41 protein-coding genes and 3 tRNA genes (1 of these 44 only partly in view) are annotated in these 54698 nt (G+C 54.0%); 27 read left to right on the forward strand and 17 right to left on the reverse strand.

Annotation, left to right across the window (positions count from 1 at the left end; translation table 11 throughout):
• A protein-coding gene (kynU, locus tag H616_RS0111485) for a kynureninase (protein ID WP_027967496.1) crosses the window boundary here: on the reverse strand, window positions 1–931 show its 5' portion. It extends 299 nt beyond the left edge of the window; the window shows 931 of its 1230 coding nt (coding positions 1–931); its start codon is at window positions 929–931; the stop codon falls past the left edge of the window.
• 106 nt (window positions 932–1037) lie between these two features.
• Window positions 1038–2267, reverse strand: a complete 1230-nt coding sequence (gene alr, locus H616_RS0111490) for an alanine racemase (RefSeq protein ID WP_027967497.1) — start codon at window positions 2265–2267, stop codon at window positions 1038–1040.
• A gap of 200 nt (window positions 2268–2467) precedes the next feature.
• Here alr and H616_RS0111495 point away from each other — a divergent pair, with 200 nt between their 5' ends.
• A complete protein-coding gene (locus H616_RS0111495) occupies window positions 2468–2950 on the forward strand; it encodes an Lrp/AsnC family transcriptional regulator (RefSeq protein WP_027967498.1) in 483 nt (160 codons plus the stop codon).
• Window positions 2951–2999: 49 nt separating this feature from the next.
• Here H616_RS0111495 and H616_RS0111500 read toward each other — a convergent pair whose 3' ends face one another.
• The 5 genes from H616_RS0111500 to H616_RS0111520 all read right to left on the reverse strand — a co-directional run bounded on the left by H616_RS0111500 (window position 3000) and on the right by H616_RS0111520 (window position 7208).
• The gene (locus H616_RS0111500; protein WP_051234242.1) at window positions 3000–3512 is read right to left on the reverse strand and encodes a LabA-like NYN domain-containing protein; all 513 of its coding nucleotides are present in this window, start codon (window positions 3510–3512) and stop codon (window positions 3000–3002) included.
• Between the two features lie 117 nt (window positions 3513–3629).
• Window positions 3630–4694 carry a proline racemase family protein gene (locus H616_RS0111505; RefSeq protein ID WP_051234245.1) on the reverse strand — a complete coding sequence of 355 codons (1065 nt, stop codon included), beginning with the start codon at window positions 4692–4694 and terminating at the stop codon, window positions 3630–3632.
• Window positions 4691–5875 (reverse strand): alcohol dehydrogenase catalytic domain-containing protein, encoded by a 1185-nt coding sequence (locus H616_RS0111510; protein ID WP_027967501.1) that lies wholly within the window; start codon window positions 5873–5875, stop codon window positions 4691–4693. The genes H616_RS0111505 and H616_RS0111510 overlap by 4 nt, the downstream gene beginning before the upstream one ends.
• Window positions 5876–5904: 29 nt before the next feature.
• Window positions 5905–6591: a 2OG-Fe(II) oxygenase gene (locus H616_RS0111515; RefSeq protein ID WP_027967502.1), complete on the reverse strand. Its 687-nt coding sequence runs from the start codon at window positions 6589–6591 to the stop codon at window positions 5905–5907.
• Window positions 6588–7208, reverse strand: coding sequence for a CoA pyrophosphatase (locus H616_RS0111520; protein WP_027967503.1), 621 nt, complete (start codon window positions 7206–7208; stop codon window positions 6588–6590). The genes H616_RS0111515 and H616_RS0111520 overlap by 4 nt, the downstream gene beginning before the upstream one ends.
• A 93-nt stretch (window positions 7209–7301) precedes the next feature.
• Here H616_RS0111520 and H616_RS0111525 point away from each other — a divergent pair, with 93 nt between their 5' ends.
• On the forward strand, window positions 7302–7856 hold the full coding sequence (locus H616_RS0111525) for an NUDIX hydrolase (protein WP_027967504.1): 555 nt from the start codon (window positions 7302–7304) through the stop codon (window positions 7854–7856).
• A 29-nt stretch (window positions 7857–7885) separates the two neighbouring features.
• On the opposite strand, the gene H616_RS0111530 is transcribed toward H616_RS0111525, so the two are convergent.
• Window positions 7886–8197, reverse strand: a complete 312-nt coding sequence (locus tag H616_RS0111530; protein WP_027967505.1) for a YqfO family protein — start codon at window positions 8195–8197, stop codon at window positions 7886–7888.
• Between the two features lie 501 nt (window positions 8198–8698).
• Here H616_RS0111530 and H616_RS0111540 point away from each other — a divergent pair.
• The 4 genes from H616_RS0111540 (at window position 8699) to H616_RS0111555 (ending at window position 14374) form a co-directional block, all read left to right on the forward strand.
• The gene (locus H616_RS0111540) at window positions 8699–9313 is read left to right on the forward strand and encodes a DUF3141 domain-containing protein (protein ID WP_240470585.1); all 615 of its coding nucleotides are present in this window, start codon (window positions 8699–8701) and stop codon (window positions 9311–9313) included.
• Between the two features lie 111 nt (window positions 9314–9424).
• The gene (locus tag H616_RS0111545) at window positions 9425–10501 is read left to right on the forward strand and encodes an HlyD family secretion protein (protein WP_027967508.1); all 1077 of its coding nucleotides are present in this window, start codon (window positions 9425–9427) and stop codon (window positions 10499–10501) included.
• Window positions 10498–13257 (forward strand): ribosome-associated ATPase/putative transporter RbbA, encoded by a 2760-nt coding sequence (rbbA, locus tag H616_RS0111550; protein WP_027967509.1) that lies wholly within the window; start codon window positions 10498–10500, stop codon window positions 13255–13257. Before H616_RS0111545 ends, rbbA begins: the two co-directional genes overlap by 4 nt.
• 1 nt (window position 13258) lies before the next feature.
• Entirely contained in the window at window positions 13259–14374 is a 1116-nt protein-coding gene (locus tag H616_RS0111555) for an ABC transporter permease (protein WP_027967510.1), read from the forward strand.
• Window positions 14375–14439: 65 nt separating this feature from the next.
• Here H616_RS0111555 and H616_RS14885 read toward each other — a convergent pair whose 3' ends face one another.
• Window positions 14440–15273, reverse strand: a complete 834-nt coding sequence (locus H616_RS14885; protein ID WP_051234249.1) for an alpha/beta fold hydrolase — start codon at window positions 15271–15273, stop codon at window positions 14440–14442.
• 200 nt (window positions 15274–15473) lie between these two features.
• Here H616_RS14885 and H616_RS0111565 point away from each other — a divergent pair, with 200 nt between their 5' ends.
• The 4 genes from H616_RS0111565 (at window position 15474) to H616_RS0111580 (ending at window position 22414) form a co-directional block, all read left to right on the forward strand.
• The gene (locus tag H616_RS0111565) at window positions 15474–16931 is read left to right on the forward strand and encodes a TolC family outer membrane protein (RefSeq protein ID WP_051234251.1); all 1458 of its coding nucleotides are present in this window, start codon (window positions 15474–15476) and stop codon (window positions 16929–16931) included.
• Between the two features lie 107 nt (window positions 16932–17038).
• Window positions 17039–18295, forward strand: coding sequence for an efflux RND transporter periplasmic adaptor subunit (locus H616_RS0111570; RefSeq protein ID WP_035573049.1), 1257 nt, complete (start codon window positions 17039–17041; stop codon window positions 18293–18295).
• Window positions 18292–21462, forward strand: coding sequence for an efflux RND transporter permease subunit (locus H616_RS0111575; protein ID WP_027967513.1), 3171 nt, complete (start codon window positions 18292–18294; stop codon window positions 21460–21462). Before H616_RS0111570 ends, H616_RS0111575 begins: the two co-directional genes overlap by 4 nt.
• Window positions 21463–21727: 265 nt before the next feature.
• The gene (locus tag H616_RS0111580; RefSeq protein ID WP_338035753.1) at window positions 21728–22414 is read left to right on the forward strand and encodes a hypothetical protein; all 687 of its coding nucleotides are present in this window, start codon (window positions 21728–21730) and stop codon (window positions 22412–22414) included.
• A gap of 1 nt (window position 22415) precedes the next feature.
• Here H616_RS0111580 and H616_RS0111585 read toward each other — a convergent pair whose 3' ends face one another.
• Complete coding sequence (locus H616_RS0111585) at window positions 22416–23039, reverse strand: TetR family transcriptional regulator (RefSeq protein ID WP_027967515.1); 624 nt, start codon at window positions 23037–23039, stop codon at window positions 22416–22418.
• Between the two features lie 84 nt (window positions 23040–23123).
• Between H616_RS0111585 and H616_RS0111590 the strand changes: the two genes are divergently transcribed.
• Window positions 23124–24155 (forward strand): succinylglutamate desuccinylase/aspartoacylase family protein, encoded by a 1032-nt coding sequence (locus H616_RS0111590; protein ID WP_027967516.1) that lies wholly within the window; start codon window positions 23124–23126, stop codon window positions 24153–24155.
• Here the strand turns inward: H616_RS0111590 and dusA are convergent.
• A complete protein-coding gene (gene dusA / locus H616_RS0111595) occupies window positions 24144–25169 on the reverse strand; it encodes a tRNA dihydrouridine(20/20a) synthase DusA (RefSeq protein WP_027967517.1) in 1026 nt (341 codons plus the stop codon). The two genes, H616_RS0111590 and dusA, sit on opposite strands and share 12 nt — an antisense overlap.
• Window positions 25170–25434: 265 nt before the next feature.
• Complete coding sequence (locus H616_RS0111600; protein WP_156906454.1) at window positions 25435–27036, reverse strand: hypothetical protein; 1602 nt, start codon at window positions 27034–27036, stop codon at window positions 25435–25437.
• 798 nt (window positions 27037–27834) lie between these two features.
• On the opposite strand from H616_RS0111600, the gene gltX reads away from it, so the two are divergent.
• From gltX to H616_RS0111615, 3 genes are all read left to right on the forward strand, one after another.
• Window positions 27835–29319 (forward strand): glutamate--tRNA ligase, encoded by a 1485-nt coding sequence (gene gltX / locus H616_RS0111605; RefSeq protein ID WP_027967519.1) that lies wholly within the window; start codon window positions 27835–27837, stop codon window positions 29317–29319.
• Window positions 29320–29416: 97 nt separating this feature from the next.
• Window positions 29417–29492 (forward strand) — tRNA-Ala (locus tag H616_RS0111610).
• A gap of 26 nt (window positions 29493–29518) precedes the next feature.
• Window positions 29519–29594, forward strand: a tRNA-Glu gene (locus H616_RS0111615).
• A 505-nt stretch (window positions 29595–30099) separates the two neighbouring features.
• Here the strand turns inward: H616_RS0111615 and H616_RS0111620 are convergent.
• Window positions 30100–30978, reverse strand: a complete 879-nt coding sequence (locus H616_RS0111620) for an NAD(P)-dependent oxidoreductase (protein ID WP_027967520.1) — start codon at window positions 30976–30978, stop codon at window positions 30100–30102.
• 131 nt (window positions 30979–31109) lie between these two features.
• Window positions 31110–32396, reverse strand: coding sequence for a citrate synthase (gltA, locus tag H616_RS0111625; RefSeq protein WP_027967521.1), 1287 nt, complete (start codon window positions 32394–32396; stop codon window positions 31110–31112).
• Window positions 32397–32857: 461 nt separating this feature from the next.
• Between gltA and sdhC the strand changes: the two genes are divergently transcribed.
• From sdhC to sucD, 9 genes are all read left to right on the forward strand, one after another.
• A complete protein-coding gene (sdhC, locus tag H616_RS0111630; RefSeq protein WP_205619087.1) occupies window positions 32858–33235 on the forward strand; it encodes a succinate dehydrogenase, cytochrome b556 subunit in 378 nt (125 codons plus the stop codon).
• Entirely contained in the window at window positions 33229–33576 is a 348-nt protein-coding gene (gene sdhD, locus H616_RS0111635; protein WP_027967523.1) for a succinate dehydrogenase, hydrophobic membrane anchor protein, read from the forward strand. Before sdhC ends, sdhD begins: the two co-directional genes overlap by 7 nt.
• A gap of 3 nt (window positions 33577–33579) precedes the next feature.
• Window positions 33580–35352: a succinate dehydrogenase flavoprotein subunit gene (gene sdhA / locus H616_RS0111640; protein WP_027967524.1), complete on the forward strand. Its 1773-nt coding sequence runs from the start codon at window positions 33580–33582 to the stop codon at window positions 35350–35352.
• An 11-nt stretch (window positions 35353–35363) separates the two neighbouring features.
• Window positions 35364–36074, forward strand: a complete 711-nt coding sequence (locus H616_RS0111645; protein ID WP_027967525.1) for a succinate dehydrogenase iron-sulfur subunit — start codon at window positions 35364–35366, stop codon at window positions 36072–36074.
• A gap of 209 nt (window positions 36075–36283) precedes the next feature.
• Window positions 36284–39118 (forward strand): 2-oxoglutarate dehydrogenase E1 component, encoded by a 2835-nt coding sequence (locus tag H616_RS0111650; protein WP_027967526.1) that lies wholly within the window; start codon window positions 36284–36286, stop codon window positions 39116–39118.
• 38 nt (window positions 39119–39156) lie between these two features.
• Window positions 39157–40704: a 2-oxoglutarate dehydrogenase complex dihydrolipoyllysine-residue succinyltransferase gene (gene odhB, locus H616_RS0111655; protein ID WP_027967527.1), complete on the forward strand. Its 1548-nt coding sequence runs from the start codon at window positions 39157–39159 to the stop codon at window positions 40702–40704.
• 54 nt (window positions 40705–40758) lie between these two features.
• Window positions 40759–42198 carry a dihydrolipoyl dehydrogenase gene (gene lpdA, locus H616_RS0111660; RefSeq protein WP_027967528.1) on the forward strand — a complete coding sequence of 480 codons (1440 nt, stop codon included), beginning with the start codon at window positions 40759–40761 and terminating at the stop codon, window positions 42196–42198.
• A 138-nt stretch (window positions 42199–42336) separates the two neighbouring features.
• Window positions 42337–43503 carry an ADP-forming succinate--CoA ligase subunit beta gene (sucC, locus tag H616_RS0111665; protein WP_027967529.1) on the forward strand — a complete coding sequence of 389 codons (1167 nt, stop codon included), beginning with the start codon at window positions 42337–42339 and terminating at the stop codon, window positions 43501–43503.
• Window positions 43503–44375 (forward strand): succinate--CoA ligase subunit alpha, encoded by an 873-nt coding sequence (gene sucD, locus H616_RS0111670; RefSeq protein ID WP_027967530.1) that lies wholly within the window; start codon window positions 43503–43505, stop codon window positions 44373–44375. Before sucC ends, sucD begins: the two co-directional genes overlap by 1 nt.
• A gap of 121 nt (window positions 44376–44496) precedes the next feature.
• Here the strand turns inward: sucD and H616_RS0111675 are convergent, their stop codons facing one another.
• On the reverse strand, window positions 44497–46440 hold the full coding sequence (locus tag H616_RS0111675; protein ID WP_027967531.1) for an exoribonuclease II: 1944 nt from the start codon (window positions 46438–46440) through the stop codon (window positions 44497–44499).
• Window positions 46441–46517: 77 nt separating this feature from the next.
• A complete protein-coding gene (locus H616_RS0111680) occupies window positions 46518–47426 on the reverse strand; it encodes a MurR/RpiR family transcriptional regulator (RefSeq protein WP_027967532.1) in 909 nt (302 codons plus the stop codon).
• A 121-nt stretch (window positions 47427–47547) separates the two neighbouring features.
• On the opposite strand from H616_RS0111680, the gene H616_RS0111685 reads away from it, so the two are divergent.
• The 3 genes from H616_RS0111685 (at window position 47548) to H616_RS0111695 (ending at window position 51443) form a co-directional block, all read left to right on the forward strand.
• Window positions 47548–48885: an aspartate aminotransferase family protein gene (locus H616_RS0111685; protein WP_027967533.1), complete on the forward strand. Its 1338-nt coding sequence runs from the start codon at window positions 47548–47550 to the stop codon at window positions 48883–48885.
• Window positions 48886–48899: 14 nt separating this feature from the next.
• Entirely contained in the window at window positions 48900–49460 is a 561-nt protein-coding gene (locus H616_RS0111690) for a carboxymuconolactone decarboxylase family protein (protein ID WP_027967534.1), read from the forward strand.
• Window positions 49461–49529: 69 nt separating this feature from the next.
• Complete coding sequence (locus H616_RS0111695; protein ID WP_240470586.1) at window positions 49530–51443, forward strand: SLC13 family permease; 1914 nt, start codon at window positions 49530–49532, stop codon at window positions 51441–51443.
• 104 nt (window positions 51444–51547) lie between these two features.
• Here the strand turns inward: H616_RS0111695 and H616_RS0111700 are convergent, their stop codons facing one another.
• A complete protein-coding gene (locus H616_RS0111700) occupies window positions 51548–53995 on the reverse strand; it encodes an acyl-CoA dehydrogenase (protein WP_027967536.1) in 2448 nt (815 codons plus the stop codon).
• Between the two features lie 375 nt (window positions 53996–54370).
• Between H616_RS0111700 and H616_RS0111705 the strand changes: the two genes are divergently transcribed.
• Window positions 54371–54447, forward strand: a tRNA-Met gene (locus H616_RS0111705).
• Window positions 54448–54698 lie beyond the last annotated feature (251 nt).

A 54698-nucleotide genomic window follows, 5' to 3' on the forward strand; every position in this document is an offset into this window, starting at 1 on the left:
GAAATAGTTCGGTGAGGCGCAAGCTCTTGGTGCGCAAGGACGTCATATCGACCTCCGTCCACATCGTTAGAGAAGCTTCCAGAGCGCTGTAGATCAGTGCTGAGTGAGTGCCGGTACGAAAGCGGGTTATGTCGTCAGCCGGCACGTAGTTTTCGTCGAAAGCAAAGGGCGCGGCATGGCCGTGCCAGCCAGTGAGTGGCTGCCAACCGGCATCCTGATACTCGCGATGGGTGTAAAGGAAGGCCGGCGCGCCAGGGCCGCCGTTAAGGTACTTGTAGGTACAGCCCACGGCGTAGCGTACGCCACAGTCGTTCAGTGAAATGGGTAACGCGCCAGCGGAGTGGGCTAGATCCCAGATAACCTCAGCACCCTGACTATGTACCTGGCGGGTAATTTCTGCCATGTCACGTAGCTTGCCGGTACGGTAGTTGACGTGGCTCAGCACCACGACGGCGACGTCGCCCAGTTGCTCTGTAAGCTCAGTGCCCTCGGGCAAGAAACGGTGCTCATGGCCACTGAGGCGACAGAAGCCTTGGGCAATATAGCCATCCGTGGGGAAATTCCCCCCCTCGCTTAGCACCACACGGCGTCCATCGCGATGTTGGTCGGTGATGTAGCCGAGCAGCTTGTATAGATTGAGCGTGATGTTATCGGTGATGATAACCTCACCTTCGCTTGCGCCGAGTAGGGGGGCAAGCAGGTTACCGAGGCGCTCAGGGGCGTCAAACCAGCCCTGATTCCAGCTTTTTATCAACTCATCGCGCCACTGGTCCATGGTGTCTGCGACGGCCCCTCGGGCAGCAACAGGTTGTGCGCCTAGCGAGTTGCCATCGAGGTAGAGGATGCCTTCAGGCAGAGCAAATTGTGATTTGAAGCCTGATAGTGGGTCCTGGCGATCGAGCTCGCGAACTGCGTCGAGGGTTATGTGCATAATGTTTCCAGAAAGTAGGAATTAATGGACGTCGCCTTAAGCGGGCGAAGCAATGCCTGATCGCCAGTCGGGTTAACGCTCAGGCTTCACTGGTCTGTTTGTCGGTTCAGTGTGGAATTTTGGGGTTGGTTTGGCTCCACACCGAGTACATGTCCACCATGATCTCGTTCATGATGTTTTGCAGTTCTGTCGCGGTGATTTCCTCTTCACCCTGCTTGCCGAAGATCACCACTTCATCACCTGAGTTGACATTGGGAATGTCGGTGACATCGACCATAAAGGTATTCATGGTAATACCGCCGACCACGGGTGCGCGTTGACCGTTGATCAGCACGTTACCCTGGTTGGCGAAAATACGTCGATAACCGTCGGAGTAACCAACGGGAATGTTGGCCAGCTTTGAATCACGCTCCAGCGTGTAGGTATGGCCATACACTACCCCAGCGTTGGCTGGGTAGTCGTTAACACTAGCGACCCGGGTTTTGAAGGTCATTAGACGGTCGAATTGCGGGTAGCTACTGTCGCCATAGAGGATACGGCCTGGGCGAACCATATCGAAGTGGGCCTCGGGCAACTCCATGGTGAGAAATGAGTTGGCTGCGTGAAGAGTGATGTTGCTGCGGTCTAGGCCTGCCTGATTGATCAGCCAGTTGGCGTCTTCTTTAAACTCCTTTACTCCTTCGCGGATCTTGGCTTTATCCTCGAGGGCGAAGTGAGTCATGATTCCCACTGGCTCTAGGCCTTGGCCTTTGAGTTGTAGTATTTCCAGAGCCTGCTGCTTGTTGGAATCCACTTCCATGCCGTTTCGACTCATTTCGCCGGAATTCAGCGCCAAGTGGAAAGGCACGGTTGTTTCCTGGCTAGCTGCGGCCTCGGCAAGCGTTCGTGCGACGTCTAGGTTGCCAACCATTTCTTCAACGCCGTACTGCATGCCCGCTAGCATTTCACCTAGCGGAGCTGCTCGTAGTCTTACAATACGGGCCTCAAAACCGCTCTCGCGGACGACTCTGGCTTCTTCATTACTCGTGATTCCAACACAGGAAATTCCTTGCGCGATCACCGTTGGCATCAGTAGAGAAATGCCATGACCATAGGCGTCGGCCTTCATAGTCGGACATATCTGGGTGTCGCCCAGGTGCTCTTGCAGGGCCGTCAAGTTGCGCTCGAAGGCGGCGGTATCAATTTCTATCCAGGCATTGGACCATTGAGTTACATCACTGGCTTCGGACACGGCTCGCTCGTTTGGCAGCAAGGGGGCTGCCATGGCCTGGGTATGGGTTACTAGAGCGAGTGCAGAAGCCGTGGCGAGAGCGATTGCTTTGGTTTTTTTATTCATTATTTTACCTCGTATCTTGAATCGGTACGCATAGAGACTGGGATGACTCATGGCATCGAGCCGGTCGGCTTTGTGTCTTGCACCTAAGGCGTCGCCATATAAACATTCTAGAGGTAGTTGCTAACAATGAATTTGCTTTTTGTCCTGGGTTTTGACACTTTAATAAAAACTTTTTGTATAAATTTATGTTTGGATGAAAAATGATTGCGTTTGATCGCTTTGATGTGAAAATTTTGTATGAGCTGCAGCGTGATGCCAGTATGACGCTGGGCGTACTTTCTGAGGCGGTTAATCTATCGACCAGTCAATGTTCGCGGCGTATCACGCGTTTACAACAGGAAGGCGTTATTCTGGGGTATTCGCTGAGGCTGGATCCGTTGGCGCTGAACCTTAAAGTGACGGCGTTTATATTTTTGTCTATGGATAAGGGGTTGCTGATTTCACCCCATGACGCTGTCGCTGGTTTGCTGGCTTGGGATGAGGTTGTTGAGTGCCATACAGTGACGGGGAGTTACGACTATATACTCAAAGTGGTGGTAGAGAATTTGGCCGCGTTGTCAGCTTTTTTGTCAGATGTTGTGAGTCCAATGCATGGTGTCAGAGATATCACGACACAAGTGGCCATGAATATTTTGAAAAGCAACGGGCCCCTGAAGTTGGATATGTCTGCTGTGACGTCTTGAGTATGTTGTTATATGGTTGATTTAGATGAATATTTTAATGTATTGGCTGTCAGCGCATTAGCAGTTTGCCTTCAATGGGTATAAAGCGGGTGGCTGAGCGCATTAGGGCGGCGGCGGTCAGTGCTGCTACGCCGTACACTTCAACCTCTACGTTGTGTTCTTCGCGCAACGCATCGGCCAGCATAGCGAAATCTCCATCACCCGAGGCCAGTACCACGATATCGGCGCTGCTGCCGTAGCGCATGGCGTCCAGTGTGATGCCAACGTCCCAGTCGCCTTTAGCTGAACCGTCAGCACGTTGTATGAACGGCTTTAGGCGCATCTCAAAACCGATACCGCGCAGGATATTCTGAAATTGGCGTTGGCGTGTGTCGCCACGGTCGATAGCGTAAGCGAATGCTTTGTCAACGTGACGCCCTTGGGTTGCCATGGCCCATAACGTGTTGTAGTTGACGTGTTTGCCGTAGGTCTGGCGTGCAGTGTAATAGAGGTTTTGCACATCAATCAGTAGCACAACGTTTTTTGTGGGCGAGGCTGTAGCGCTTTCGTTAATGTCCGGCATATCACTTTCTGTATTGGGCTATGGCTGAGCATGTGCAGTGGTGATACAGCAGGCCTAGGTTCCGTGCGCCAGGGCCCGCTGTATCTCGATGGTGTTGATTCATGGCCTTGATAGGGGCTAGCGGTGGTAGGGGCGAAGCAGTCCTGACAATTCACCGCACTGAGGCATGCTGTCCTCAGGATTGAATATGATATCAGAGTGCGCGATGACGTAGCTTTTTCCGCTGATGGTATTTTCTACGACGCGGTGTTCACCTTGCTGGTGCGTGCCGGTAAATTTACCAACAAAGCCGGTTTCGCGTAGCGATACGGTTTGCAAGCTGTCGCCGAGTTTAATGCGACCCTCGAAGTGCATCAGTGCGAGCCGTGCGGACGTGCCTGTTCCTGTTGTGCTACGACAGATCACGCCAGGGTGAACGTAAGTGGTGGAGCGTGAGCGGTAATAATCGTCGCTGAGCTGCTCTACTGGCCCCATGAAATGCAGAAACGGTAAAGGGCCGACATCGCCTAGGCTATAGTGGCTAAAACTGCGCTCTAAGCGAATGGCTTCGACGATGCGATGGGCGCATTCAGCAAGCGCGCGCTCTTCTTCGCGCACTAGTGAGAAGCCAAGCTCTGTGGCGTCTACCAACGCGTAGAAGCCGCCGCTGTAGGCCACGCTGTAAGTAACGCTGCCCATGCCCGGGACTTCGACGGTGGCACGGTAGGTGTCGATATAACTCGGCAAGCCGGCGCAGGTAATGGCTTCGACCACGCCATTCTCGACCCGTGCTTCAATTTGTACCAGGCCCGCAGGTGATTCGAGAGCAAAATGCTGAATGCCTTCCTGCTTGGGTACGATGCCAGACTCAAGAACGGCCGTTGCTGTACACAGAGTGTTGGAACCTGAGTAGATGGGATAGCCCATCACTTCCATGATGATATAGCCCGCTGCGGCACGGGGGTCGCTGGCGGGTACAATCAGGTCTACGGACATTTCGGGAATGCCGTAAGGCTCCTCCAGCAATAGACGGCGCAGGCCATCGGCTTCGTCGCGCAGATACTCCATCTGGGCGCGCACGGTGTTACCTGGCAGCGGTGAAATACCGCCAAGTACGATTCGGCTGACATCGCCACCGGCATGGGTGTCCATCAGTTTCAGCGTGAGGGGTTGTGCGAGAAAGGGGGCGAGAGGCTGACTCATTGTGCTGCCTCCAGTGCCAGGGTGGAGATGGACTCTAGTGCAAAAGGAGCGCCGTGCTGGGCCCATTCGCTGTCTGGTACGATGACGATTTTCCCTAGGTAGTTAGTGCCGCGATTGACGAAGTAGCGCTCAGCCTGATGCAGCTCGGAAAGTCTGAAAGCGGCATGGAGTACTGGCTTGAGTCGTCCTTGGCGGATCCACTCCATGAGCTGTTCCGCTTCTTCTCGGGTGCCATGGGAGACACCGAAAAGCTGCACTTGATACAGGTAAATACGTGTCCACATGATCTCACTGACATTACCTGCACTGGCTCCAGCGATGGACAAACGCGGATAACTTTGCCGAGCGTTCATGTCAAAGATCATGGTGTCGATGAATAAATCCGTCATCTTACCGCCAGCTAGGTCCATCACCGCATCGATAGGTGCACCGCCGGTCACCGCTTTAACTTGTTCGGTGAAGTTGTGCATATCAGCACGGTCGAGCACGGCTTCGGCACCTAGGGCGAATAATGCGTCGGCTTTATCGCCCTGGCTTAGTGCGTAAGGAATGGCCCCGACAATGCGGCATAGTTGTATCAGCGCTGTGCCCACACCGCCGCTGGCACCGGTAACTAAGACGTGTTCGCCAGCACTGATGCTGGCTGAGGTCATCATGTGGTAGGCGGTTTGATAAGAACACATGCCCATGGCGGCCAGTTCGGCGTCGGCTAGATCAGGGTTGGCAATGTGGTGAAACTGGTCCGACGGCACGGCGATATATTCGGCAAAGCCGCCGTCAGCGCCGTGGCCATAGTAGTCTGGCGTTAGGTTAAGGTCGCGGCGCTGGCTGCCATACAAGTTGAAGTCGAGCAGGCCGCGCTCTCCGATACGCGAGATGTCGACGTCGCGGCCTACGGCGACGACGCGGCCAACGACATCAGCCCCCTGGATGCGGGGGAAGGTCAGCGTAGGTGTGCCGCCCATGGCAAAGGAGGCAACGTCGTTTTTATCTTTGGTTGGGTAGAGTCCTTCGCGGGCCTTGCGATCGGTATTATTTTTAGCGGTAGCAGTGACTTTGACCAGTACTTCGCCAGTAGCGGGTGTCGGTGTGGGTACATCCTGTTGGTAGACCAATTGGTCGATGTCGCCATGGCCGGTTAGCAGCATGGCTGCCATGTGAGGTGGCGTCGTATCGTTCATTATTAGGCTTCCTTGCGTTATTGGTTTTGTTAATGGGCCGGGTCGACGGTGCTGTTCAGAGATGTATTAACCCGAAACCAGCCAGCAATGCTGGCGCGAGGCAGGCGGGTGGGTAGCACGGCATGGGGGATCTGTTCAGACAAAAAACAGGCAAAGGTGCCCGCTTTGGGCTGTACTCGAGCTATTATCTGCTGTTCTTCTTCACAGTCTTGACCGACAGGCGCTGCCGTTTCTGGTGTAAAAATCGCCATTTCTCCTCCTGCATCACTGGGCCAGTCGGGGTTTAGGTAGCTGACGGTGGAAATAACACGGTTGGCGCGACCACGAAAACTGTCCAGATGCCGTTTGTAGAAAGCCCCGGCAGGGTAGTAGGCAAAGTGTGCCTCGTATTCGAACAATCCTAGAAACAATGCTTTATTGAGAGCCTGCTGTAGCTCGCCCATGGCGTCTAAGTAGCGACGCTGTGCCTGACTTTCACGGTTCAACCACTGAATGGTATCGCCTCGGATGTCGGTGCGTCGATGGTGGTCGCGTCCGCGACCAATGCCTGCCGCAGTTAACGCATTGTGCTCGGCTTTTCGCATGACCTCGTCAAATAAAGGGGCGTGTAGCGAAGGAGAAATAAAATCATGACCCACATACCAGCCTTGTTCGACCAAGGCGTTGATCAGTTCATTGAGACGGTGTTCAGGAAGCAACGTATGCGTTGGATTCATCTTGGGGGAAGACCACGCTCAGGGTGATGGCGGAGTGTGCCTAACGGCCGCTCGAAAAGATTGATTTGCATGTTGAAACCTTCAGCTAAGAGTTCTACCAGCATCATTGCAGAGAGCCCCCAAATCACATGCTCATCTTGACGGTAGCTGGGAACGTAATAACGGCGCCCGTTAACTGGGATGACGTCGGTATATTCACGCTGGTCAGCAAGAAAGTGTTTAAGTGGTACTTCGAAAATACTGGCGATTTCGCCAGGGTCTGGACGCAAAGACAGGTTGGGTGGAACGATGCCAACATAAGGTGTGACCTTGATCCCATGCAGTGAAACAACGTCAGAAAGCTGCCCGATAACGTCAACCTGAGAGGGGGGGAGCGCAATTTCTTCTTCGCTTTCGCGCAACGCTGTGGCTAGCAGGTCTGTGTCGTTGGCTTCACGCTTGCCGCCTGGAAAGGCCACTTGGCCGCTGTGTGTGCTCAAGTGGGCAGCGCGTAGTGTGAACAGTAACGTAGGCTCAGGGTGCGTGACCACGGGGATGAGTACCGCAGCTTCTGGCATGGCAAGCTCTAAGCGTTTAGGCGTGTTAACTTGCAGGCGCTCGCGGAGTTTCTCTAACATGGGGGTTCCGTTGAGTTTAATAGCCATTAATCACTACTGCCATAAGATCCGTCAAGCTGGGCGCGTTATACGGCAGGCCATTCGGGGAGTGTCATGAAATATTGCAGCCACTGTGGTCAGGCGGTTCGTTTGGTTATTCCTGACGGCGATGATCGTCCGCGTCATGTGTGCCAATCATGTCACGCCATTCATTACCAGAACCCACGTATTGTTGCCGGTACGCTGACGGTGAGCGGTAGCCGCGTACTGTTGTGTCGACGAGCAATTTCTCCACGGCAAGGCTATTGGACACTACCTGCGGGGTTTATGGAAAACGGTGAAACAACCCCTCAGGCTGCGGCACGTGAGACAGATGAAGAAGCGTGTGCCAAGGCGCGCCTGCACGGACTATATACACTGATTAATCTGCCGCATATCAACCAGGTGTTCATGATTTTTCGTGCTGACCTGGAGGGCAGCTTTGCGCCGGGGCCTGAGAGCCTTGAGGTCGCCTTGTTCGAAGAAGATGAGATTCCTTGGGATCAGCTGGCTTTCCCTACCATTGAGCGCACGCTGCGCCATTTTTTTGAAGACCGAATCAGCGGTGAGTTTCCGCTGCATCTTAGCGACATTACCCCTGACCGTGAGCGTCACTCTGGCGCAGGCTGAGGGCATTGCTGTCGCGCGTACCTTATACGTTAAGCGTGTTCGATACGCCACACATCAAAGGCCGGCTCCTCATAGGGGTGGGCATGCTTTAGCGCCTCAATTGCTGCGTGAACCAGCTCATCCTTGCAGACCAGTTCGATCTTGAGTTCATCCACGAACTCAAGTGTCCCCACCTGGCCCAGGTGGGGGTTGGCGCCCTGCAATGGTCGGAACTGTCCTTGGCCGCGCGTCGTAAAACAGCAGGCCTCATAATTACCCATCTGCCCCGCACCGGTGGCGAACACCGCTTGCTTGACGCGGTCGGCGTTGGTTTCCGGTACGAAAAAAGCCATTTTGTACATGCTACATCTCCTTACGATATCCGCCTTGAGCTATTTGAATATCAGCTTGGGTCTACTGCAGTAAATAACAGTGGCGAGCGGCTGAGAGAAACCCAAGCGCATGCGGTAGGTCATATTTGTTCAACAGTTTAGTAGTATGCTAACGACAACGCCGTGTAATGCAGTGACTGCGCGAGGATTTTTCATGGATCGACAGGATGACAGCTTGGGTGTGTTGGCAATCGACCACTCCGCTCGCCGGCTGATGGGTAATATTACCGAGCTGCGTCAGCTGCAGCGGCAAAATCTGCATGCCAGTATGCAGGCACGTCGGCAGGAAGTGACTCAGTCTTTGTTTGAGGGCAACCTGTCGATGCCTTGGCCTGCAGACTGGGTGGAGTATTTACTGGATGCGGGTGAGCGCAGCGTGCTGTTTTGGGATACCTTGCGTCAGCGGGCGGATAAAATGTCTGGAGCCGTCAGAATCCGGCGTTGTGGTGGTTGCCTGAAGCTGCTGAGCGGGTGCGTGAATCGCGCCATGCCGTCAGCCCGGAAAATCCGCTACTGGCCTGGCAGGGGCTGGCTTCGCGCAATATCATTAATGCGTTGGACAGCTGGCGCGACCTTCGTGATGCTGCAGGTGAGCTGGCATTCCACAGTATTTACGGTTACCTGAGCATGCTCAGCAATGCCGCTTCGTCATCAGCCACCACACAGCATGGCGATAGCACAAGCCAAGAGAGCAGAGAACAGCTTCGTAGAGCCTTGTCAGAAGGTGGTGAGCTTGAGGCCGGTCTGCGCGTGTTGCTGCTGTTCGCCAAGGCGGATGGCAAACTGGCCAAGTCCTCTCTGGAAAAGGTCATCGAAGGTTATCGCAAGATAGCAACGCACCTGCCGGATGTTGCGACGATTCGTCAGATTATGAACCAGCAGAATCTGCTGGTCTTCACTTACCCCGAGGAAAGCCTGCAGCAGCTACCTAAGTTGGTGCCGGAAGCGGCTGCGCGACAGCGGATTCTCGATACCGTTGGCAGGATTGAGCCGGCCTGGTGCCGTGGTGACGGTGACACGGGAAAGTTGTGGGCTGAGTTACAGAAGCTGCTTGGGCCATCCGTCAGGGCGTCAAAAAGTCCATGAGGCGCAAGTGGAAAGCACCAATGTTAGACGTCAGGTTATTGCTGATGCAGGTCAGCCAGATGTTAGTCTGGTGCGTGCGGGTTGGTTTTCTTGGGCGACAGGAACGGAACGATGAAGCAGGCAAGTAAAAAATCCATCATCAAGTTATTGATAGGCGTTGTGGTCGTCGCGGTGGCCGCGCTGATGGCGTGGCAAATGCTCAAGCCCAACGGGCTAGGCGACGGCTTTGCCAGCGGCAATGGCCGGATTGAGGCAACAGAGATTGATGTGGCAACCAAACTGCCTGGTCGTTTGATGGAAGTGCTGGTGGCCGAGGGCGACTTCGTTGAGCCAGGGCAGGTGATTGCACGCATGAACACCGATACCCTGGACGCTGAGCTGGCGCAGGCCAGTGCCCAGGTGCACCAGGCAGAGCATGCCCTGGAAACTGCTCGTGCCGTGGTTGCCCAGCGGCAAAGCGAAGAAACCACGGCCCAGGCGATTGTGCAGCAGCGTCAGGCGGAGCTCAGTGCCGCCCAGAAACGTTATCAGCGCACCGCGGCTTTGGTGCAGCGTAATGCGGTATCACGCCAACAGCTCGATGACGATCTGGCCGCCCGCCAGAGCGCTGAAGCGGCTGTTTTGGCATCACGCTCTCAGGTGCTAACTGCCGAGGCAGGCATCAACTCAGCGCGCTCCCGGGTCGTTGAAGCGGAATCTGCCATCGCTGCCGCCAAAGCCGGTGTGTCACGCATCCAGGCAGATATTGAAGACAGCGAACTCAAGGCAGATCGGCTGGCTCGGGTGCAGTACCGTATTGCTCAGCCTGGTGAGGTGCTGGGCTCTGGTGCCAAGATCGTCAACTTGGTAGACCTCACTGATGTCTACATGACGTTCTTTCTGCCGACCCATGATGTGGGGCGGGTCGGTATCGGCGATGCTGCTCATATCGTGCTCGATGCGGCCTCTGAATACGTGGTGCCGGCCCAGGTCAGTTATGTCTCCAGTGTCGCTCAGTTCACGCCCAAAACCGTCGAGACCGAGAGTGAGCGGGAGAAGCTGATGTTTCGCGTCAAGGCGCGTATTGATCCGCAGCTGTTAATGAACCATGTGGAGCAGGTCAAAACCGGTCTGCCCGGTGTGGCTTATCTCAAACTCGATGACGAGATTGAGTGGCCGGTTGAGCTGCAGGTCAACGTGAAATCATGACGGGATTTGAGGACAGCGTCGTCAGCCTGAAAGACGTCACCTTGCAGTATGGCAGGTCACGCAGCGAAAAGGTTCGGGCACTGGACGCTTTGAGTCTTGAAGTTCCCAGCGGTCGCATGGTGGGACTGATTGGTCCCGACGGCGTGGGTAAGTCGAGCCTGATGGCATTGGTTTCCGGGGCGCGGCGCATCCAGCAGGGCAGTGTTCGAGTGCTGGGTGGAGATATGGCTAATGCCGAGCATCGACGTCTGTCCTGCCCACGTATCGCTTATATGCCCCAGGGGCTGGGAAAGAACCTGTATCCCACGCTGAGTATTCGTGAAAACCTTGAATTCTTTGGGCGATTGTTCGGGCAGAGCAAAGCTGAGCGGAACCTGCGGATCGAGGATTTGACCCGCAGTACAGGTTTAGAGGATTTTACCGAGCGTCCGGCGGGCAAGTTGTCCGGCGGGATGAAGCAGAAGCTCGGGTTGTGTTGTGCTCTGATTCATGACCCTGATCTGCTGATTCTTGATGAGCCTACCACCGGGGTTGACCCTCTGGCGCGCAATCAGTTCTGGGAGCTGATTGCGCGTATACGCGATGAGCGCCCTCATATGAGTGTGATGGTTGCCACCGCCTATATGGACGAGGCAGAAGGCTTCGACTGGCTTGTTGCCATGGATGAGGGCCAGATTCTGGCGACCGGTACGCCAGCCGAGATGCTGGAGCGTACCGGTCGCGATAACCTTGAGCAGGCGTTTATTGCCCTGCTGCCGGAGGCCAAACGCGCCCTGCATCAAGAGGTCATTATTCCGCCGCGTGAAGCCAGCGATGAAATTGCCATCGAAGCCCACGGGCTGACTAAGTGCTTTGGTGACTTCACCGCGGTGGATCACGTTAATTTTCGTATTGAGCGTGGTGAGATCTTTGGCTTTCTTGGCTCCAATGGGTGTGGTAAGTCCACCACCATGAAGATGCTGACCGGGCTCTTACCGTTTAGCGAAGGGGAGGCTTTCCTCTTTGGTCAGCCGGTGGATCCCAATGATCTGGATACACGTCAGCGGGTCGGCTATATGTCTCAAGCGTTCTCTTTGTACAGCGAGCTGACTGTTCGGCAGAACCTTGAGCTGCATGCGCGCCTTTACCAGATTAACGGCAAGGAGCGCGAAGCGCGTATTCAGGAAGTGATCGAGCGTTTTTCCCTGGGGCCGGTGGTTGATAGTCTGCCGGCAGGTCTGCCGTTGGGCGTACGCCAGCGCCTGTCGCTAGCGGTGGCGGTGGTTCACCGGCCGGAGATATTGATTCTTGATGAGCCTACCTCTGGTGTCGATCCGGTGGCACGCGACAGCTTCTGGGTAGAGCTTATTCGCATGTCCCGGGAAGAGCAGGTGACTATTTTTATCTCCACCCACTTCATGAATGAAGCCCTGCGCTGTGATCGCATGTCGCTGATGCATGCCGGCAAGGTACTGGACAGCGATACACCACAGGCGCTGCAGCAGAAACGTGGCGCGGCAACGCTGGAAGCCGCTTTTATCGCCTATCTCGAAGATGCCAGCGACGAGAGTGCTCCTGAGAGCTCGTTCGATTCTGAGCAGGAGGCAGCGCCGCCGCAGGCGCTCCAGAAGGGCAGTGCGCCGCCGCCGTCGCGCTTCAGCTTCCAGCGGCTGTTCAGCTATACGCACCGCGAAGCCATGGAATTACGCCGTGATCCGGTGCGCGGTATGCTCGCGCTGTTTGGCAGTGTGCTACTGGTATTCATCATTGGCTATGGCATCAGCTTGGACGTGGAAGATCTGTCCTATGCGGTGCTCGATTACGATCAGACCACCAGCAGTCAGGCGTATTCGCTGAACCTGGCGGGGTCACGTTACTTTGTTGAAACGCCGCCATTGACCAGTATTGATGAACTCGATGAGCGTATGCGTGCCGGTAAGATCAGCCTCGGGGTGATCATTCCTCCTGGCTTTGGGCGCGATCTTAAGCGCGGTGCTACGCCTGAAATCGCCTTCTGGGTCGATGGCTCCATGCCGACTCGCGCCGATACCATTAAGGGCTATGCCCAGGGAATTCACATCGACTATCTCAAGACATTGGCTCGGGAGTCGCTCGGCGTGGATGCTGACGGCGGTGCGGATGTTGCTCTGCGCTACCGCTACAACCCTGATGTACAAAGCCTACCGGCCATGGTGCCAGCGGTCATTCCCATACTACTGATGATGATTCCGGCGATGCTCACGGCCCTCGGCGTGGTGCGCGAGAAAGAAATGGGGTCGATCATCAATTTCTACGTCACTCCGGTCACGCGGACAGAATTCCTGCTAGGTAAACAGCTGCCCTATGTGGTGCTGGGTATGCTGAATTTCCTGATCATGGTGGCCCTGGCGGTGTTCTTCTTTGATGTGCCGGTCAAGGGCAGTTTTCTTACCCTGACCCTTGCTGCGCTGCTCTATGTGTTCTGTGCCACTGGGCTTGGGCTCTTGATGTCTTCGGTGCTCAGCAGCCAGATTGCCGCGGTTTTCGGTACCGTTATCGTTACTCTGATTCCTGCTGTGCAGTTCTCTGGGATGATTCACCCGGTGTCTGCTATGGAGGGTATCGGTGTCGTCATTGGTCACATTTATCCAACTGCCCATTTCCTGATCATCAGCCGTGGGGTGTTTGCCAAGGCGCTGGGTATGGCGGACCTGTATGCCTATTTCGTTCCCTTGTTGCTGGCGATTCCCGTGCTGCTCTTGGTTAGCATCGCTGGGCTGAAACAGCAGGAAAAATGACATGCGCTTTCTGACTAACATCCTGCAGCTGGGTATCAAGGAACTGCGCAGCCTGAGCCGAGATCCTGCGCTGGTGCTGTTGATTATCTATGCCTTCAGCCTGAGCATCTATTCCAGTGCTACGGCGGTACCCGAGGCGCCGTTTCGTGCGACCATTGGCGTGGTTAATGAAGATCCGTCACCGCTGAGCTATCGCATTCTTGATGGCTTCCAGCTGCCTTACTTTCAGCCGCCCCAGGCCATCACCCATGCGCAGATGGATAGCGGTATGGACGCTGGACGTTACACCTTTACCCTGAATATTCCACCGGACTTCCAGCAGGACCTGCTGGCAGGCCGTCAGCCGACGATTCAGCTCAACGTGGATGCCACCCAGATTAGTCAGGCGTTTACCGGTGCCGGCCATATCCAGCAGATTATTAGCAGCGAAGTGACCACCTTCCTGCAGCGCTATCGCAGCCAAGGGGCGCTGCCGGTGGAGGCGGTGGTGCGTATGAACTATAACCCCAACCTGGACCGCTCCTGGTTTGGGGCGGTGAATTCGGTCATCGACCAAATCACCATGCTGTCGATCATTTTGACCGGTGCGGCGCTGATCCGTGAGCGTGAGCACGGCACCATTGAGCACCTGCTGGTGATGCCGGTGACGCCGGTGGAGATTATGCTGGCTAAGGTGTGGTCCATGGGGCTGGTGGTGTTGCTGGCCTCGGCATTCGCTTTGCGCTTCGTCGTGGGAACCTGGTTGGCGATTCCCCTTGGTGGCTCGCTGGGCCTGTTCATGCTGGGGGCTGCACTGCATTTATTCGCGACAACCTCCATGGGTATCTTCTTTGGTACCGTGGCACGCTCGATGCCGCAGCTGGGGCTATTGATCATCTTGACGCTGATTCCGTTGCAGATTCTCTCTGGCGGCATGACGCCGCGGGAAAGCATGCCGGAGATCATTCAGCGCATTATGCTGGCGGCGCCCACCACACACTTTATTGAGCTGGCTCAGTCGATACTCTTTCGTGGTGCCGGCGTCGGCATCGTATGGCCGCAGATGTTGGCGCTGGCGGTTATTGGTGGGGTATTTTTCCTGTTCGCCCTGTCGCGGCTGCGCAAGTCGCTCAGTTGAGGTTGCGCAGCCCTTTTGGGAAAAGTGGCGGGGTCATCTGTTGCCTTGCCCCTGAACTCCTGTTTTCAGCCTTCAATAAACTGCCGCAGTGCCTCTACCTGGCTTGTTCGGTCAAGCATGGGGGCATGACCGCAGCCTTCAGCCTCAAGCGATAGCATCGCCGGCTGCATCGCTTGCATCTGTTCAGCTGTCTGGCGGTCAAGCAGGCTGGAGTTGGCACCGCGAAGCAGCATCAGCGGGCAGTGAATGGCCTGCCAGTCAGCCCAGTTGTCGCGTGGCGTATCGTGAATAAACTGCTCGGCGATACGCGGGTCGTAATGGAAAGACCAGCCGCCATCCGGTAAGCGTCGAGCGCTGTCACGAGCCATTTTTGCCCACGTTTTTTCGCTTTCAATGCCGAAGGTGGCGTAGTTCTGCCGCAGCTCGTTCTCCAGCTCGCTCAGTTGGTTGAACCGGTAGGGCTGAGCGAAATAGTTGCCCATGAGCGTTAGTGCGTCAGGGTTGAGTGCGGGGCCAACGTCATTGAGCATCAGTCGCTCGACTCGCCCGGCATGTTCAGTATCGGATGCCAGTCTCATGCCAAGCAGGCCGCCCATGGAGGTGCCGACCCAGGGCACGCTGTCCAGATTGAAGTGATTCAGCACCGCAACTGCTATTGTCATGTAATGATCGTAGAGATAGTGCTGATCCGGTACCGGAGACCAGCTCGACAGGCCGCGGCCTGGTGTGTCGGGGGCGATGACTCGCCACTGTGGGCCGAGCTTGCGGGCCAGTGCGTTGAAATCTCCCCCGTGTCGAGCAAGTCCGTGCCAAGCAATGACAGTGCGGGGCGCATCGGGGTGCCATATGCGGACTGCGACCTCCAGATCCTGTACCTTTAATAATCTCAGGGAGTCCATAGCCTTTGCTCCTGTGGTGGCTTGCTTTGCGGTCGCGGTAATATTTCTGCAGCTCACAGCAGGTTAGCGTAACGGTGTGAGACGGAGTTGTGTTAGAAATAAGAAAAATTCACACTCTCTGCATAAATGACGTGTGGCTTGGCCGTCTTAACATGCGACAATGAATGTATAACTTTGGTACTGAAACAAGGACCCTGCCGATGATCTCTCCCCGACTCTGCCTAGCGACGCCCAAAATGGGGCGTCGTAAGCTATTGGCGGTATTCGTTACATCTCTGATGATGAGCCAGGTACAGGCCGCTGATTTGCTTGAGATTACTCAAGATGCGCTAGATAAGAATGCTGAACTTGCATCAGCCAAAGCGCTGTTTAAGTCGGTAGAGGCTGGGCGTGACGTGCAGCAGGCGGACCTACTACCTCAGGTGACGGCTTCCGGGCAAATTGCACATAAGCGCCAGTACGAAAGCCAGCAACCAAAATACTCAGCGGGTAACAGTGCTGGGGGAGCCTCTCTTTCGGACGACAGTGTTACAGCGGGAAATTTAACGCTTGAGGCGACTCAGGCTCTGTTTAACGCTCGTAGTCGTGCTGAGGTTGAGCAGGCTGAGCGCCAGATCGACCAACAGCTTTACCAGCTGGCGGCCACGGAGCAGCAGTTGTTGATTGATGTCAGCACGGCCTATTTTGAAATTCTGCGGGCTAATGAAGTGCTGGATGCGCGCATTGCTCAGCAACGCGCTATTGAGCGTCAGTATGAGCAGGCCAGAGAGCAGTTCGATGTGGGCTTAATTGCTATTACTGATGTTGAGGAAGCGAAAGCACGTTTTGACCAGTCTAGAGCTCAGCGCATCATCGCGGAAAGCGCGTTGCAGGTTAGCTTTGAGACGCTGCATAAGCTGACAGGAAAACGCTACTCCAGCATCGACATGCTACAGACTGAAATGCCGGTGGTACCGCCTAGTCCGTCTTCTGTGCAGGAGTGGGTTGACCTTGCTATGCAGAGAAATCCGCTCGTGCTGGCCAGCCAGGCGGGTGTTGAGGTGTCGCGCAGCGGTGTGGATATTGCTCGCGCCCAACGCTTGCCAGTTGTCGAAGCCTTCGCTAACTATACCTATGGCGATTCAGATAGTGATGTGTTGACCGGTCACGACTCATCGAGCCAGGTTGGTGTGGGTGTCAGCGTGCCGCTGTTTACGGGTGGACGAACCAGCGCAAGCATCCGCCAAGGCACCTATCAGTTGGCCTCCAGTCAGTATGATTTTGAGGCCCAGCGCCTGACAGCGGTGCAGCAGGTGCGCTCGCAATTTACCCAGGCCAGCAATAATGTCGCAACGGTAGAGGCGTTAGGTCAGACCGTTGTCTCTAGCCAGAGTGCGCTGGATGCCACTCGCGCGGGTTTTGAGGTTGGCACCCGCAATATTGTTGATGTGCTTGATGCTGAGCAGAATTTATATAACGCGGTTGCTGATTATGCCGATGCGCGTTACCGCTACGTTACCGACCTGCTGGCTTTGCGTCAGCAGTCAGGAACGTTGGATACCGAAGCAATCAGTGAGCTGAATAGTTGGTTAAATAGTGCGCAGCAAGTGCAGCTTGACCAGCAGCCGATTGGTGCACCGAGTATGGATATTGGTGCCCCGCCGAGCCCTGATGCCTGAGTGATCGCGATGCCGGAGCATACAGTGTTGTATGTTTTGTTTACATACAGCACTGTATGGATGTAGGCTTTGCAGCCTTGAATATTTCCAATGGAAGTAGATTACGCATGAAAACGATGATCCGAGGATGTCGGAGTGGCTTATTGGTGCTGGTTATGGGGCTGTTTCTTGCGGCCTGTGATCAGAAGGATGCGCCTTCAAGTCAGTCGGGTGGCGCAGGTGATCAGGTGCCGCCGCGTGCCATGACGGTTATGGACGTGCAGCGTCAGGACATTGCACTGAATCGTTCCTATCCAGCCAAGCTGCGTAGTGATGATGAGGTGACGCTGGTTGCGAGGGTAACGGGCTTTCTTGAGGCTCGCCATTTTGAACCAGGCCAGCAGGTGACGAAGGGTGAAAGCCTGTATTCCATCGAGCCGGAGCTCTACAGAAATGCGGTGACACAACGTGAGGCTGATTTGGCTAGTGCTCGGGCAGAATTGTCGCGGGCCCAGCGCGATGCCGGCCGCTTTGAGCAATTGCTCAAGCAGAACTCGGTGAGTCGTCAGCAGTATGATCAGGCGCTGGCAACCCGTGAGGTGGCTAGCGCACAGGTGGCTCAGGCTCAAGCGGCGCTGATGAGTGCCAACCTTGACCTGGGTTATGCCAATGTTACCGCACCCGTATCTGGGGTGATTAGCTTAGGTGAAGTTAATCTAGGCAATTTGGTGACGCCGGGTAGCGAATTGGCTGTCATCACGCCGTTGGACCCGCTGGAAGTGCGTTTCCAGTTACCGCAAAGCGATGCCGTTGCACTACGTCGGCAGCGCAACGAGCACCCTGAGTCTGAGATTCATGCCGTGTTGGACCTGCCAGGCCAGGGCGTTAACCTTGAAGGAAAGCTGGACTATCTGGGCTCGCGAGTCAGCGAAGGCACCAGCACAGTCCAGGGGCGGGCGGCGTTTGCTAACCCTGACGGTGTACTAATGCCCGGTCAGTTTGTGCGTGTTGTGTTGAATGGCCTCAAGCGGTTTGATGTGATTGCTGTTCCGTCAATTGCAGTCACTCAAGGGTTAATGGGGCCGCAGGTGTTTGTGCTTGATGAAGAGAATGTCGCGCGAGTGCGTAATATTCAGCTTGGCGCTCAGGCAGGGGCGTGGCAGTTAGTGGTAGACGGACTGGAACCTAACGACCGCGTTGTTGTTCAAGATCCCGCTGGCCTTAATCCGGGAACGCCAATCAAACCGCAGCCGTTTGATGGTGATGCGGCAGCACTGATGCCTGGCAAGGCGGCGGTAGAACAGTCTTCTGGCGACACCGCGTCAGCAGCGGCTCAAGGCGCAGGAGCGGCTAAGGCTGAGGTTCAAGAGGGCGCTGAAGAATGAATTTCTCTGACTTCTTCATCAAGCGCCCGATTTTTGCCTCGGTGCTAGCTATTATCCTGACCATTGTCGGGTTGATGAGCATGCGTGTACTGCCGATAGAGCAGTACCCAAGTGTGGTACCGCCCACGGTTTCTGTTAGTGCGACCTTCCCGGGTGCTGATGCCGAGACGGTGGCACAAACTGTAGCAGCACCATTGGCTGAGGCGATTAACGGCGTCGACAACATGCTCTATATGACGTCGACCAGCGCTGATAATGGCATGATGAGTTTGAGCATTGCGTTTGATATCGGCACAGATGGTGATATCAGTACCATCAATGTTAATAACCGAGTGCAGGGCGCGTTGTCCCAGTTGCCTGAAGCGGTACAGACTCAGGGTGTGAAGGTTGAGTTACGCTCAAGCTCTATCCTTATGCTGGTGGCGTTAACCTCGCCAGGCGGGGATTACAACGATATCTACATGCAGAATTATGCCACGCTGAATATTTTGGATGCGTTGCGTCAGGTGCCCGGCGTTGGTGAAGCTGAAGTGTTGGGGGGTGGTGAGTTTGCGATGCGTGTCTGGATGGATCCAGACAAGCTGGCGGAGTTTGATTTGACGCCAGCAGAAGTGGTTAAAACGATGCGCAGCCAGAACACCGAAGTGCCTGCGGGTAGCCTGAATGCGACGCCGCAGGGAGAGCCAGGCCCCTTCACTTATACCATTACTGCTGGTGGGCGCTTGTCTAGCGCGGACGACTTCCGGCAGATACTGCTACGCACAAACCCCGATGGCTCAGCGCTTCATCTTGAAGATGTCGCGCGTATTGAGTTAGGCGCGTCGTTCTATGGCGTTCAGGCACGGTTGAACGGTGGCACCATGACACCGATCATTATCAACCAGCAGCCAGGCGCTAACGCACTGGAGACGGCGCAGTTAGTTAATGACGTTATGCAAGACCTGGCACAGCGTTTCCCGCCAGGACTTGAGTATGTAGTGCCTTACGACACGACACAGTTTATCAGTGCTTCGGTAGAGACGGTGGAGCATACCTTCATCGAAGCGTTTTTGATCGTGGGTGCGATACTCTTTATCTTCCTGCAGAACTGGCGCTACACCGTGATTGCGATGTCGGTCGTACCTGTCTCTGTGCTGGCTACGTTTGCGGGTTTCTATCTGTTTGGTTTTTCTATCAACTTGCTCACGCTGTTTGCACTGGTGCTGGCGATTGGCATTGTGGTGGATGATGCCATTTTGGTTGTGGAAAACGTTGAGCGCGTGCTCAGTGAAGATGAGGAAATGAGCGTTTTTCAGGCGACGGGCCGAGCCATGACAGAAGTAGGCGGGCCAATCATTGCCACCTCATTGATCATGGCTGCGGTGTTTGTTCCTGTCGCATTTCTTGGTGGATTTACAGGACAGATCTATCAACAGTTTGCGTTGACTATTGCCATTTCAGTGGCGTTTTCGGCACTGATGGCGTTAACGTTTACGCCAGCACTGTCGGCTATTTTCATCAAGCATGATCTGCACAACCGCAAGGAAGGGGTGTTCAGTCGTGCAGTCAGAACGCCGCTCAGGCTGTTTGACCGATTCTTTGCTGGCGTGACCGCTGCTTATATGGTCGTTGTGAAACTGCTGGTGCGTTTCTGGGGCCTTGCATTACTACTGACGGTGCTGATCAGCGGCAGTGCTTGGTGGATGTACAGCACGACGCCAGCAACGCTGGTACCTGAAACTGACCAGGGTATTGTGTTAGCGGCTGTTCAATTGCCCGACTCGGCTTCACTGGCGCGAACCGAAGACTATATGGGCAGGCTGAGTCAAGCTATTGAAGAGGTTCCTGGGGTTAAATACTCATCGGCAGTGGCAGGCTACGATATGCTAGCCAGCTCGGTGAATACGGCTCGCGGTATCATCTTCGTGAATATGGAGCCTTGGAGTGATCGTACACTGACGGCAGATCAGCTCGTTGGCAAGATCATGCAACTGGGGGCTCAAACTGAAGGTGGGTCGGCTATTGCATTTAACATGCCGCCAATCATGGGGCTTTCGACAACCGGAGGCTTTACGGGGTATTTGCAGTCGTTTAGTGGCGCTTCACCTAATGAGCTGTATCAAGCCTCGCTGAAGTTAATGCAAGCAGCAAATCAAGATCCAGTGCTAAAGCAGGTATTCACGACTTTTAGTGTGAATGTGCCGTCATTCCATGCTGAGATTGATCAGCAGAAAGCACTGAGTTATGGCGTGTCGCTTGATAGCCTGAACTCGACCTTGTCGAATACGTTTGGTAATGGCTTTGTCAATTTCTTTGGCTATAAAGGCCGTAACTTCCGAGTGTATGTGCAAAATGAAGACAGTTTCCGTAAATCACCGGATGATGTAGCCAGTGTTTATGTCCGCGGTGGTAATGGCCAACAGATTCCGCTTTCTGAGTTTGTTACCCTTGAACGCGTGGTAGCGCCTGCGGTTGTTACACGCTTTGGCGTTTACCCCGGTGCTCAGTTCCAGGGTGGGCCAGCGCCTGGTTATAGTTCTAACCAGGCTATTGAAGCAATGGATAGGCTAGTGGCGGATGTGCTTGGTAGTGACTGGGGCATGGGGTGGACTGGCACGGCTTACCAGGAAAGCAGTGCCGGTAACGCTGCCACAATAGCCATTGTGTTTGGCTTGCTGATGGTGTTTTTGATTCTTGCGGCTCAGTATGAAAGCTGGTCGTTACCGCTGGCTGTTTTGACCACGACGCCGTTTGCCTTCTTTGGTGGTATTGGGGGGATTGTATTACGCCACCTAGATACCAGCGTTTATGTGCAAATAGGAATGCTGGTGGTGGTTGGGCTGGCGGCAAAGAATGCGATCTTGATCGTCGAGTTTGCCGAGCTGCAGCGGCGTGAAAATGGCCGCACGATTCGTGAGGCGGCGATTCATGCGGCTGAGCTTCGCTTCCGGCCTATTGTTATGACGTCGCTGGCCTTCATCTTTGGTACTTTGCCGCTGGTACTGGCGAGTGGTGCTAGTGCCACCAGTAGTCACCATATCGGCACAACGGTGGCTTTTGGCATGGCGTCGGTGGCGATACTAGGCAGTATGTTTGTGCCTACCTACTACGCGATGATTGCACATGTGAGTGATTGGCTTGGTCGACGCTCGGGGGGCGGGCAGGAGCCGAGTGCGCAGACTAAGTAACGTAGGACGCTTGCACTAAGTGGCCTTTAGGTGGGCTGCGGTGCTGAAATTGAACGCTACGGCCTGAAGGCTGTAGCGTTTTTTTTACTATGCGAGTGAGGCGACCTTCGCTGAACAATGGGGTATGCTGAAAGAGAACACATAGACCGGCTGAGCAGCGGGTGATTGGCTGCAGCGCTTGACCAGCGGCTGGTGGCAAAGGGAGAAAATTTGCTGCCTTTAGGTCATGTCGTTGCACGCGCCTTCTGAGCCGAGGGGGCAAGCAATGATGTCGATGAATACTCTGACGCAGTTAGCACTCAGTTTTCCTATGGTGGTTTTCACTCTGTTAATCGCTCTGATAGCGCTGTACTGGCTGTTGGTGTGTGTGCGTCTGGCCCCGTTGGAGCTGTTTGAGCGCGACAGTTTGCGTGATGACAGTCTAGCTAGTGCCATGGTTTCGCTGGGGTTTATCGGCGTGCCGATCATGCTGTCGCTAACATTGCTGGTAGTATTGTCTGGGGTGATTATCTTCGCGATAGAAGTTGCTGTGTTGCAGCACCTTGCCCTAGGGTTATTTCGTGTTCCGTTGGGGGCTGTTTTAATCTGGGCAGCGGTAGCTCTGGCGTCGCCTGTTGTCGCTTTACTGTGTCGTAGGTTGCGTCGCCACTTCCATGGTTATTCACAGTTACCACGCTGTTTGCTGGGGGAAACGGTCGTTGTGGGAGCCGTTGAAGAAGGGCCGTTGAGAGATGCTGTGTTGGTTGATCATGAAAGCCATCACCTCACGTTGCGTATTAAAGCAGGGCAAGAAGCTATTCCGGGCGAGCGCCGAGTGCTAGTCAAGTACTTACGTGATCAGGATGCCTATCGTTCCGTGGCTGAGCATGATTACCTTGATGCCAGAGCGCGCTTAGTCAAACTCAAGCTGATTAATCGTGACAGACAAAGAGAGCGGCTGGATGCTAGCTGACTCAACTCAGGGGCTTAAGGCTGATTAGTGCTAGTTGCGCTTTGACCAGTTTTGAGCCCTGCTCATAGATAGAGTGTGCTTGCGGGTCGCGCAGCCAGTTGTGAAAAATACCGCTGAGTACGGCTTGCAGCAGCAGGGCAGCGGTAAGTGGATCAATGTCAGGTTTGAGTAGACCTTGTTGGCTGGCATCTTCTAAATAGTCTTTCAAGGCATTGAAACAATCGCGGACCATGGTGTTTTGAATTTCTCGGGGATCAATGTCGCTGAAGACTTCACAGCGGTGCACAACAATAGCGTGTACGCGCATATAGCGCGGTTTTTCTAAGCGTTGAAAGCCATACTCGCAGCCTAGTTGGATAGCTGCTAAAGGGGATGTGTGCGGGTGAGCCGCAGATGCTTCGCTGACCAGTTCATGAAAGGGCATACGTACGCGTTCTATCATGGCAGTAAATAGGTCAGCCTTGTTGCGAAAGTGCCAGTAGACGGCACCACGCGTCATACTAGCATGGCGGGCAATTTGTTCCAGTGAGCTACACGCAACGCCGCGCTGAAAAAATAGCTCTTCAGCAGCATCCAGTAAGGCTTCACGGGTGGCCTTGGCATCGGCCTTCGTGCGTCGTGCCATAATGTTTCGACTCGTAATAATGTGCGGCGTATTTTACCCTAACCACTGTGCTTTTACATTCAGTGTTGTATGCAAGGACTGTTTATGTCCCGTAAACCTTTCGAGCTTGCCGGTGTTTCGGTTGCGCCGGGCAGTCGCAAACAGATAGATGTGCCTGTGGCACGGTTGTATACCCACACGCCGTTGCATATTCCTGTGGAGGTGATTCATGGGCGTCAGGAAGGGCCTGTGTTACTGGTCTGCGCGGCTATCCATGGTGACGAAATTAATGGCGTAGAGATTGTGCGGCGGTTGCTGGGCGCCCGTCAGCTGGAGCGATTGCGTGGCACCTTGATGGCAGTGCCGATCGTCAACGTGTTTGGCTTAGTGCAGCAAACCCGATACTTGCCTGATCGACGTGACCTTAATCGTTGTTTTCCGGGCAGTGAGAAAGGCTCGCTTGGCGGGCGTATTGCTGCGTTATTTCGCCAGGAAATTGTTGACCAAGCCACTCATGTGATTGACCTGCATACTGGAGCAATACACCGCACTAATTTACCGCAGATTCGAACCCTGCTTGACGTTGGCAGTGAAACTCAGGCGATGGCACATGCTTTTGGGGCACCCGTTATCATCAATTCTGATTTGCGTGATGGCAGCTTGCGACATTATGCACAAAGCCGCGGTATACCGGTGCTAACTTATGAAGCGGGTGAAGCCTTGCGGTTTGATGAGTGGGCAATTGCTCCGGGGGTACGTGGTGTACTACGCGTGATGCGCAAGCTTGGCATGTTAAGTGGCGATAAGCGGCACCGCACGCCGCAAGCTGCTGAAGTTGCAAACAGCTCTGGTTGGGTTAGGGCGCCTATCGACGGAATTCTGTGCCCCAGAACGCGGTTGGGTGTCAGAGTGGCTAAAGGAGATGTGCTAGGCCATGTGGCTGGCCCATTTGGTAATGATGAAAGCGCAGTGCTGGCAACGACAGACGGCATTGTTATTGGTATGACTCGGTTGCCGCTAGTTAACGAGGGCGAGGCACTATTTCATATTGCCCGTTTTGAAGCTATTGAAGAGGCCGAGAGTGCGATTGAAGGGTTTCAGTCTAGCCTTGAGCCGCCTCCCGACTCACTCTACTAACGCTGGCTGCGGCCAAGTTTCCGGTTCGCGCACAAGGCTCAGAGCATCATCAAAAATACGCAGGTCAGCGCCTTCTTGATGGGCATGCTCCGACAGGTGGCGGCGGAAACGTCGCCCTCCAGGACAGCCCTGAAACAGCCCTAGCAGGTGGCGGGTAATATGATTTAGCTTGGCGCCTTCATCCAACCGCGACTGAATATAAGGACGGAAAGCCTGTGCCGCCGCCAAGCGGCTGGTTGCCGGATCGGTCTGCCCATAAAAACGGCTATCGACGGTCGCTAGCAGCCAAGGGTTCTGGTACGCCTCCCGGCCCACCATCACGCTATCCACTAACTGACACTGCGCCTGACACTCATCAAGCGTTTTGATGCCGCCGTTAATGCCGATATGCAACTCCGGATGATTCTGCTTCAGGCGATGCACCCGCGGATAGTTAAGCGGCGGAACATCACGATTCTGTTTGGGCGATAGCCCCTGCAGCCAAGCCTTGCGGGCGTGAACAGTAAACGTGTCGCAACCCGCATGCGCTACCTGGCGGATGAAATTCTCCAGATCAGCATTTTCATCCTGATCATCAATGCCAATCCGGCATTTCACCGTGACAGGAATACTAACCACCGACTGCATCGCCTTGACCGCCGCCGCCACTTTTTGCGGATGCTCCATTAGGCAGGCGCCAATCAGGTTGTTCTGTACCCTGTCGCTAGGGCAGCCGACATTCAGATTGACTTCGTCATAGCCCCAGGCCTCGGCAATCGCTGCACATTCCGCCAGTTCGCCCGCATCGCTGCCGCCCAGCTGTAGCGCAATCGGATGCTCAACCTCGCTGTAACCCAAAAAACGCTCACGGGGAGAGCCATGCAGCAGTGCCCCCGTAGTCACCATTTCGGTATACAGCAGCGCCTGTTTGGTTAACGTACGCGCAAACGCCCGGTAATCACGGGTCGTCCAATCCATCATGGGGGCAACGGAGAAAGTTCTATCCAGTGCAGGGCGTGCGGTGCCAGATTTCATGCGGGTTTGCGCTGATGTGGTATTATTCATAACTGTTCATGTTTACAGTGATTGTGCGACGTTTTACATGGTTCGTTGGTATATTTTTGGTATATGAGCCACTTTCGATTTGGTACATCTGAGGGGCAATTATGGCAACGATTCGTAAGCGCCGTAAAAAGGACGGCAGTTTCTCATATTTAGTGCAAATACGCATTGCAAGACGTGCGCTAACCTGACCATGCAGAAACTAATTCCGCATGTTAACGCGCTCGCTTAGGCGCGATTAATCAAGGCGCACATCTATCGGGTATATATGCGTAGCGAGTTCACCTAAGTACCAAATCTCAATGTGTTCGGGCTGTCCGTAGAAATAATACACATCGACGCTTGATTGTCCTGCGCCCTGCAAACTGTGGAACGTCATCTCTGCAAGATATCCTTGCTCGTCACGTGCAAATACATGATTGCGTCGCAAATTAGGTGACGAATTTGACTCAACTGGCTCAAATTCCGAGTAATCAATCACCAAACGGTTGTGATCAAAGCTCATCCCTGCGGGTAATTCATCCACTGCGTATGCTTGCTTAGTCAAGTTACTTGCCAGCGCCATATGAACCTGTGCGGTCATTCTAACGGGTACGCCCGTAAAGCGCTCAGGGTCATAGTTCAAGCGCCCAACCATATGAATCGACTGCACGGTTTTTGAATTTACTTCAAAGCCTAGCTTTTTCGCTTGCAGGTTGTGTTGCTCAGGGTCTTTAACTGGATTGCCCTCAACATCGGAAAACTCGAAAAGCGCCATGGTCGGCATCAACATGCGGTTACGACGGTCGATCAGTAAGTCGCTTTGCACGGGTGGGTAATACCACGCGACTTGGCCTGGGTAATCACGCTCAGGGTGGCTTACGCCACTTGGTATTAAGTACCGTGCCACTTGCACCGCCTCGGCTAATTCGTCAGTCTCAAGCTCGGTGCGCTCAGCGCGTAGGGCGAGTTGGCCTGAGTAAATGGGTGCAGTGGGTTCAATCTCTGGTAATTGAGCCAAACCGTCGTCCGCCCGCTGAGCCGTCGGCATATTATGCACTGGAATATCTAACGCTTGCTCAACGATCTGGCTACCTTCGCGGTAAACCAGTAACGTCACTTGCCCCTGAGCAACGGGGCCGTTAAAGCTACTGGCAACAAACTGGGCATTACCACGTGCGGCCGCAAGCTCGCCATCGAGCGCCTCTAGCTCGGCCAGCGCCGTGTCATAGTCCAAATCGTTCTGTACCAGGCGTTTAAATAAATCATCTAACAGAGTATTGATGCGTTCGTACACATAAAGCGGCTCACGCTCGCTCTGCACATGGGCTAAATAGTGACCTTGGCTATCTTGGGCATCGGTCACGATATCCTGGTCAAGCCATTCAATCGTGCTGCCTTCGTCGGTTTCAATTCTCAACGCGAATGAAACGGTGCCAAAAGCCTCTAGTAAAACACGCACGCCACCCTGTTCGAAGGTTTGTCCAACATCGTTTGCACTGAAATTGAAGGTAATGATGTCGCTGGGTAATTGGGCCTTAAACTCAGCCTGTAAGCGCACTGCCGGCGGCTCGGCGTCTTCATTCTGGCCCAGATAACAATAGGTATCGCCAGCCAAAATCACTCGTTCAGCTTGGGTTTCACGCTGATGCGTATCCGGTAGGGTTAGTATTTCACTGTTCGCGAGTTCGATGTTTTTATAATCAACGCGGTGACGTATTGGCATACGAAAACCACTCTGGATCTGCATGCCCTGGTTGCCGGTGTAACGCATACAAAACGGGTTATTATGCGTGTTGAAGGCTTGAAGACTGTCGACAAAAGCCTGCTGTAATGATGTTATATCAGCATAATCAGACATCCTGTATACGCGCGGTAAGCTAAACTCAATATCACCTGGCTGGCCGTATAAGTGAAAGGTATTAATAGTAGAAAAGTAGGCGTTACGCACCTCATGAGATAAAAGCTCACGTAACGCGGTATCATCAAGCTCGGCTAAGGCTTGTTTTCGACTTTCGTAAGTAGCCTGATGTTGTTTGAATAGCTGTTGTATACTGCTCCCCCCAGGGGCATCTAATGAAACCTGTGAGGCATTCGCGCGCTGATCAATAACCCATTGATTCATAGGTGTTAAAAAAATAACTATTAAAACAGCAGCCATCAAGATGGCTATAAGCGCTGTTAGTGACTTACGCACGACTTTCATATTCACATCCCTTGTGTTTTAAAGGCACTTTGTCACTTCATGTAAAGTTGGCCTGATCAGGCCGGTGGCCCATCGCGTTACCAGTCAGGTAAATTATGGTGATGCAGTTGGCTTTATCTCGGTTGATCTTACTCAGCCGCAGTGGACACTGATCTAAGCGATCATTCGGACTGCAATTCCCTTGAGCTCATCATCCCTATGGCCATGGCTCACACCATCGTAGCGTATTACATTCCTGAGGTGTTCATCGTTACTGGGCAGGGCTAAGTTTGTGCCAAACGGTTTTTTCCAGATGGCTGCCGCAATCGACCCAGCTGCGTATAATACAATGTGACCCCCGGTGATGACCGGAATCAATGGCCAAGAATTTATAGGCGTTTATATTCGGCAGGGTTGTTGCCCGTACGCCGTTTGTATCCGCTCTCAATCACTTTTTCTGGACGCAAGGACGACATGACCGTACGCACTCGCATCGCGCCGTCTCCCACCGGTGACCCCCATGTAGGCACCGCATATATTGCTTTGTTTAACCTGTGCTTTGCGCGCCAGCACAAGGGAACGTTTATTCTGCGAATTGAAGATACCGATCAAGCGCGGTCGACGCCGGAATCTGAACAGATGATTCTGGATTCATTACGTTGGTTGGGGCTGGATTGGGATGAGGGGCCGGATGTTGGTGGGCCTCACGGACCATACCGGCAGAGTGAGCGTGGGGATATTTACGCGCAATACGCTGAACAGCTTGTTGCAGATGGCCATGCGTTTAAGTGCTATCGCACCAGTGAAGAGCTTGATGCGCTGCGAGAGGCGCGTAAAGACGCTGGGATGCAACTGGCGTTGAAGCCGGCAGATTTGGCCTTGCCTGCTGATGAAGCGGCACGGCGTGAAAAGGAGGGCTGGCCTTTTGTGATTCGTATGCAGGTACCTGATTCGGGCACCTGCGTTGTGCATGACATGCTGCGCGGTGAGATTGAGGTGGACTGGCAGCAGGTTGATGCGCAAATTTTGCTTAAGTCTGACGGTATGCCGACTTACCATCTGGCTAACGTGGTAGACGACCACCTGATGGGGATAACACACGTTCTGCGTGGCGAAGAGTGGATCAATTCAGCACCGAAGCATCAGCTGCTGTATGCCTGCTTTGGCTGGCAGATGCCGGTGCTGTGCCATATGCCGCTGTTACGTAACCCTGACAAGTCAAAGTTATCTAAGCGCAAAAATCCGACCTCAATTAATTATTACCGCCGTATGGGGTATTTACCCCAGGCAGTGACGAATTATTTGGGGCGTATGGGCTGGTCAATGCCTGGTGAAAGCGAAAAATTCAGTCTTGACGAAATGATGGCGCATTTTGATATACAGCGCGTTTCGTTGGGCGGCCCAGTATTTGATCTGGAAAAACTGACCTGGCTTAACGGCCTGTATATTCGTGAGGACCTTGATGATGCGGCGTTGATGAAGGCGCTGATGGACTGGGCCTTCAACGAACGCTATGTCAGTGAAATTCTGCCTCAAGTGCGTCCACGGGTTGAAACGTTATCTGACGTGATTCCGCTGGCGGGACATTTCTTCTCAGGCTTGCCAGTGATTCAGCCAAGTGACTTCGATAAGGTGGCGTTGGAGCCTGAGGAGCTTGTCAGGCTGTTGCAGTTCTTAGTATGGCGTTTAGAAGTTGTGCCTACCTGGAACAAGCCTGCGTTGTTGGAGGAGGTTAAGTTATTGGCTGAGCACTTTGAGCTGAAGATGAAAGGTTTTCTGGCACCTGTGTTCATTGCTATTACAGGCTCGGCATCGAGTACTTCTGTCATGGATGCCATGGCTATTTTAGGGTCAGACATGACGCGTGCCCGCTTAAGGCATGCGATTAATGTGCTCGGCGGTGTGTCCAAAAAACAGGCCAAGCGTTTCGAAAAGCAGTACCGGGAACTCTCGCTGTAAGCAGAGCGTATGGGTAGCTCGGGCAGGGGGGTAGGTCGATGACAAGTGTTGACCTATTCCCTGCGAGTGAGTACTATACCGCTCGTCTGAAAGAGATGGGGCCTTAGCTCAGCTGGGAGAGCGCAACACTGGCAGTGTTGAGGTCAGCGGTTCGATCCCGCTAGGCTCCACCAATACTTTTTGACAGTTGCATTACTGCGTCCCATTCGTCTAGTGGTCTAGGACACCGCCCTTTCACGGCGGTAACAGGGGTTCGAACCCCCTATGGGACGCCATTTATTGTTAATGCAGTGCTTTTCACACCGTTGAAGCGGTTGAAGACTTATTAAGAGGACGCCTTTTGTGGTGTCTTTTTTTTTGCTCGTTTTGCTCGCTTTGTGGTGCTTGTCCGTTTTGCCTGTGCGGTATTATGTCAAGCCTTTCTGCGCCTCTGTGATGACAAAATTGTGCGTTTTTGTGCTTGACTTGTCCACTTTTTCTCCTCTGCCTGTTTATTGTGTGAATAAACCGTCCCTTGGCCCTTGTGGTTACGGCGCTCTTTTATTTGTTCATAAAAATCAATAAGTTATGCTAGGTCAAAAAACAACCAATCTAAGGCAGGCCCGCTAGATACGGTGGCTTGCGGGTCATTTTAAATGCTTTTCAACAGGTTTATGCACAGAATGTGTGGAAAAGATTTTTCGCTGCTGGCACAAGGCGTTGGTGGCTGTGGGTGAGCCCTGTGCAAGCAGGGTGATTCTCGCCGTTACGCCGTCTTTGGGGCTGTTAGTGGCGTGGTGCTCAAGGGGTTAGGCGCTTGCGTAATGATGACGTGTCCCAGCGCCCACCGCCCATAGCCTGAATATCGGCGTAAAACTGGTCTACCAAGGCTGTAATAGGGAGGCTGGCGCCGAGCTTTCGCGCTTGCTCTAGACAGATTCCGAGATCTTTACGCATCCAGTCTACGGCAAAGCCATGATCATAGCTGTCGGCAATCATTGTGCTGTGGCGATTTTCCATCTGCCAAGAGCCGGCAGCGCCTTGGGAAATGACGTCAATGACTCGCTGCTGGTCGAGCTCGGCGAGCTCTGCAAAGTGTAGTCCTTCAGAAAGGGCTTGTATCAAGCCGCCAATACAGATCTGGTTAACCATTTTGGTCAGCTGGCCACTGCCGGCAGGTCCCATCAGGGTGACGGCGCGCGCGTAGTGTTGCAGTACCGGTTCAGCGCGTCGAAAATCGTTGTCGTCACCGCCGCACATAATGGTCAGTGCGCCATTTTCTGCGCCTTGCTGGCCGCCCGAAACAGGGGCGTCGAGAAAGCCTACGCTATGCTCACGGCATGCGCTATCAAGTGCTTTGGCGAGTTCGCCGGATGCGGTGGTGTGGTCAATCAGCAGGCTGTCTTTGGACATGCCATGCAGGGCGCCATTAGGGCAGGTTGTCACTTGGCGAACGTCATCATCATTGCCGACGCAAATGAGTACCAGGTCGGCTCCCTCGGCGGCTTCGCGTGGTGTGAGGTGGTGGCTTCCCTCAAATTCTTTGGCCCAATGTATGGCTTTGTCAGTGGTGCGATTATAGACGCGTACGTTGAATCCAGCGCGAGCAAGGTGACCTGCCATGGGGTAGCCCATGACGCCAAGGCCGATAAAAGCGATGGTGGAAATTGTTTGCCTCATTAGTGCTTCTCCTGGGTGTTGGGCTCATGGGGGCAAAGTGAGCTGTGTGCAGATATAAGAAAGGCCGCACTGGGCGGCCTTGAGTTAAGGGGTGCTGCTGCTTAATAAGCGGGTAGTTTATGAGTGTCCGCTTACTTTGTAGGGTAGTCGCGCTTCGTATGCCCAGTATAGAGCTGGCGAGGGCGGTTGATCTTGTAGCTATCGCTGAGCATTTCGTTCCAGTGAGAGATCCACCCGATGGTACGTGCTACGGCAAAAATTACCGTAAACATGTTGGTGGGAATGCCCATGGCTTTCAGGATGATGCCAGAATAGAAATCTACGTTGGGGTAAAGCTGGCGCTCGATGAAGTACTCGTCTTCTAGGGCGATCTGTTCGAGGCGCTTGGCGATTCTGAGCTGAGGATCATCGGCTCTACCCAGCTGAGCCAGAACTTCGTCGGTAGTTTCTTTCATCACTTTGGCGCGGGGGTCGAAATTGCGATAAACCCTGTGCCCGAAGCCCATCAGCTTGAAGTTATCGTCTTTGTCTTTGGCTTTGTTGATAAAGCGCTGAATGTTTTCTTCAGAGTCATCGCCAATCTCGTCAAGCATGGCCAATACGGCTTCGTTAGCGCCGCCGTGAGCCGGCCCCCAGAGGGCGGCAATGCCCGCGCTGATGCAGGCGAATGGGTTGGCTCCAGTAGAGCCTGCTAAGCGAACAGTCGACGTTGAAGCGTTTTGTTCGTGGTCGGCATGGAGCATGAAGATGCGGTCCATGGCTTTGGCAAATACGGGGTTAACTTCGTATCTTTCGCAGGGCGTGCTGAACATCATGTGCAGGAAGTTCTCTGCATAGCCCAAGTCGTTACGTGGGCAGCGGAAAGGCTGGCCGACGTTGTACTTGTAGGACATTGCCGCGATGGTGGGCATTTTGGCAATCAGGCGAATTGCGCTGATTTCGCGGTCTTCAGGCTGAGTGATGTCCATGTGATCGTGGTAGAAGGCTGCCAGGCCACCGACGACACCGCATAGGATCGACATTGGGTGGGCGTCGCGCCGGAAGCCCTTGAAGAAATTGTTGATCTGGTCATGGACCATGGTGTGGTTGGTAATACGGCTTTCGAAATCTGTGTATTGTTCGTCATTAGGCAGCTCACCGAACAGCAGTAGATAGCACAGTTCAACATAGTTTGAGCTTTCGGCCAGCTGGTCGATGGGGTAGCCGCGATGTAGCAGCATGCCTTGTTCGCCATCGATATAGGTGATAGCGGACTGGCAGGAAGAGGTCGCCATGAAGCCGGGGTCGTAGGTAAAGATCCCTTGGCCGACCAGATCGCGGACGTCGACAACGTCAGGACCCATGCTGCCGGAGTAGACGGGCAGCTCGATTGCTTTGTCCAGACCATCTACAGTCAGCGTTGCTTTTCTGTCAGCCATGGCTGGCCTCCTCTCGAGTGGATTGTATGGTGATATGTTGCTGTTTAATTTAATTTGTTACCAAAAAAAGACCTGCTCACTATAAAACGGTATGACTAATTGTCAATTCTCTTTACGCAGGTGCAGCAAAGTTGAGCCGCTCTCTGTAACGGGTTGTTATCCGCCAATATGGTGCTCTGCATCATCATAGGCCTAGTAATACGGGCGGTTGACGGGTTTTGCCAGACTGTCGGTGTTTGCAAATGTCGTCAAGGAAAAGGAGCAGGCTTTCCACCATGGTCGAGGATTGGCGGGTCGCCATTTGTCATGCTGGGTGCATGACCTTATAATCTGCTGTCGCGACTGGCAGGAATTGGCAGCATTGGCTGCTAAAGCAATCGTTGTCTTTTCCACAAACCACCGCCCGTGTCACGCTCGCCTGAGCGTTCTTGTACGCGGGCCAAGAGAGTGTGAACAACGCCGTGAATAGCAAACGACCCGTAAATCTGGATTTAAGCACGATACACTTCCCGCTTCCCGCCTTGACGTCAATAGTGCATCGCATTACTGGCGTTATTCTGTTTGTTGGCCTCATCTTCGCTTTTTGGGCTCTCGACGCTTCCTTGTCGTCGCCAGAAGGGTTTGAGGCTGTGCGCGACACCTTGGCACATAATTTTCTGGCAAAGCTGATTGCCTGGGGATTGCTGTCAGCGCTGGGATATCACTTTGTGGCAGGCATCAAGCACTTGGTTATGGATGCTGACATTGGTGTGACCCTGGAGGGTGGCGTCAAAAAAGCACAGATCACTATCGTATTGAGCGCATTGTTGATCGTTCTGGCAGGAGTCTGGGTATGGTAACCAATATTACGAACCTCGGGCGTAGCGGTGTGTCCGACTGGTTGATTCAGCGTGTTTCAGCGGTAGTTATGGCCCTGTACACCCTGTTTATTGTGGGCTTTCTGCTGTTTAGCTCTGACCTGGACTACGCCACTTGGAGCGGCCTGTTCGCCCAGACCTGGATGCGTATTTTCTCGCTGCTGGCTTTCGTGTCGATAGCTGCGCACGCCTGGGTTGGTCTGTGGACAGTCACTACGGATTATATTAAGCCGGCAGGGATTCGTATCGCAGCCCAGTCCATCATCATCCTGGCCAATTTTGTGTTCTTGGTCTGGGGCATTCAAGTCGTGTGGGGAGCCTGATACATGTCCAATATGCGTAGTCTATCCTTTGACGCCATTATTATTGGTGGTGGCGGTGCCGGTTTGCGAGCTGGCTTGGAGTTGGCCAAGTCTGGCAAGAACACGGCCGTGCTTTCCAAGGTCTTTCCGACGCGTTCGCACACAGTATCTGCCCAGGGCGGTATTACCTGTGCCATTGCTTCTGCTGATCCCAATGATGATTGGCGTTGGCACATGTATGACACGGTTAAAGGCAGCGATTATATCGCTGACCAGGACGCGGCAGAATATCTGTGTACCGAAGGCCCTAAAGCGGTTTTTGAGCTTGAGCACATGGGGCTGCCATTTTCACGCTTTGATAATGGCCGTATTTATCAGCGCCCGTTTGGTGGTCAGTCGAAGAATTTTGGTGAGGGTGGTCAGGCAGCCCGTACCTGCGCGGCAGCTGACCGTACGGGCCACGCGCTGCTACATACGCTTTACCAGAACAATTTGAAGCACAACACGACCTTCTTGAACGAATGGTATGTTGTGGATTTGGTCAAAAATGCTAACGGCGATGTCGTGGGTTGTATTGCCATGGATATCGAGACGGGTGAAGTGGCCCACATTGAGTCCAAGGCAACTGTTCTGGCTACTGGTGGTGCCGGACGTATCTATGCGTCAACTACCAATGCGTTGATCAATACGGGTGACGGTGTTGGCATGGCGTTACGCGCCGGCTTCCCGATGCAAGATATGGAAATGTGGCAGTTCCACCCAACCGGTATTTATGGTGCGGGCACTCTGGTGACGGAAGGTTGCCGAGGTGAGGGTGGCTATCTGATTAATAAAGATGGCGAGCGTTTCATGGAACGCTACGCACCGAATGCCAAAGATCTGGCCAGCCGTGATGTGGTAGCCCGTTCCATGGTCATGGAAATTCTTGAAGGCCGCGGTGCTGGCGAAGATGGCGATCACGTGTTTCTCAAGCTGGATCATTTGGGCGAGGAAGTGCTTGGTAAGCGTCTGCCGGGTATCGTTGAGCTGTCCAAGACCTTTGCGCATGTTGACCCGGCCAAAGAGCCCATTCCTGTCGTGCCGACCTGCCATTACATGATGGGTGGTGTGCCGACCAATATTCATGGCCAGGCCATCATGCCTGATGCTGAAGGCAACGATCATATCGTTAACGGCCTTTTTGCCGTGGGTGAAGTGGCGTGTGTCTCGGTGCATGGCGCCAACCGCCTGGGCGGTAACTCGCTGCTGGACTTGGTGGTATTTGGTCGTTCGGCAGGTATGTTTATCGATAACGCCCTTAATGCGGGTATCGACTATCTTGCGGCTAGTCAGTCTGATGTTGAAGCCGCCATGGCGCGCATCAACCGCTGGAATGAGTCGGAAGAGGGTGAGACGGTCCCTGAGCTTAAGCGAGAGCTGCAGCAGATCATGCAGAATGACTTCGGTGTTTTCCGGAAGGAAGAAAACATGGAAGAGGGCGTGAAAAAGCTTGCTGAGTTGCGCGGGCGTATCGCCAAGGGCTACTTGCCGGATAAATCAGCTGTTTTCAATACGGCACGTGTCGAAGCGCTGGAGCTCGACAACATGATGGAAGTCGCTGAGGCAACCGCCATTTCTGCCCTGAATCGCAAGGAAAGTCGCGGCGCTCATTCGCGCTATGATTTTCCGGACCGTGATGACGTCAACTGGCTCAAGCACTCGGTATATTTTCCTGTTGAGAAGACACTCGGTAAGCGCGATGTCAATTTTGCGCCCAAGACTGTCGATATGTTTGAGCCAAAAATTCGCACCTACTAAGGGGAGTCACGATGTCCAATCTTCAGGTATCCCTGTACCGCTATAATCCGGAAACTGACTCTGCGCCGCACATGGAAGAGTTCGAGGTCGATACTCAGGGGCGCGACCTCATGGTGCTGGATGTGCTGCACATGGTGAAAGAGCAAGATAACAGCTTGGCGTTTCGTCGCAGCTGCCGTGAAGGTGTTTGCGGCTCTGATGGCATGAATATGAATGGTAAGAACGGGCTGGCCTGTATTACGCCACTGTCTGACGTGGTTAAGGGCGGTAAGCTGGTTCTGCGTCCCCTGCCTGGATTGCCAGTCATTCGTGACCTGGTAATTGATATGGGGCTGTTCTACAAGCAGTACGAGCGTATTCAGCCGTACTTGCAAAATAGCACCCAGCCGCCAAGCATTGAGCGCCTGCAGTCACCTGAAGAGCGCGACAAGCTCGATGGCCTGTATGAGTGTATTCTGTGCGCTTGCTGCTCGACATCCTGCCCGTCGTTCTGGTGGAACCCGGATAAGTTTGTTGGTCCGGCAGGACTGCTGCAGTCATACCGCTTTTTGGCAGACTCGCGTGACACAGCAACCCACGAGCGGTTGTCAGAGCTTGATGATCCGTTCTCGGTGTTTCGCTGCCGTGGCATCATGAATTGCGTGGCTGTATGCCCCAAGGGACTCAACCCGACACGCGCAATTGGTAAAATTCGTGACATGCTACTGGCTGATGCCACTTAAATCGTGGGCAAGAGATTGTTATGATGGTCACAGGCGCTGGTCTGTGACCTCATGTCGCAGTCTTGATCCATGAGATCATGCCGAGCCGGTGCTGATGGCACCGGCTTTGATCGTTAAAGCAGTGCAAGGAAGGTGTTCTAACACCGCCCAGGCCGTTGGCATTTAGACTGCATGCCGACACCACCCACTGAGTGCAGGGTGATTGAAAGATGCAAGAAGGCATAATGGAGTTAATGTTGCGTTCTTCCCACGTTAGCGGGGCCAATGCCCACTATGTGGAAGCGCTTTTTGAGCAGTATCTTGAGGAACCCTCCGCCGTTCCCGACGAGTGGCGTCAGTACTTTGATCAATTACCCCGACCAGAAGATGGATCGGGTGGCGATGTACCTCTTTCCCCAACGCGTGAACAGTTTTACCAGCTGGGCCAGCAGCGACGTGCAGCGATGGTTTCAGCGCCTGTCGGTAGCGATGAAAGCAAAAAGCAGGTCAAAGTTCTTCAGCTGATCAACGCTTACCGTTTCCGTGGACACCAGAAGGCAGATATCGACCCTCTGGACTTACGGGCTCCTAAGCCGGTGCCAGACCTGGATCTATCCTTCCACCAGTTGTCCAAGGATGACTTGGATACTGAGTTTCAGACTGGGTCTTTTTTTCTGGGTGTTGACAAAGCACCACTGAAAGACATTGTTGAAGCGCTAGAGCAAACGTACTGTCGCAGCATTGGCTGTGAATTTATGCATATTGTTGATACCGAAGAAAAGCGCTGGCTGCAGCAGCGCTTTGAGTCGGTGCGCTCGCAGCCAAAGTTCAGTAATGAAGTGCGGGAGCATGTGCTGGAGCGTTTAACGGCAGCTGAAGGGCTGGAAAATTACCTGGCTTCTAAGTATCCGGGTACCAAGCGCTTCGGGCTTGAAGGTGGTGAGTCCTTCATTCCGATGATGGACGAGCTAATTCAGCGTGCTGGTGGCTATGGCACCAAAGAAGTCGTTATTGGTATGGCGCACCGCGGCCGCCTTAATATGCTGATTAATATTCTTGGCAAGAACCCATCTGAGCTAATCGATGAGTTCGACGGCAAGCGCTTGGTCAAGCATGGCTCGGGTGACGTTAAGTACCATCAGGGGTTCAGTTCCAATGTCATGACCCAAGGGGGGGAGGTGCACCTTGCGCTGTCCTTTAACCCCTCACACCTTGAAATTGTTGCTCCTGTGGTCGTGGGTTCAGTGCGCGCTCGTCAAGATCGCCGCAGCGATCCTGATGGCGGCAAGGTGTTGGCGATCAATGTGCATGGCGACGCAGCGTTTGCTGGGCAAGGCGTGGTCATGGAGACATTCCAGATGTCTCTGACTCGAGCCTATGGCACGGGTGGTACGGTTCATATCGTGATCAATAACCAGGTGGGTTTTACGACATCAAACCCGCTGGATGCCCGTTCCACCGAGTACTGCACTGACATTGCCAAGATGGTTCAGGCGCCGATCCTGCACGTTAACGGGGATGACCCTGACGCGGTACTGCATGCGACTCAAGTGGCGCTGGATTATCGCCAGCAGTTCAAGAAAGACGTGGTGATTGATCTGGTTTGCTATCGTCGTCGCGGCCATAACGAAGCTGATGAGCCATCCGGCACTCAGCCGATGATGTATCGCAAGATCAAAGATCATCCGTCGTCGCGCACGCTGTATGTTGAACGCTTGGTCAAGCAGGGGCTGCTGTCAAGTGACGATGCTAAAGCGATGATGGAAACGTACCGTGAAGACCTGATGGCAGGTAATCACGTGGCGAATGCTTTGGTGAAAAAGCCGAACGAAGGGCTGTTTGTTGATTGGAAACCGTACCTGGGCCATGAATGGACCGGTGATACGGATACCAGCTTTGACATCAAGCGCCTTCAGTATTTGGCTGACCGCATGTGTCGCGTGCCTGACGGGATTGAAGTGCAGCGCCAGGTCGCCAAGATTTACGACGACCGTCGCAAGATGACGGCGGGCGGTATGGCGATTAACTGGGGTTATGCGGAAACCCTGGCCTATGCCACTTTGCTGGACCAGGGGCACCCTGTGCGTCTGACGGGACAAGACGTTGGGCGAGGAACGTTCTCGCATCGCCATGCGGTGATTCATAACCAGAAAGATGGCACGACCTATGTGCCGCTGCAGAACATAAATGAAAGCCAGCCACCGTTCGTCATTCATGACTCTTTCCTCTCGGAAGAAGCCGTGTTGGCGTTTGAGTATGGTTACTCCACTACGTCGCCTAACTATCTGGTGATCTGGGAAGCCCAGTTCGGGGACTTCTTCAACGGCGCTCAAGTGATGGTGGATCAATTCATTTCGTCGGGTGAAACCAAGTGGGAGCGTTTGTGTGGTCTGACCATGCTGCTGCCGCATGGTTACGAAGGCCAAGGGCCTGAGCACTCTTCTGCGCGCCTGGAGCGTTTCTTGCAACTGTGTGCTGAGCACAACATGCAGGTTTGTGTACCCACGACGCCCGCACAGATTTTCCATCTGTTACGTCGGCAGGTTATCCGCAAGTTAAGAAAGCCTCTAGTCGTGATGTCACCCAAGAGCCTGCTGCGTCACAGGGATGCGATTTCCAGCCTGGATGAGTTGGCCGAAGGCCGCTTCCAGATGGTTTTGGCTGATCAGGGAGAGCGCGACAAGGCCAACGTGGAGCGAGTTATCCTGTGTGCCGGCAAGGTCTATTATGACCTGGCGAGTTGGCGTGAAGAAAACAGCCGTGACGATGTCGCTATTGTGCGCCTTGAGCAGCTGTATCCCTTCCCAGCCGATGAGCTTTTTGAGGCGATCAAGGATTACACGAATATCCAGGATGTTGTGTGGTGTCAGGAAGAGCCACTTAACCAGGGGGCGTGGTATCCCAGCCAGCATCATATGCGCAATGGTGTTGAACGGTTGAAGGCCGGACTGGGCGGTAAGCTTAAGTTTGCCGGACGACCTGCGTCGGCAGCTCCCGCTTCGGGCTACATGTCCGTACACACTGAACAGCAGCGCCAATTGGTGGAAGACGCCTTTAATCTGTAAGGCGCTCACCAGGATGAGAGACGAGACAAGGATATAAAATGGCTACCGAGATCAAGGCACCCACTTTTCCGGAATCTGTTGCTGAAGGCAGTGTGGCCGCCTGGCACAAAAAACCGGGAGACAGCGTCGAGCGTGATGAGCTGATCGTTGAGATTGAAACGGACAAGGTCGTGCTTGAGGTGCTGGCACCCGAGGCGGGCACGCTGAGCGAAGCGCTGGTAGAGGAAGGCGACACGGTGACGTCTGAACAGTTGCTTGGCCGTATCGGTGAGGGAGGAGAGTCCTCAGCTGATAAAGGCGATGATAAAGAAGAGGCGAAAGCCAGCAAAAAAGCTGATGCTAAACCTGCAGCTGGCGGAAAGCAGCATGAAGTAAAGGCACCGTCGTTCCCTGAGTCGATCCAGGAAGGGACTGTGGCTAGCTGGACCAAGAAGGTCGGTGAGCCGGTCAAGCGCGATGAGGTGCTGGCTGAAATCGAGACTGATAAGGTCGTGCTCGAGGTTGTTGCTCCTGCTGATGGCGCTTTGAGTGACATCAAAGCGGAAGAAGGCAGCCAGGTTGAGTCTGAAGCCGTACTGGGCATTTTTGTTGAAGGCGCGGGCGGTGATGCGGGTGCTGGTGGTGAAGCGGCTGATGAGGCGGCAAACGACAGCCAGGCAAGTGGTGCTGAAGAAAGCGAAAGCCTTGACGGTAAGCCTGTTTCTCCAGCGGCACGCAAGATGATTGCCGAGCATGATCTTGATGTCAGCAAGGTAAAGGGTACCGGCAAAAATGGCCTGATACTCAAAGAAGACGTGCAGAAAGCGGTTAGCGAAGGTAGCGCCAAAAAAGCTGCTGCCAGTAATAAAGCTGCTGCAAGCACTGGCTCGCCAGCATTGGAAGGCGAGCGTATTGAGAAGCGCGTGCCGATGTCACGTCTGCGCCAGACAATTGCTAAGCGCTTGGTTCAGGCTCAACAGACTGCTGCGATGCTCACCACCTATAATGAGGTGGACATGAGCGCGGTGATGAATCTGCGTGCTCAGTACAAAGAAACCTTCCAGAAATCTCATGATGTGAAACTGGGCTTCATGGGCTTCTTCGTTAAGGCGGCATCCGAAGCACTCAAGCGTTTTCCTGACGTTAATGCGTCTATCGATGGTAGCGAAATCGTTTATCACGGCTATCAGGATATTGGTGTTGCCGTATCGACGGATCGTGGCTTGGTTGTGCCCGTGCTGCGTGATACTGAAAGCATGAAAATTGCTGATGTAGAAAAAGGCATCGTCGATTTTGGTAAGCGTGCGCGTGACGGCAAGCTGGGCATCGACGAGATGCAGGGCGGCACCTTTACGATCACTAATGGCGGTACTTTCGGCTCGTTGCTGTCGACGCCGATCATCAACCCGCCACAAACCGCCATTCTGGGAATGCACAAGATTCAAGATCGCCCGATGGCTGTGAAGGGGCAGGTTGAAATTCGTCCAATGATGTATCTTGCGCTGTCTTATGATCACCGCATGATTGATGGCAAAGACGCAGTGCAGTTCCTGGTAACTATCAAAGAGCTGCTTGAGGATCCGTCGCGCCTGCTGCTGGATATCTGATCCGCGAACGGTGCTACGATTTCCCTAGAAAAGCGCAAGACATAGGAGCAAAACATGGCCGATAAGTTTGATCTAATTGTTATTGGTGCGGGCCCTGGCGGTTATGTTGCCGCTATTCGTGCTGCGCAGCTGGGCCTCAAGACGGCTTGCGTCGAGAAGTGGCTCAATAAGGATGGAAAAGTGGTTCACGGTGGCACCTGTCTCAACGTGGGCTGTATACCGTCTAAGGCACTGCTTGAAGCGTCACATAAGTATGTCGAAGCTAAAGAAGATTTCAGTGACTTAGGTATCAATGCCAGCGACGTTAGTGTCGATGTCAAAAAGATGATGGCGCGTAAGAGCACCATTGTTAAGAACCTGACAGGTGGTATTGCTGGTCTGTTTAAAGCTAACGGCGTGACCGCGCTGGATGGCACAGGCAAGGTGGTTTCTGGCAAGCAGGTTGAGGTTACTGACCTGGATGGCAACGCGACCACTTATGACGCTGACAATATCGTGATTGCGGCAGGCTCCGTGCCGGTGGAAATTCCCCCGACACCGATGACAGAAGGCCTGATCGTTGACTCTACGGGTGCGCTTGAATTCCAGGAAGCACCCAAGCGTCTCGGCGTGATTGGTGCAGGCGTCATCGGCCTTGAGCTGGGTAGCGTGTGGAACCGTTTGGGCAGTGAAGTGACTGTTCTGGAAGCTATGGATGATTTTCTGCCGATGGTTGATTCTGCCATTGCCAAGGAAACTCAGAAACTGCTCAAAAAACAGGGCATGGACATTCGCATGGGTGCTCGCGTCACTGGGTCTGACATTAAAGACAACGAAGTTGTCGTCAAGTACAGCGACGAGAAAGGCGATCAAGAAGCGACGTTTGACAAGCTCATCGTGTGTGTTGGTCGTCGTCCTTACACTAAAGGTGTGATTGCTGATGGCGTGAGTATCGACCTTGACGAGCGTGGTTTTATTCACGTCGATGACCAGTGCCGTACTGGTGTGCCAACGGTCTATGCCATTGGTGACTGTGTACGTGGCCCGATGTTGGCGCACAAAGCATCAGAAGAGGGCATCATGGTGGCGGATATCATCGCTGGCCATAAAGCCCAGATGAACTACGATGCGATTCCGAGCGTGATTTATACCTCACCTGAAGTGGCTTGGGTCGGCATGACCGAGCAGGACGCTAAAGCGAAAGGGATCAAAACCAAAACGGGTGCTTTCCCGTTTGCGGCCAGTGGCCGTGCTATGGCCAATAATGCGACTGAAGGCCAGGCTAAGGTGATTGCCGATGCCGAAACCGATCGTATTTTGGGCATGCATATCGTCGGTCAGCATGCCGGTGAAATGATTGCTCAGGGTGTTATCGCTATGGAGTTTGGCTCTAGTGCTGAAGATTTAGCACTAACCTGCTATGCCCACCCGACCATGTCAGAGGCCGTACATGAAGCGGCCCTGGCGGTGGAAGGGCATGCCATTCATATGGCAAACCGCAAGAAAAAGCGTTAATTCGCTTTATATGAGAGCAGTCGCGCCGCCGTTAGGCGGCGCATCCCTTCCGGCCGATAGCGGAAGGAGGCGGTGGTAGCGAGGCGTTTTAGGTGCCAGCTATCGTTTCGAGTCACATGCAACCAATGGCATGAATCGATGAACCTTCACGAATATCAAGGCAAGCAACTGTTTGCCGACTATGGTCTGCCAGTTTCTAAGGGCTTTGCAGTAGATACCCCGGAAGAAGCAGCAGAAGCTTGCCAAAAAATCGGCGGCGACATGTGGGTTGTTAAAGCACAGGTCCACGCTGGCGGCCGCGGTAAGGCTGGCGGTGTCAAGCTGATCAAAAGTGCTGACGAAGCCCGTGATTTTGCCGAGCAGTGGTTAGGCAAGAATCTGGTGACCTACCAGACAGACGCTAACGGCCAGCCGGTATCCAAGATACTGGTTGAAAACTGCACTGATATTGCTAATGAGCTATATCTGGGAGCAGTGGTCGACCGCGCAACTCGTCGCGTGGTTTTCATGGCGTCTACTGAAGGCGGCGTGGAAATCGAAAAGGTCGCCGAGGAAACGCCTGAGAAAATCCTTAAGGCTGAAATTGATCCGTTGGTCGGTGCTCAGCCGTATCAGGCCCGCGACCTGGCATTCCAGCTGGGGTTGAGCGGTGATCAGATCAAACAGTTCACCAAGATTTTCTTGGGGCTGTCTAAGCTGTTCCATGATAAGGATTTGGCGCTGCTTGAAGTCAATCCGCTGGTGATCACCGACGAAGGCAATCTGCATTGCCTCGACGCCAAGATCAACCTAGATGGCAATGCGATGTATCGTCATCCAGACCTGCAGGCTATGCGCGACCCGTCTCAAGAAGATGAGCGTGAAGCTGAAGCCGCCGCGTGGGACCTCAACTACGTTGCCCTCGAAGGTAACATTGGTTGCATGGTTAATGGCGCGGGCTTGGCTATGGGCACCATGGATATCATTAAGCTGCACGGTGGCCAGCCAGCCAACTTCCTTGACGTAGGTGGCGGCGCAACCAAAGAGCGCGTGGCTGAGGCGTTCAAGATCATTCTGTCTGACGATTCCGTGCAGGCTGTTTTGGTCAATATCTTCGGTGGTATCGTGCGTTGCGATATGATTGCCGAGGGTATTATTGGTGCTGTTGAACAGGTCGGTGTCAATGTACCTGTTGTTGTGCGCCTTGAAGGTAACAACGCCGATTTGGGTGCCGAGAAACTGGCGTCCAGTGGTTTGAATATTATCGCTGCTACCAGCCTGACCGATGCGGCTCAGCAGGTCGTTAAGGCAGCGGAGGGCAAGTAATGAGCATCCTGATCGACAAGAACACCAAGGTCATCTGCCAAGGCTTCACTGGCGGCCAGGGGACCTTCCATTCCGAACAGGCAATTGCCTACGGAACTCAGATGGTTGGCGGTGTCACTCCAGGCAAAGGTGGTCAAGAGCACCTGGGTCTGCCGGTGTTCAATACCGTTAAAGAAGCCGTTGAGCAGACCGGTGCTGAGGCTAGCGTCATTTACGTGCCTGCGCCATTCTGTAAGGACTCGATTCTTGAAGCCGCTAATGCCGGTATCAAGCTGATCGTATGTATCACGGAAGGTATTCCGACTCTCGATATGCTTGACGTTAAGGTCAAGTGTGACGAGCTGGGTGTGCGTCTGATTGGCCCGAACTGCCCGGGTGTGATTACGCCGGGCGAGAGCAAGATCGGCATCATGCCAGGTCACATTCATCAGCCGGGCCGTGTGGGTATCGTTTCTCGCTCAGGCACCCTGACGTATGAAGCGGTTAAGCAGACCACGGATCATGGTTTTGGGCAGTCCAGCTGTGTGGGTATTGGTGGCGACCCGATTCCGGGCTCCAGCTTCATTGATATTCTTGAGCTGTTTGAGAAAGACCCTGCGACTGAAGCGATCGTGATGATCGGTGAAATCGGTGGTACTGCGGAAGAAGAAGCTGCTGCTTACATCAAGCAGAATGTTTCTAAGCCGGTAGTATCTTACATTGCGGGTGTTACCGCCCCTCCAGGTAAGCGCATGGGCCATGCTGGTGCGATCATCTCTGGTGGCCAGGGTACGGCAGACGAGAAGTTTGCGGCACTTGAAGATGCCGGCGTCAAAACGGTCCGCTCACTGGCCGAAATTGGCGACGCGTTGAAAGAAATTACTGGCTGGTAAGTGTTAGCTCAGTCGTAAAGAAAAAGGGCACCTTCGGGTGCCCTTTTTTATGAATTAATTTTAGTGATTACCCCAGTGTTGACTGACGCTGGAGTGGCTATGTTGTTAAGTGGCTATGTTGTTAGACGTCAGCTGGGCGGCCTACCAGCGAGCGAGTTTCTTCGCGTGCCTCAGTGAGTACAATGCGTGTGCTGTCACCTAATTTGAAGCGCTCTACGCCTTCAATCTGGATCCGGCCTTCTTTGTCGTCAATGACCACTTTATCGCGATCGCTGTGCATCAGTGGTGCCGGTATGAATACCGTCGCGCCGTTGGCAATCAAACGTACGCGCATACCGCCACGATTAATCGAAATAATTTCCGCGTCAAACGTCTCGCCCTCAACCGTCGCCGGTGTTAGGTAGCGAACATACAACCAGTCTTTGACGTCGCGCTCGGCCATGCGATTAAGACGACGGCGTTCGGTGAGCTGCTCAGTTGTGGCTTGGCTGGCTTCTGCCGGTGCCTGCTCACCTTTGAGCACGCGCTTAATCAGCCGGTGGTTGACCATGTCGCCGTACTTGCGGATTGGTGACGTCCAGGTAGCGTAAGCGGCAAGCCCTAAGCCAAAGTGCGGCCCAGGTTTGGCTGACATCTTGGTGAAACCCTGGAAGCGGCGCAGGCGCGCATCAAGCCAAGCATCGTCGCGGGCTTCGAGTGCGCGTTTGAGGTCTCGGTAGCGTGGCAGCTCAACCAAAGACTCGGGTTCGACGCTAATGTCTTGAGCCGTTAGGAACTCGTGGGCGGCGTCGGCTTTTTCGGGCTCAAACGCACGATGTACGTTGAAAATGCCGTGGCCAACGCTTTCTGATAGCAGCTGCGCACAGCAGGCATTAGCAACAATCATGGCTTCTTCGATCATACGATTAGCGATACGGCGGTGTTCTGTACGTACGTCTAATACGTTGCCTGCGGGATCAAGATCGAAGACATAGTCGGGGCGATCTTTGAATACCAGCGCGTGTTCAGCGCGCCAGGCACTGCGTGCCTCTGTCATGTCCTCAAGGGCCTTGAGCTGTTCGGCAATGACCGCGTCTGGAGTCCAGTTACCTTGCCCTTCAAGCCAGTCAGACACGTTATCGTAGCTGAGGCGAGCATGTGAGCGAGCGGTGGCGGCGAAAAAGCGGAAGTCACCCAGACTGCCATCGGCATTAACATTTAGTGTGCAGGCGAGTACAGGGCGATCCAGACCTTCTCGCAGGGAGCAGAGGTCGTCGGACAGCACTTCAGGCAGCATGGTGACGTTCTGGCCCGGCAGATACACCGTAAAGGCGCGAGTGCGAGCCTCTAGGTCGGCAGCATGGCCTTCTTCGACATAAGCGGTGGGGTCGGCAATCGCTACGCTGAGCTGCCAGCCACCCTCGGCGCGTGACTCAATGCGTAGTGCATCGTCCATGTCGCGGGTGCTTTCACCGTCAATGGTGAAAAATGGCTGTTCAGTGAGGTCTTCGCGAGCTAAGCCTTCGTCAAGTATTGGCCAGCTGTCACCCGCTTCGGGGCTGGCTTGTTCTAACGCATGGCGGGCCAGTGTGACGCGCCAGGGAACGGCGGGGTTGTCAGCCTTAGCGACCAGCTCATCAACTTGGGTAAAGAAGGCACGGTCATCAGGCTTGAGTGGGTGGCGCACCAAGCGGGCTACGACCCAGTCGCCGTCGCTCAAGCTGTCTTCATCTAGGTTGCGCTTGATGCGAGTTTTGAGCGGTTGTTTGATCGACGGGTGATCCGGCAGTACGGCAAGGCGACCTTCGCGCTTTTGTAAGCGCGCAATAAAGCGTTGCATGCCGGTTTCGATCAGGGTCTCAGGTTCGGCTGAGGTTTTCTCGCCTTCCTGGTGGATGGTGGCCTCAACGCGGTCGCCATGCAGCACTTTCTTCATGGCGGGCGGTGGTACGAAATACGATTCGCCAGCATCTGTTTCAAGGAAGCCGAAGCCTCGCTCAGTGGCTTTAATGACGCCTTCGGCACGGGGCGTGTTGTCACGCATCTGTTGCTTGAGTTGAGCAAGCATCGAGTTGTTCTGCAGCATGGTCACGATCGAGTGGCGGGATAGGATGGCTACTATACGGATTCCATTCGCGTCCGCCAAATCCCCCCGCCTTCTGCTTAAAGTGAGGCTTTTAACTCGCTGATCAAATGCTCACGGCGTTGCAGGGAAATCAAGCCATTATCGCCCAACAGGCTGGCCACTTCGCTAAGCAGGCTTTCAATGAGCAGCATGAAAGCACACATGCTGTTGCTAAAAAACAGGCTGTGATTAGGTACGAGAAAGCTGTGTTCGGCGACTGAGCACAACGGTGAGCTGATGGCATCAGTGAGGGCGATGATACGTATATGGTGTCGGGCTGCTATTTCTGCCGTGGCCAATACGCTTGGGGTGTAGGGGTAGCAGCTGGCAACCACTAGCACGTCGCCGCTGTTGAGCTGAGCTAAGCCATCCGCGATGCCTTGATGAGAACTATCGAGCATTGCCACATCGTTTCTGAGCATGCCTAACCCATAGGCCATAAACATGGCCAGTGAGCTGAATTGACGCACACCGTGTATACGAATACGGGGTGCTTGAGCCAGCAGTTCCGCACTTCCTGAAAGGCTTGTGGCATCAATAGAGCGCGTCAGCTCTGCCAAGTTGTCGCTTTCTTGGCGTGTCAGCTCGGTCATGCGTGTCAGGCCGTCGTGATCTGAGCCATGCTGGTCGAGCAGCTGTGATACTCGCTTACTGTAAAAGCTCTTATCTTGAGTCAAGCTGCGGCGGAAAACGTCCTGTAGCTGGGCAAAGCCTGAATAGCCTAAGCGTCGTGACAGTCGTGATAATGTTGAGGCGCTGACATTATGACGGTCCGCTAATTCACTGATGGTGGAGAATGCAGCTTGCTCTGGCAGCGTTATCAGGGCACCGAGTATGTGTCGAGCCGCCTTGCCCAGGGTTATTGGCGAATCACCGGCTTCAATAGCACTGAACAGCTGCTTGAGTTTAGTGAGCGTCTGCGGCGCTGTATTGAGCGTGGAAGACATGGAAAAGGCTCCGTGGCATTTTTATGCGATTCAATTTGCAAATTATTTTGCATCAAGCAAGAATGAAAATATATCTTTCTTTATAGTCTGTGTGATTGATTGCTATCGTCTGGAGTTCGCTATGAGCCATGCTACAAGTCATGTTTTTCATCGTCATTTAACGCAGTCCTATCCTACCGCTGTGGGTGGCGATGGCCCCTATTTGCTTGATGCCAGCGGCAAGCGCTACTTGGACGCCAGTGGCGGGGCGGCGGTCTCTTGTTTGGGCCATAGTGACCCGGATGTTATTGAAGCGATACGCGAGCAGGTTGGGCGTTTGGCTTACGCGCATACGTCTTTTTTCACCACACAAGTGATGGAAGACCTTGCCGACTTCCTCATTGAGCGCGCACCTGCTGGGATGAGTTCTGTGTATTTCGTATCCGGCGGTTCAGAGGCGGTAGAGGCGGCGCTGAAAATGGCTCGCCAGTATGCTATCGAAATCGGTCAACCCCAGCGGCGTCATCTGATTGCACGTCGCCAGAGTTATCACGGTAATACGCTGGGAGCCTTGGCCACCGGTGGAAATGCTTGGCGTCGTCGTCAGTTTGAGCCGCTGCTGGTTGAGGTTAGTCACGTTAGCCCTTGTTATGCCTACCGTGACCAGCGGGCTGATGAAACGCCAGAGGCCTATGGTGAGCGTTTGGCCCAAGAGCTTGAGGCCGAGATTCAGCGTTTAGGGGCGGAAAGTGTGCTGGCTTTTGTGGCCGAGCCGGTGGTTGGCGCAACAATGGGGGCAGTAACGGCGGTGCCGGGGTATTTTCGCCGCATTCGAGAGATATGTGACTGTTATGGAATTCTGCTGATTCTTGATGAAGTTATGTGTGGTATGGGGCGCACTGGCAGTTTGTTTGCTTGCGAGCAAGAGGGTGTGGTGCCAGACCTGGTGACAATTGCCAAGGGGCTGGGTGCCGGCTATCAGCCGATTGGGGCCACGTTGGTTAGCGAACGTATTCGTGATGCTATTGCTCAGGGGTCGGGGTTTTTCCAGCACGGTCATACTTATATCGGCCACGCGACGGCCTGTGCAGCAGCACTCGCCGTGCAGCGTGCCATCGAATCCCGCGGATTGTTAAGTCAAGTCAAGCGCTTGGGTGATGGATTACAGCAACGGCTAGTCGAGCGCTTTGGTGACCATCCCAATGTAGGGGATATTCGTGGCCGCGGTCTATTTCGTGGTTTGGAGCTAGTGGCTGAGCGTGATACCAAAATGCCATTTGATCCGTCACGTAAGCTGAATGCTGAGATGAAACGTACGGCCATGGAAAATGGCCTGATGTGCTATCCCATGGGCGGTACGCTGGATGGCGTTCAGGGGGATCATATTCTGTTAGCACCGCCGTTCATTCTTGATGACACTCACCTAGATGACATCGTCGACAAACTCGATAGTACGTTTAACGCCGTTCTCGGCAGATGAGCAAGGACCTAAGTATGGAAATTACCTCACGTCTTCCTGCGTTAGACGACGCCACAATGAGCGCTGATCAACGCCGTGTACTCAATGATATTCTCAACGGCCCCAGAGGCAACTTAGACGGCCCTTTTTTGGCTTGGGTACACAGCCCTGAGCTTGCCGATAACGCCCAGCAGTTGGGTGCTTTCTGCCGTTATGGAACTCAGTTGGAGTTGCGCTTGACGGAGCTTGCCATATTGGTGACTGCCAGCTGGTGGCAGTCACAGGCTGAGTGGCAGATTCATGCGCCGATTGCTGCCGAAGCCGGTCTTGATACGGCAGTCATCGAAGCGCTGCGCGAAGGGCGAGAACCCGATTTCAGCCGCAATGATGAGGCACTGGTCTATCAATTAGGAACCACGCTTTATCATACGCGACGGGTTGATGATGCACTTTATGCCGAAGCCGTAGCCGCGTTTGGTGAATCGGCAGTGGTCGAACTGGTGGGCGTGTTTGGCTATTACGCACTGGTCGCCATGACGCTTAACGTTTTTCACGTGCGCCGTGGCAATACACCACTGCCGTTTGCTGAGTCGTGAACGTAAAAGGGATTGCTAAAGACACTGGACGTCACGGGCGTTACTGAGGGTATGCTGTCGGTATCTTGAATGAACATGGATGAACCGGCGGCCATGGCTGACAGCACTCTGATTTTTTTGCTTCTTGGCGCGACCCTGGCTGCTTTTGTCTGGGGGCGCCTGCGTTATGACCTCGTTGCGTTGAGCGCTTTGCTTGCTGCAGTGGCGCTAGGCTTGGTGCCGGCTAATGAGGCTTTTCTTGGCTTTGGGCACCCGGCCGTCATTACGGTTGCTGCGGTGTTGGTGCTTAGCCGAGGCTTTGAACGTGCAGGCGTGGTTGACCTTATCGCCGGACAGACACTGCGGGTTGGCCGGCGGCCTATGTTGCAGATACTGGTGCTGACCAGCACCGTGCTGGTGTTGTCGGGGTTGATGAATAACGTAGGGGCGTTGGCGCTGATGTTGCCGGTCGCTTTGCGCATGGCACGAGAGCACGATAGCCCACCTTCCTTGCTGCTGATGCCGTTGGCTTTCGGTTCGCTGCTCGGTGGCTTACTCACACTGATTGGTACGCCACCCAATATCATTATTTCCAGCTACCGTAACACCCTGACGGGTAACGCTTTTGGTATGTTTGACTTTTTCCCTGTCGGCGCTGCAGTGGCAGTGGTGGGCTTGTTGTTTCTCGTGTTGGTGAGTGGGCGACTGGTACCTCGACGCATTGGCAGCACATCCACCGATGCGATGTTTGATACGGCCCATTATCTGGTCGAGTTAGATGTGCCTGAGGATGGCAAAGCGGTAGGCTGGTCGCTGAGTGATCTACGGGAATCGTTGGGGGATAACTTGCCGGTGCTCATGGTCGTGCGTGGCGAAAACCGTTATCCCGGTTATGCGTTTTATGGGCGGCTGCGCCCTGGCGATATTCTGTTGATGGAAGCTGGGCCGGACGAGATGAAGTTGCTGGCAGATAAGGCGGGGCTTAGCGTTGGCCATAAGAAGAAAGATAAAAACAAGAAAAAAGGCACAACTAGCGCTCTAGCTGAGTCAGCGGATAAAACGACTGACGCTGCTGTTGTGAAGGATGCGAAGGATGCTGAGCCGGAGTCGGCGCAGTTGAGCCAAACGCGTTCGAGCGTGGATACTGAAGATTTGCAGCTGATTGAAGCGGTTATTCGTAATGATTCATTGATGCTATATCGCACCGCGGGTCAGCTGCGGTTACGCAATCAGTATGGCTTACACCTTGTGGCGGTGGCGCGTGATGGCACACGGCTTAATCAGCGGCTGCGTGAAATCCGTTTTCGGGCCGGTGATGTTTTACTGCTCCAGGGGGATGAGCAGGGTATCGCTGAACGTCTCTCAACGCTGGGGTGTCTGCCGTTGGCGCGTCGAGACCTGGCGCTGGGGAAACCGCGGCGTATGCTATTGTCACTGGGTATATTTGCGTCGGCTATTGCCGCTATGGTGTTGGGGCTGGCGCCTGCCGCAGTAGCGCTTTCTTCGGCGGCCGTCATCTCGCTAATGGCTGGTGTCATGTCGCTGCGTGATGGGTATCAGGCGATTGATGGGTCGGTCATTGTGCTGCTGGGGGCGATGATACCTGTGGGACAGGCATTGGAAACCAGTGGAGGGGCGGCAATGATCGCCCAGTCGTTATTGCTGTTAGGTAATCAGTGGCCGATTGTGGCCACGATGTTCGGCTTATTCCTGATTGGTATGCTGTTGTCTAATGTGGTTAACAATGCGGCGGCGGCACTGCTGATGGCACCGGTAGCTGTTAGCTTAGCTAAAGGGTTTGAGGTATCCATGGATCCGTTTCTAATGGTTGTGGCCGTCAGTGCATCTTGTGCTTTTATGACCCCTATTGGCCATCAGTCCAATACATTGGTGATGGGGCCTGGAGGCTATCGTTTCGGTGACTACTGGAAGCTGGGCTTGCCAATATCATTACTTGTCATGTTGGTGGCAGTGCCTATGGTGTTGTTGGTCTGGCCTCTTTGAGAGTGGCTGTATTGAATGCATGAAAAAGGCCTGAGCCCGAGATGTTACCGGGTTCAGGCCTTCGTCGTTGAGGGCACTGACGGCTAGAGGGCCGTCAGACGGACTCAGGCTGGCTGATGACGGAGCACCTTGGACTTGTCTATGACAAAGGCGTCGTAGTCGAAGTCATCGACGGTCAGCATTTCTAGTACCCTGTGCTCTCGCTCACGCATAAAGTTAGCGTCTTCCTCGCTGAGAATGCCCTTGTTTAATGCAGCGTCTACGCGTTCTTCGGGGTGTAAGGCATCGGCGGGCAGCTCACCTTTTGCGTAGGCTTTGTTGACTTTACGATAGAGCGCTTCGGCACGCTCCTGAGTTGACAGCAAGTCGTTATAGTTGGCCAGCGGGTTATCTTGAACCCCATCAGCCTGATCCCAGGTGTTGTGTAACAGCTTGCTGCGTAATGCACTGTCGTTAGATATTGCGTTAGCAATATTACGGGCCAGCTTATCGTTCGGGCGTTTCCAGCGGCGACCTCTCGGCATGATGATCACGCGTAGCATGTTGCCCAGCGCACGGTTTGGCAGGTTGTCAAATAGTTCATCAAAGGCTTGCTCGGTGCGATTCAGCAACCATTGGGCCGAATAATGCAGGAGTGCTTCTTCACCGTCTGCCGGTTCGCTTTCGTCCCACTGTTTGAGCAGCATACTGGCCAGATAGAGATTAGACAGCACGTCGCCCAACCGGGCTGAGAGCATTTCACGCTGTTTGAGCTTGGAGCCTAGGCTGGCCATGGCGGCATCGGCACACAGGCTGAAACCGGCTGACAGGCGTGCGATATCTTTTGCATAGCGTGCGGCGGGCGCGCTGAAAGGGACTTTGGGTCGACCGGCACCAAACGCCTGGCTGAAGGCGCGTGCAGCGTTGCCAAATATCAGGCCGATATGACCGAAGAATGCTTGGTCGAAAGCTGTGATGTCATCGTTGTCCTTGGCCGCCAGTTCGGCCAGCACAAAGGGATGGCAGCGAATGGCTCCCTGGCCGAAGATCATCAGGTTGCGGGTCATGATATTGGCGCCTTCTACGGTGATGGCCACCGGGTTGGCACTGTAACCGATACCGAGATAGTTGCGTGGCCCCAGTGTGACCGCCTTGCCGCCATGAATGTCCATGGCGTCGGCCAGAATCTGGCGCTGGAATTCGGTCAGCTGGCTCTTGAGAATTGCAGAGGGTACGGCGGGTTTTTGGCCATGATCAATGGTGTTGGCGGTTTGGTATACCGCCGCTTGAGCGATATAGCCTAAAGCGGCCATCCGCGCCAGTGGTTCCTGCACACCTTCCATTTCCGCAACAGGAACGTTGAACTGGCGGCGGATGCGCGCGAAGCCGCCGGTCCAGCCGAGGGCGTAGCGGCCGGTGCCGGTGGCGCCGGAGGGCAGGGTGATGCAGCGTCCCACAGACAGACATTCCACCAGCATGCGCCAACCTTCGCCGATCATTTCTTCGCCACCGATAATGGTGGATAGCGGTACAAACACCTTGTCGCCCTTGATCGGGCCGTTCAGAAAGGGGCTGCCGATGGGGTGGTGGCGACGGCCAATTTCCATGCCTTCGGTATCACGCGGCACTAGTGCCAGAGTGATGCCGCGGTCTTCTTCTGCACCAAGCAGGTGCTCAGGGTCAAATAGGCGGAAGGCTAGACCGACGACGCTGGCGATAGGTGCCAGAGTAATCCAGCGCTTCTCGAAGGTGAGTTCCAGACCCAGTATCTCTTCGCCATTAACGGTGCGTTTAACGACGGTGCCCACATCAGGTATTGACGTAGCATCAGAGCCAGCGCGTGGACCAGTCAAACCAAAACAGGGGATTTCTCGCCCATCAGCCAAGCGCGGAAGGTAGTGATCTTTCTGTTCTTCGGTGCCATATTTCAGTAGCAACTCACCAGGGCCGAGTGAGTTGGGTACGCCGACAGTAACCATCAAGGTTTCATTGACTGCAAGCTTTTGCAGTACTGTAGACTGAGCTTTAGCAGAGAACCCTAGGCCACCGTATTGTTTGGGGATAATCATGCCGAAAAAACGTTCTTTTTTCAGGTAATCCCACAGTTCCTGAGGCAGGTCGGCACGTTCTTTGGCGATATCCCACGCATTACACATGCCCGACGCTACGCCACACTGATGATCAACAAAAGCGCGCTCTTCGTCGGTAAGGCCGCTGTCGCTGAAGGCTTGCAGCTTGCTCCAGTCGGGGCGACCGGAAAACAGCTCGCCGTCCCAGGCGACGGTGCCGGCTTCCAGTGCCGTGCGCTCGGTAGCCGAGACCTTGGGGGCAATTGTTTTGAACATGTTGAATAGGCGTGGTGACAGCCATTTGATGCGTAGCGATGGCAGGCCACAGAGGGCAATTGCAGCGGTTGCTAGCAGCAGGATGATACCGATGACATTGGCATCAGCCAGAATGCCCACCAGCCCGAAAAAGCCAGTGACTAACATGGCGGGTATAGGCCCAGCCTCACTGCGCATTACGAACAGTAGGCCCAGAAAAGCCAGCACGAGTAGTACAAGTGTGGACATGACGCCTCCAGAATCTAGCGGAAAGTGAATTTTTACGTAACGTTAAATCAGTATTCGAACGAGTGTTTGAATTGTGTTTAGCCTAGCGTAAAGGAAGACCCGTGACTAGCCCAGAAAGCCAGTGCTGAGACCAGCTTACTATAATCTGCCTTAGAGCAAAGCCTGCCTCTGTACGAGGGGATTCGGCACGTTACGTTCCGTGCCGAGCGTGAGGGCGCATCAAGATACGCAGAGTTTATCGTTGCCGTGTAACGACGTAGCAAAATAGTGAGTGTAAATAGTGGGTTCGCGCTTGCCAGAAAGACAGGCGACGTGCATAATCTTGTCGCGTTGAATAGCCGCCGGGTGGTTTTGGGTATTCAGCAGCATTGATCTGGCTACGTAGCTCAGCTGGTTAGAGCACATCACTCATAATGATGGGGTCCCCTGTTCGAATCAGGGCGTAGCCACCAGATAGTAAAATGCCCGTTATCCATACTATTACTATGGTGGCGGGCATTTTTTTGTGCCTGCTTTATGGTGATGCGCAAAACTGGTCAGGCAATGTTGGGTAGAAGCACTTGTTTGGTGAAACTCTTGATAGGGTATTGACCTTACAGATGGTATCCGTATACTACGCCACGTGTTCGAGGTCATTCCCTGATAGCTCAGTTGGTAGAGCAAATGACTGTTAATCATTGGGTCGCAGGTTCGAGTCCTGCTC

The organism is Halomonas halocynthiae DSM 14573, assembly GCF_000425725.1.
Taxonomy (GTDB): Bacteria; Pseudomonadota; Gammaproteobacteria; order Pseudomonadales; family Halomonadaceae; genus Halomonas; species Halomonas halocynthiae.

Excerpts from the sequence above, each read along its gene's own strand:
- alr (WP_027967497.1), bottom strand. The coding sequence starts at position 2,267 with ATGAATAAAAAAACCAAAGCAATCGCTCTCGCCACGGCTTCTGCACTC.
- H616_RS0111495 (WP_027967498.1), top strand. The coding sequence starts at position 2,468 with ATGATTGCGTTTGATCGCTTTGATGTGAAAATTTTGTATGAGCTGCAG.
- H616_RS0111500 (WP_051234242.1), bottom strand. The coding sequence starts at position 3,512 with ATGCCGGACATTAACGAAAGCGCTACAGCCTCGCCCACAAAAAACGTT.
- H616_RS0111505 (WP_051234245.1), bottom strand. The coding sequence starts at position 4,694 with ATGAGTCAGCCTCTCGCCCCCTTTCTCGCACAACCCCTCACGCTGAAA.
- H616_RS0111510 (WP_027967501.1), bottom strand. The coding sequence starts at position 5,875 with ATGAACGATACGACGCCACCTCACATGGCAGCCATGCTGCTAACCGGC.
- H616_RS0111515 (WP_027967502.1), bottom strand. The coding sequence starts at position 6,591 with ATGAATCCAACGCATACGTTGCTTCCTGAACACCGTCTCAATGAACTG.
- H616_RS0111520 (WP_027967503.1), bottom strand. The coding sequence starts at position 7,208 with ATGTTAGAGAAACTCCGCGAGCGCCTGCAAGTTAACACGCCTAAACGC.
- H616_RS0111525 (WP_027967504.1), top strand. The coding sequence starts at position 7,302 with ATGAAATATTGCAGCCACTGTGGTCAGGCGGTTCGTTTGGTTATTCCT.
- H616_RS0111530 (WP_027967505.1), bottom strand. The coding sequence starts at position 8,197 with ATGTACAAAATGGCTTTTTTCGTACCGGAAACCAACGCCGACCGCGTC.
- H616_RS0111545 (WP_027967508.1), top strand. The coding sequence starts at position 9,425 with ATGAAGCAGGCAAGTAAAAAATCCATCATCAAGTTATTGATAGGCGTT.
- rbbA (WP_027967509.1), top strand. The coding sequence starts at position 10,498 with ATGACGGGATTTGAGGACAGCGTCGTCAGCCTGAAAGACGTCACCTTG.
- H616_RS0111555 (WP_027967510.1), top strand. The coding sequence starts at position 13,259 with ATGCGCTTTCTGACTAACATCCTGCAGCTGGGTATCAAGGAACTGCGC.
- H616_RS14885 (WP_051234249.1), bottom strand. The coding sequence starts at position 15,273 with ATGGACTCCCTGAGATTATTAAAGGTACAGGATCTGGAGGTCGCAGTC.
- H616_RS0111565 (WP_051234251.1), top strand. The coding sequence starts at position 15,474 with ATGATCTCTCCCCGACTCTGCCTAGCGACGCCCAAAATGGGGCGTCGT.
- H616_RS0111570 (WP_035573049.1), top strand. The coding sequence starts at position 17,039 with ATGAAAACGATGATCCGAGGATGTCGGAGTGGCTTATTGGTGCTGGTT.
- H616_RS0111575 (WP_027967513.1), top strand. The coding sequence starts at position 18,292 with ATGAATTTCTCTGACTTCTTCATCAAGCGCCCGATTTTTGCCTCGGTG.
- H616_RS0111580 (WP_338035753.1), top strand. The coding sequence starts at position 21,728 with ATGATGTCGATGAATACTCTGACGCAGTTAGCACTCAGTTTTCCTATG.
- H616_RS0111585 (WP_027967515.1), bottom strand. The coding sequence starts at position 23,039 with ATGGCACGACGCACGAAGGCCGATGCCAAGGCCACCCGTGAAGCCTTA.
- H616_RS0111590 (WP_027967516.1), top strand. The coding sequence starts at position 23,124 with ATGTCCCGTAAACCTTTCGAGCTTGCCGGTGTTTCGGTTGCGCCGGGC.
- dusA (WP_027967517.1), bottom strand. The coding sequence starts at position 25,169 with ATGAAATCTGGCACCGCACGCCCTGCACTGGATAGAACTTTCTCCGTT.
- H616_RS0111600 (WP_156906454.1), bottom strand. The coding sequence starts at position 27,036 with ATGTCTGATTATGCTGATATAACATCATTACAGCAGGCTTTTGTCGAC.
- gltX (WP_027967519.1), top strand. The coding sequence starts at position 27,835 with ATGACCGTACGCACTCGCATCGCGCCGTCTCCCACCGGTGACCCCCAT.
- H616_RS0111620 (WP_027967520.1), bottom strand. The coding sequence starts at position 30,978 with ATGAGGCAAACAATTTCCACCATCGCTTTTATCGGCCTTGGCGTCATG.
- gltA (WP_027967521.1), bottom strand. The coding sequence starts at position 32,396 with ATGGCTGACAGAAAAGCAACGCTGACTGTAGATGGTCTGGACAAAGCA.
- sdhD (WP_027967523.1), top strand. The coding sequence starts at position 33,229 with ATGGTAACCAATATTACGAACCTCGGGCGTAGCGGTGTGTCCGACTGG.
- sdhA (WP_027967524.1), top strand. The coding sequence starts at position 33,580 with ATGTCCAATATGCGTAGTCTATCCTTTGACGCCATTATTATTGGTGGT.
- H616_RS0111645 (WP_027967525.1), top strand. The coding sequence starts at position 35,364 with ATGTCCAATCTTCAGGTATCCCTGTACCGCTATAATCCGGAAACTGAC.
- H616_RS0111650 (WP_027967526.1), top strand. The coding sequence starts at position 36,284 with ATGCAAGAAGGCATAATGGAGTTAATGTTGCGTTCTTCCCACGTTAGC.
- odhB (WP_027967527.1), top strand. The coding sequence starts at position 39,157 with ATGGCTACCGAGATCAAGGCACCCACTTTTCCGGAATCTGTTGCTGAA.
- lpdA (WP_027967528.1), top strand. The coding sequence starts at position 40,759 with ATGGCCGATAAGTTTGATCTAATTGTTATTGGTGCGGGCCCTGGCGGT.
- sucC (WP_027967529.1), top strand. The coding sequence starts at position 42,337 with ATGAACCTTCACGAATATCAAGGCAAGCAACTGTTTGCCGACTATGGT.
- sucD (WP_027967530.1), top strand. The coding sequence starts at position 43,503 with ATGAGCATCCTGATCGACAAGAACACCAAGGTCATCTGCCAAGGCTTC.
- H616_RS0111675 (WP_027967531.1), bottom strand. The coding sequence starts at position 46,440 with ATGCTGCAGAACAACTCGATGCTTGCTCAACTCAAGCAACAGATGCGT.
- H616_RS0111680 (WP_027967532.1), bottom strand. The coding sequence starts at position 47,426 with ATGTCTTCCACGCTCAATACAGCGCCGCAGACGCTCACTAAACTCAAG.
- H616_RS0111685 (WP_027967533.1), top strand. The coding sequence starts at position 47,548 with ATGAGCCATGCTACAAGTCATGTTTTTCATCGTCATTTAACGCAGTCC.
- H616_RS0111690 (WP_027967534.1), top strand. The coding sequence starts at position 48,900 with ATGGAAATTACCTCACGTCTTCCTGCGTTAGACGACGCCACAATGAGC.
- H616_RS0111695 (WP_240470586.1), top strand. The coding sequence starts at position 49,530 with ATGAACATGGATGAACCGGCGGCCATGGCTGACAGCACTCTGATTTTT.
- H616_RS0111700 (WP_027967536.1), bottom strand. The coding sequence starts at position 53,995 with ATGTCCACACTTGTACTACTCGTGCTGGCTTTTCTGGGCCTACTGTTC.